Source organism: Paenibacillus glycanilyticus (assembly GCF_023715145.1).
In the GTDB taxonomy this organism is placed as follows: domain Bacteria; phylum Bacillota; class Bacilli; order Paenibacillales; family Paenibacillaceae; genus Pristimantibacillus; species Pristimantibacillus glycanilyticus_A.
Map to the genome: position 1 here is coordinate 57,672 of NZ_JAMBNP010000015.1, position 57,671 is coordinate 115,342.

Below are 57,671 nucleotides of genomic sequence, written 5' to 3' on the forward strand. Positions count from 1 at the left end.
CTGCCGTCGTCCCATTTGAAGACCAACTGGGACGTGCTGACCAGTAAGAGCTTTGATCCGTTAAAAGGGTTCCTGAATTCCTTCATCATCTCCGCAACATCGACGGTCTGCGCGGTATATTTCTCGTCATTAACCGCATACGGGCTTGTCGTGTACAACTGGAAATGGCGCCAGACCTTCTTCACGTTTATCCTGTGCGTCATGATGATTCCGGCGCAGGCCAGCGCCATCGGCTTCTACCAGTTCATGTATCAGCTGCATTGGACGAACAGCTTCCTGCCGCTGATCCTGCCTGCCATTGCAGCCCCGGCGATTGTGTTCTTCATGCGCCAGTATCTGCTGGCAACGCTGTCGCTGGAGATTGTGGAGGCAGCGCGGATTGACGGCTCCGGCGAATTTGCGACCTTCAACAAAATCATTATCCCGATCATGATGCCGGCCGTGGCGACTCAAGCCATCTTCGCCTTTGTGGCAAGCTGGAACAACCTGTTTATGCCGCTGATCCTGCTCACGGACAAATCGAAGTATACGCTGCCGATTATGGTCAGCTTGCTTAAGGGCGATATCTACAAGACGGAGTTTGGCTCGATCTATATGGGCCTAGCCCTGACGGCCTTGCCTTTGTTCGTCATTTACTTCCTGTTATCCCGCTATATTATTGCAGGCGTAGCACTTGGCGGCGTGAAGGAATAGCATTGTTAAGCCGGTTAAATACCTAGCCAAATAACAAGAGCCTGATTAGCGCATCTGCTGATCAGGCTCTTGTTATTTGGCTATCAAGAATTTGGGAAAACAAATATATACCACCTAGACGGCTGCTGATGATAAAATACGTTAATTGAACTTGAATAGAAAGGTGGTTCTAAGCGATGACGCATGAACCGCAATTGCAGACAGACAGCCGCTTGAATCCATATGCTTCCGTTGATCTGCAGCAAAAGCTGTATAAACGGTCGCTCCTGATCGTTGTTCTGTCCCAAATCTTCGGGGGCGCGGGGCTTGCGGCGGGGGTAACCGTCGGGGCGCTTCTTGCGCAGGATATGCTGGGGTCGGAAAGCCTTGCCGGCCTTCCTTCGGCTTTGTTCACCCTTGGTTCAGCTGCAGCCGCCATGCTGGTAGGTCGTATTTCGCAGCAATACGGGCGCAGGCTTGGTCTATCGGCGGGATTTTTTGCGGGGGGAATAGGGGCGCTTGGCGTTATACTGGCTGCCGTAAATAACAGCATATGGCTCTTGTTTATTTCGTTCGTCGTTTATGGAGCGGGAACGGCAACAAACCTGCAGGCCCGATATGCGGGCACGGATTTGGCAAGGCCGGATCAGCGGGCCAAATCGATTAGCATCGCGATGGTCTCAACGACTTTAGGAGCCGTTGCGGGCCCCAATCTGGTGGATGTAACGGGGAATTTTGCCTCTTCCGTTGGGGTGCCCGCCCTGGCAGGGCCGTTTATGCTGGGTGCCGCGGCTTTTATTCTGGCAGGCCTGGTCTTCTTTATTTTCCTGCGTCCCGACCCCTTTATCGTGGCCAAAGCGATTCACAGCGACCAAGCCGCCATGCAGAGCAAGCCCGCGGATGCTGTTAAGAAGGCTCAAAAGGGCAGTAACAAAGGTCTAATCGTTGGAGCGAGCGTTATGATTCTGACTCAGATCGTCATGGTTGCCATTATGACGATGACGCCCATTCATATGAAGCATCATGGGCGTAGCCTTAGCGATGTAGGCTTAGTCATTGGCATTCATATCGGATTCATGTATTTGCCTTCGCTTATTACGGGAATTCTAGCCGATAAAATCGGCCGGACGGCGATATCCATCGCGTCAGGCGTTGTTCTGCTCTCCGCGGGCCTCGTGGCAGCGGCGGCTCCTGCCGATTCGATGCTGGTGCTGATTATTGCCCTGTCGCTGCTTGGACTTGGCTGGAATTTTGGTTTAATTAGCGGCACGGCCATTATTGTAGATTCCGCAGATCCGGTTACCCGCGCCAAGACGCAAGGAACCGTGGATGTGCTGGTTGCCCTATCCGGTGCTTCAGGCGGAGTGCTGTCCGGCATGATCGTGTCCCATTCCAGCTATGCCGCGCTGTCGCTTGCGGGCGGAGCGCTGGCCTTGCTGCTTGTGCCGGTCGTGATCTGGTCCAGAAAAAAATAATAGATCCAATGGGTGACAAAAAGCAGCATTTCCGTTTTGCGGAAATGCTGCTTTTTTGTTGTGTCGGAACGAGAATTAGTGCAAAAGAACTATGTATTAATCATTTTTTAACGAAATTATTACAAAATGTATAATTATCTTTCCCGATTTTTTTCGAAATGCTATTCAACTTATAGTTAAAAAGTACGATACTATATAATAGTCTATGTCGAAATTTGGCAGCATTATGAGTGTTCGAATATTTTTTTCAGAAATTATTCCATTCATTATCCGGAAAAGGGGGTTTATTACGCTTCGATATTTGATATATGCAGCCAAATAGACAATTAAATCATACTAGGAGCGTTTACAGATGTTGTTGATCAGACGGTTGTCCTTTTTCACAAAGATGTTGCTGCTAGCCTTTATTAACATTATTTTGATTGGCACGATTCTAATCTCTTCCAGTTATATGACTCAAAAAACCATCCTGATAGAACAGCTGCGCGGTCAGATCATTGCGATTACGCAGGAGTGGGCAAAAGAAATCGATCCGGCTGTCGTTGCGCAGGCAATAGAGCAAAAGAGCTACCAAGGATCGGCACAGGCGAAGCTGCAGGTGCAATTAGATGAAATTCACAGATATAACCCAAATATCGCTCAAGCGTACCTGTTTGGCACGGAGCTTGAGGATGGGAATAAAACCTCGCTTGTCGCCATGCCTACGAGTCTCGTAGAAGCATTCTCGCCCGAGAACATAAATATCGGCGATATGTACGAGCAGCCGGCGGCGATGGCAAATGCGGTTGCCAAAATGCTGAAGACCGGAAAGCCGACATTTACAAGCTTCTATTCCGACAGCTTTGGCACCTGGACGTCGGTTCTTTATCCGGTTGTTAATGAGCAAGGCGAGACGCTTGCCTTCTTCGCTGCCGACGTGGATGCCAGCGCTGTTCCGGAGGGGCTTCATAAGCTTCTCGTGAACGGCATTACCATTATGGTTATTTTTATGCTGATCATCTTCCTCATCCAATTCTTTGTATCCCGCCGCACGATGAGACCTATTAAGGACCTGGTGCGCGGTATTGAAGTAGTCAGCACCGGCAACCTGAATGTAGAACTGAAGACAGGTCCGGATGACCTTGGAACGGTGAACAAGAAATTCAATCAGATGGTCAGCCAGATTAACGATATGATGCTGCAAGTTCAGCATACCTCGCATGCCGTTACGAACTCCGCCAAGAACCTGCATGAAGTGTCGGAGCTGAACAGCAAGAATACGAACCAGATCACGGCAAGCGTGCAGGAAATCTCGGGGGGCATCGTGGAGCAGAAGCAGGCAACCATGGATACGGCGAGAGCCATGTCCGAGCTTGCCGTCGTTATTCAGACCATCGCGGAAAACTCTTCGAGGGTTGCGCATGAGGCCTACGACATGGAGCAAAAATCCATTGAAGGCAATGCGGCCGTTAAGCAGGTCATGACGCAAATGGAGCAGATTCAGAGCGTTGTGAGCAAATCGACAAGCGCGATTAAACTGCTGGACAGCCGTTCGCAGGAAATCGAGAATATCGTCTCGATCATTATGAACATCTCCGGTCAGACCAACTTGCTGGCATTAAATGCGGCGATCGAAGCTGCGCGGGTAGGCGAGCATGGCAAAGGCTTTGCCGTCGTGGCCGGCGAGGTCAGGAAGCTGGCGGAGCAGTCCGACCAATCCGCTAATCAAATCTCCGAGCTCGTGAAGGAAATTCAGGACGTGATCGGGATTGCTGTGCAGGCACTGGAGCAGGGCACTTACGAGGTTATTGACGGCTTGAAGATTACGAACACAACGGAGCAGCTGTTGAACGAAATTTTGCAGGCTACCCAAAACGTAACGATGCAAATTCAAGAGGTGTCGAGCTCCACGGAGGAGCTGTCGGCAGGTACCGAGGAGCTTACGGCAACGTCCGAAAGCCTGTCGGCGGCGGTAAGCGTTACGGCTGTAAACAGCGCCAAAATATCCGATTCTGTCGAAGAGCAGAAGGAAAGCATGTCCGCAATCGTGGGATCTTCAACGGAGCTTACGGCTCTGTCGGAGAAACTTCAGCAGCTGCTTAACCAATTCCAGGTTAAAGGTTAAGGCCGACACTGTTCAATCCCCGCATCGGACCCGGTGCGGGGGCATTTTACTGCACGGAGGAGTATAGAGATATGACGGAGATTAATCCATACCACAATTTAACGGAAAATTTACCGCTATTTATCCCGCTTGATTCATCACGTCACGGCCGCACGTATTCCTACTTAACAGTAGAAGCAGGCTTGGAGGATCGCTTAAACGCAAAGCTGCAAGCCTTGAACGGCAATGCGGAGGAAATGCTGGCAGCTGCCTATATGGCGCTGCTGTACCGGTTGTCCGGGGAAACCGACATTATGGCGGAGTGGATGACAACGGGCGGAAAGGCCGTACCTCTTCTTCTAAGCTTCGAACAGAAGCAGACCTTCGCGAGTCTGAAAAAAACGATTAGCGAGCAAGCGGCTGCCGGGGCTGTCACGGCGCCGGAGCTTCAGTTCGATACTCGGTTCTCATGCGGTCAGCCGGTTAGCACGGTGCAAGAGCTGCTGAACTGGCAGGTGCTTCATGAGGAGGACCGCTGGATGCTGCGCGTGGACTATGACAGCTCGGTGCTTCATGAAGGCACGATCCGCAGGTATATGTTGTACTATTATGCGCTGCTGGAGACAGCTCTCGCGGATGCGGGCAGCCTGATTGCCTCCGTCGATATTCTGACCGAGGCTGACCGAGCGGTCTATGATCTCATGAACGATACGGCGTTTCCTTACGATACAACCAAGACGATTCATGGCATGTTCGAGCAGGCCGCGGCCGCTTATCCGGATCGGATCGCGCTCTCTTCGGTTCACGGCCGGCTTACGTACCGGGAATTAAACGAGTTAGCCAACAGTACGGCCCGGATGCTGTTAAACCGCGGGCTTCAGAAGGGCGAGTTTGTAACCATCTTTATGGAGCGGAGCCTGGAGCTTATCGTCAGCCTGCTTGGCATCCTCAAGGCGGGCGGCGTGTACGTACCGGTTGATCCCGAGCATCCGGAAGACCGCAACCGCTATATTTTATCGGACACGGCATCCGCCTATATATTGACCAAGACAGCTTATGAAGCGCAGGCAGCTCTGCTGTGCGAAGGAGTGTCTACGGTCAAGGAAATCATCGCGATGGACTCCGGAATGACGGAGGTTTATGAAGGCGTCTGTAATGTCGAGATTGGGATTACTCCCCAGGATCTTGCCTATATCATATATACTTCAGGCTCCACGGGAAGGCCGAAGGGCGCGCTGATCGCACATGAAGGCGTCGTTAACCTGGGCGAGACGGTCCGTACGGATTGCCAGATCGGTCCCGAGGACGTACTCACTCAATTCGCAACGTACAGCTTTGACGCTTCCGTATGGGATACGGTCGGAGCCTTGTTTTACGGTGCGCATTTGTACCTGCTGTCTCCCGATGAACGGGTATCCGTTGAGGAATTCGCAAGCGCCATTGAGAGAACGGGCACGACGATTATTACGATCCTGCCAACGGTATTCTTTAATCAGCTGTCCGCTTATCTCTCGGAAGAGGGCTATCGCAAGCTGTCGGGGGTCAAGCTTATCACGGTAGCGGGCGAAGCGTTATACGGCGAGCAGGTTCGGGCATTCCAGCGCAAATTCCAGGATGCCATCGACATTGTTAATGTCTACGGGCCAACCGAATGCACGGTTTGCACAACAACGTTTACGGTAAAAGGCTTTATCCCGGATGACCTCACGAACGTTCCTATCGGCAAGCCGATTCACAATTACAAGGTTTACATCGTTAACGAGGAGAACCAGCTCTGCCCGGTGAACGTGCATGGCGAGGTGTATATTTCTACGGTAGGTCTCGCGAAGGGGTATTTGAACCAGCCGGAGAAAACGGCCGAAGCCTTTATCGAGAATCCGTTTGGCGAAGGGAAAATCTACAAATCCGGCGATATCGCGAAGCTGCTGCCGGATGGGACGGTCGAATACGTAGGCCGGCGCGACTCTCAAATCAAGATCCGCGGTCACCGCATTGAAATAGGGGAAATCGAAGACAGCTTTGCGAAAATTCCGGACGTGCAAGACGTTGCGGTTATATGCAAGAAGGATACGGACGGTCAAAATATGCTGGTCGGTTATTTCACGACGAAAGACGGGGGACAGCTTCCGTCTGCGGTTATTAAGCGAATGCTGGGGACGAAGCTGCCGTCTTATTTTGTTCCGAAATGGATTGTGCAGCTGAATGTAATCCCCACTTCGCCAACGGGCAAAATCGATCGCAAAGGCCTGCAGCGCTACAATCATATGGAGACGGCAGTTGCCGATGAAGGCTTCGTCATGCCGGCGACGGATATTGAGCGGAATGTCGCGGCAGCTTGGCAGGAGGCGCTTAGGCTGGAGCAAGTCGGGAGGTACGATGATTTCTTCTCGATTGGCGGCGATTCGCTGGCGATTATTCATGTTCTCGTGCTCCTGAAGCCGGAATATCCGGAGCTGAAGATCAATGACTTCTTCCAATGCCGGACGGTGGAGGCTTTATCCGCCAGGATCGAGCAGCTGCAGGCAGAACAGCCTCAGGCGGAGGAGCGCTCCGCGAAGCTATCCGGGCCGGCCGTTCCGCTGAATGAAGAGCCGCCGATCCCGTTGCTCGGAGGGGCGCAGGACGAAAGCCGCGGTAAGCCTAATGCCATCTTTTTGACGGGGGCCACCGGCTATCTAGGCGCATATCTGCTGTATGAGCTGCTTGAACAAAGCGCGGCGACGGTATATTGTCTGGTGCGGCCGGGCATTGACTCCGGATTGGTCCGGATTCAGGCTCATATGGAGTACTTCTTTGGCTCATCGGTTAAGGAGCTTGTCAAGGACCGGGTAATCGCGGTAGAGGGCGACTTGGAGCAAGAGAATTTGGGCATCGTGCCCGAGGTGAGACAGAAGCTTCTGGGGACGCTTGACGCGATTATTCACAGCGCGGCGGACGTCAGGCATTTCGGCGAGGAAGAACAGTTCGCGAAGACGAACATTGCGGGCACGCTTGCTCTTATCGATCTTGCCAAGGCATGCGTGAAGCCAGCCAGGTTCCACCATGTTTCTACGCTGGGCATTCCGGAGGATTTGGCGTTAAGCGGGCAGTGGGAAGAGGTTGTGCGCGAGCAGGCGCTGCGTCCTGACCTCAAGGTGGAGAATCTGTATACGAACAGCAAGATGGAAGCGGAGAAAGCGCTGATGTCCGCGGCAGGCGAAGGGCTGCAAGTCAACATTTACCGGGCAGGCAACTTGTCCAGTCATTCAGGAAGCGGTTTGTTCCAGCGGAATATCGACAGCAACTCATTTTACCGCATGCTGAAGGCGATGCTGCTGCTCGGCAAGGCGCCAAAGGTGCAGTGGGAGGTTGATTTCACTCCCATTGATTACGCGGGCAAAGCAATTGCTTCGCTTGCGCTGCAGCCGGATCGCGCGGGACGCCTGTATCATATTTGCAATCCGCAGACTCTTACTTATGCCAAATGGATTGATCTGATCCGCAGCTATGGCTACCAGGTGGACTTGCTGGAGCCGGAAGCTTATACGGCCTGGCTGTTTGACGCATCGATTCCCAAAAACGCGGAAGGCGTCAAGCTGGCGATCGCCCAGCTAGAAGGGGATGGCGCGAAGGATTCCGGTTACCGTTACGGATGCGAATCCACTTATGCGGCCTTGCAGGCGATTGGCGTAACATGCGCTGCGCCAGACCATCGCTTTATGGGGAATATGATGGATCATGCCGTTAAAATCGGTTACTTCCCGAAAGCGTTGGTGACTGTTTAATCGAAATAGCAGCTCGAAAAATAGAAGGGGCAGTCCCGTCGTTAATTCATGACGACGGGGCTGCCCCTTATTTGTAACGGCTCAGGATGGTTGCCTCCACACCTGAGCTGCTGCTAGGAAAGAGGCGGTTGTTCCGGGAATTACGACAATGTATAGCTTAGCAGTGAACCGTTTGACGCTGGAAGGCGGTTCGCGGTTGAATCATTGGCAATGAATCCGACTCGAATCGTGCTGCCTGCGCTAAGGCCAAGTGAAGACAGCGGAATCGCAAGCTCGATGACGGTATCATTGCGGACGAATTGGGCTGCGCTAATCGTGGAGGCGAGGCTCCAGGTCCAGCCGTTGTTGGTTCCGCTGTAGGCGAACAGGTTTTGATTTTCGAGCATGGTATCTACTCCGCTTGTTGCCCAGTTCGCCGGATTATAGCCGGTGGAGGTGTTATTGTCCGTGTTCAGGTAGAACTGGCTTTTGGCGTTAAGGCCGCTGCCTTGAATAAGCAGATACAGATTGGCGCCGTCGTTCTTCGCCTTCAGAGCGGTAATCGTTCCGCCGGCGCTGCTGTTTAATGCCGATACCGAGCCCCAATCATTTGCGCTGCCGTCGATCGTAATCGTAGTTGAGGCTTGCGGAGTGGCGCTGACGGACGTTGATTTGGCAGATTCGTTGCCGCTCGTATCCACCGCGCTGATCTGGAACGAATAGGAGGTTCCGTTGGTCAGTCCCGTTGCCGTGTAGGACATTCCGGTTATTGGCGTTGCATTTACCTTTGTTGTTCCCCGGTACAGGTTATAGCCCTGAAGGTCGGATTCGGTGTTGGCCGACCAGGACAGGGTAACCTGAGTGCTGCCTGCCGCTGCCGCAAGTCCGGCGGGTACGGCGGGAGCGGTCGTATCCGGGGTAGTTCCGCCTCCTCCTGTTCCGCTGCCCAAGGTATAACTAGGCAATATGCCGCCGCTTCCCGGCAGCCGGTTCACCGTGGAGTCGTTGCTGATATAACCCGCGCGAATGGTGCTGCCGCTCGAAAGGTTAAGGATGGAGAGCGGGATCGACAGCTCAACGACGTTGTTGTTCCGCTGGAATTCGGAGGTGCTCAGCGTACGGACGGATGTCCAGGACCAGCCGGCCGCCGTATTGCGGTAGACGAGATTGTTCTCGATCATGTATTCGGCGCCGCTCTCCGCTCCGGATGCCGTCCAGCCTGCCGCATTATAGCCGGTCAACCGGTTGTTGTCCGTATCGAGGAACAGCTGGCCTTTCACGTTCAGGTTATTGCCTTGGACGAGCAGATAGAGCTGGGTTGTTGTATTCGCTGCCTTTAAGGACTGAACATCGGATGTGCCCGTAGCAAGCGAGTTGATGCCGCTCCAGTCGGAGGCCGATCCGTCGATAGTAATGACCGTTCCGGATGTGCTTGTTGGAGTAACGGATACGGAAGAGCTTAACGGCGACTCCAGACCCGCGCTGTTCACGGCGGAAACTTGGAAGCTGTAAGACGTTCCGTTCGTTAATCCGGTATTGGTGTAAGAAGTGGCGTTAATTAAGGAGCCGTTCACTTTCGCGCCGTTCCTGTAAATGTTATAACCCGACAGATTAGGTCCCGCGTTAGCTGTCCAGCTCAGAACAGCCTGCCCGTTACCGGCCGCGGCCGTTAGTCCGGTTGGAGCAGACGGTGCAGCCGGGGCTGCAGGAGTAACGGATACCGCCGTGCTTAAAGGCGATTGAACGCCGTTTGTATTGACGGCAGCAACCTGGAAGCTGTAGCTGGTGCCGTTCGTCAGTCCCGTTGCCGTATAGGAAGGGCTGGCGACCAGCGAACTGTTAATCTTTGTTCCGCCCCGGTAAACGTTATAGCCCGCGAGATTGGATTCCGAGTTTGGACTCCAGCTCAGAGCGGCCTGCCCGTTGCCCGGCGATGCGGATAGACCTGTCGGAGTGCCGGGTACGGCGGGAGATCCCGGTACGGTGAATTTGACCGATGATCCGCCGAAGTTGGCCGTCCGGAACCACATCCATATTTCTTGGCCGGCCATCGCGCCGCTGAAGAGATAATCCGCGTCAAACATCAGCTCGACCGAATTGCCGGACTGCTTCGCAAGCACCGGCCAGCCGTTGTTGCCGACGGTAGTTGTGGGAAACTTGAACACATCCGCTTGCCCGCTCACGTGGGGAGCGAGATAGACCTTGTTCATGTTCTCGAAATAGATCCGCGAGTCGGGTGTGATTGGCCAAGCTACACCCTGCCAGCCCGCTGTCCCCTTCTTGTCATAATCGAAGTAGAGCATCTCGCCTTGCATATTTAACGCCGATAACGAGTCAATCTTCATCGCGAACTTGTCTCCGGCAAACTTGGCGTATACCTTCGTAATGCCTTTGGCATTGCCGCCGGCCGGGTCGCTGTAGACCGGCGTCTCGTTCGTCCAGTCGTTAAACTGGCCGTCAATGTTGAAGCCGCCGTGCAGATCGGTCGGATGCGTGCCTGCCAGGGAGGAGGAGGGATGGCCGCTCGCATCCAGCCAGTTTCTCGCATCATGGTACATGTTGGCGAAATGGGTGGCGCCGCTGACATCGTAACCCATATAGCCGCTGTTACTGACAATCTCGTTCATCCATTTGTTCGTGCCGGTGGAGGGAATGGTGAAGTCGCAAATGATGATGTTGAAGCCGTCTGGCTGATTCGCCTGGGCGTTCATGTAGTCTTTCCAGAAGCCTCCGAAGTTGTCGCGGCTGCGGTAGGTAGGGGAGGCGGAATTCGTGTTCCAGTTATCCGCGAAAGCCGGGTTCTCGTCATAGAACTTGGAGCCTGACGTGATGTAGGGGTTGAAATACCAGGATTCCGTCAGGAAAATATTAATCGCATGCCGGTAGCGCTCGGCGAATTGGGAGGTTCCTTCATCCGGGTTGAAATACCAGTAGCCCCGGTTAGCGGCTACGATTTTGGTAGGATCCACCGCTTTGACGGCCTCAACCAGCTCGACCATTCCTTTGGCCGTAAAGCCAAAATTGCCGCGTGGTCCCCATGAGGTGGTAGGGCCGGCGCCGCCAATGGGATCCGGCGTATCAACCGTGTCGAGGAATACGCCGTCGTACCCGGCATCATGCTCCAGCTTGTCGGTCATGAAGGTAATGAGCTTTTTCCACGTGGGATCCCCGCCGTTAATATAACCTCCGCCATAAGTTTTGTTCTTGTCCGGGATGCCGTCTCCGGATTTCCAATACCCTCCGTACATATAGCGGGTATCGTTCACCCAGGTCCCTTGCTGATCCAAATACCAGGGCATCAGGCCATTATTTCCCCAGCTGAGCAGATTGCCGGTAGAGGAATAGTCGCTTGCGATGGAGATGCCGTTATAGCTGCTGTAGCCGGAATTATAAGTGCCGTCGGGCGCGGCGCCTCCCTCAACGTTTATGTAAGTGCCCGAGCTGTTGTAGTTCCAAGGGTTGGGGCCATGCAGCGGGCCGCTTGGACCGCTGTAGTCGGCCGGAAGCAGGCCGACGTCCTTGCCGTTCTGAATGGTCATGTCGCCGGTAAAGCCGGTAAATACGCTGGAGGTGGCTAGCTCCCCGACCGACATATAGGCAAGCACGATAACATCGTCGGCGGTGCCGAGGATTCCGTCTGCGCCTCGTTTCACTTCGTTGACTTGATTGGGGGTAAAGGTCTCGAAATAGAATTGATTTTTTGCCACGTTAATGATGCGGATCGTTGGCTCCAGGATAACAAGATCGTACGTCTTCAGGGAGTCAAGCTGAGTCTGGGTGGCGGTGTTGGTGCCGTACCAGATCATTACCCGGCTGTATTGGCTAAGTCCGGGCACTTTGCCGTAGAGCGGATCCTTGCCAATGGCAGCATGGGCCGATGGGGTCAAGCCGGGGGCTTTGAATGTCGGAAACAGCAGAAGCAGAACAAGGGATGCGGTGAGCATTCGGCGAGCCAAACGATAAATGGCTGTAGGCAAAATTGTCACTCCTCTTTTTCTTGAAATAGAAAACCTGCTTCAATACATTTGAAAATTCCGAAAATTCACCCCCTAAATCTATTGAAATATTTGGCGCAAAAATAACGAAAAAACGTAACGAAATCAATAAATTCTCATGCGCCAACGACGCCATTATAATCCAGCAATCGAGCGATTACAATGATTAAATTCCTACGTATTCAGAGGACAAGCTGTCCATAACCGTGATTAACGACTCTAAAGAGAAAGGAGATTAGATATCAACTCCCTAAATTATTTGCGGCAAACCATATAAATATTTTCCTAAAAATGATTGAAATTTGTGTAAATATTTACTAGAATGAGGGGCAACAAGCGCCTTGCGCTGAAAAGATAAGGAGGCATCCAGATCAGGGGACGTGTATAAGGCAGTTCGTCGAAAATCGCTTCAAAGAAACCGAAGGGATGGGGAAACGATGAGCAAGGAATGGACCATGGGCAAGAAAGCGGCGTTGACGGCATTGACTGTCATGATAGGGGCGCTTCCGGCAGCCGGACTGCCGGCCGCGGCGGAAGCGGGAGCCGGCTCCGGAACGGCAACGCTGTACGGCAATTTTGAGGATTGGGATGGAGGATCCGCGGATCAGGCAACGGCCAGTAACCGGATGGAGCTGATCAAGGCGGTTAATCAGGACGGCAAGCTTTATGTCATGGCGAAGGGTCAAGGGATGGACCGGTCCAAGACGCTGTACATAAATGCCGACAATGACTCGGCGACTGGCGCGGCGATTGCGGGATGGAAGGATTCAACCGGTATTGACTACAAGGTTGAGGACCGTAACGTGTACGCCTTCGAGAATGGGGATTGGGTACAGCGGGGACAGGCAGTGCTTGAGGATTCCGAGACCTTGGCGGAATACGAGATTGATCTGAGTTCGCTTTCGGCCGCTGATCCTGCCGGGAAGATCAAGGTTGGCCTCTTCTCGGAAGGAGCGATGCTGCCGGAGCTTGGCGAGCTTATGGTCTCGGTGCAGCCATCCTCCTCCGGCGGCGCGGCGCAGGATGCTCCGCCTCCGCCAGCTGATCTCGCAATCGATGGCAATGGAGCGGAATGGGCGGATGTGCCGGAGCTGCTGCGCAGCAGCGACGGGAAAACGGCCGTGAAGTACGCGGTATCGGCGGATGCTCTTCATATGCTGATCGAGGGACGTATTGATAATGGGGAATTTCCGGATTTGTGGGAGCACTTATTAATCGATGTTGACCGTAAGCCCTCGACCGGCAATGCCATGTGGGCTTGGGCGGGAACGCTGGGCTCGGAATATCTCGTTCAGTCCGGTCTTCTCTATGAGGCAAATGGCAGCGGCGGATGGCAGGAGGCGGCGACCGGATTAAGCTATGCCCGATCGGGAACGGGAGATGCCAAGACGATTGAATGGACGCTGCCGCTTGCGGATCTGCATGCCGGTGACGCGAAGGACGTTCATATGGCTTTTCTAAGCAATAGCTACGCCATGCCGGACCCTGCCGGAGATCCTGCTGAGATCAGCCTTGTTGCGAAGCCGCAGTTATCGGTGGATGGCGATGCGTCGGATTGGGCTGGCATCCAGCCTCTGACAGTGACGGCTGACGGTCTTACAACCGTGAAGACTTCTGTTGCCGGCGGGAAGCTGTACGCCCTCATTGACGGCCGGATTGATAACGCCGAATTCCCTAATCTGTGGGAGCATCTATTCCTTGATATCGACAAAAATCCTTCTACCGGAACCTCCAGCTGGGCCTGGGCAGGCAAGCTCGGAGCCGAGTATCTGGTTCAGACGGCCATTCTGTACGCTTCCAGCGGAAGCGGCGGCTGGGAGCAGACGGATACGGTGTTTCCTTATGTCAGTATGGGGACCGGCGATCATAAAGTGATCGAATGGTCCGTGCCGCTCGGCGAGCTGGGAATTGCGGATGAACAGTCCATTCATGCCGGGTTCCTCAGTAATTCGTACGCCTCGCCTGATGCTAGCGGCGATCCTGCCGTTATTCCGCTCAAGAGCAACGGATCAATGATTACGGTGGACGGCGACGACAGCGACTGGAGCGGGGTGGAGATCGGGGCTTCGGCAAGCGGCGCGCCTTATCGGCTTGATGCTGTTCAGGATGAACGCAAGCTGTACGTCCGCGTGACGGGTGGTAATCTGGATCTCCGCAACGTCTATTACCTGAATACGGACGGCAACGAGAATACCGGGGCTTCGGCAGGCTTATGGACGGAGGAGGGCTTCGATTACAAAATCGACCGCGGCACCTTGTACGAATACCGGCAGCAGGCTTGGGTGGAGAAGGGTACGGTATATCTGGCGGTAACCGGCGACTCGCTTGAAATCAACGTCTACCTGGATCAGCTGGGACTTGATGAACCGGTACCCGTCAAGCTTGGCTTCATCAACCGGGGAATGCTTCAGCTGCCGACTGGCGGCGGTGCTCCGCTGACCGTGGATAACACCGTGCAGACGCATGAGGCAACGGATGTGTTTTATCCGCGCCAAAGCTTTGAGCTGCTGAACAATCCTTATATGGGCTGGGTGGCCTGGGCGAAGGATTCCTCTAAGCCGGACGGTACGGCTTATCCCCAGCAGCACAGCATGGTCTATGCGGGAATCACGTGGCGAGAGCTCGAGCCGGTGAAGGGTCAGTTTGACTGGGAAGGCATCGAGCGGAAATACCAGTTCGCTTATTGGGCTTCGCAGGGCAAACGGATTAATCTGAGGATTGTGCTGGATACGCCTACGGCGGATCCGACGCATAAGGATATTCCGGATTGGCTGTATGACGAGCTGGCGGCGGAAGGGAATGCCGGCACCTGGTACGATACGCAGGAGGTTGGATCCGGCTTCAGTCCAAACTACAATAGCGCGTTGCTGCTCGCCGAACATGAACGGATGATTGCCAAGGTGGCTGAGCGTTATGACAATGACCAGCGGATTGCCTACGTGCAGCTGGGAAGTCTCGGCCACTGGGGCGAATGGCATACTTGGCCAAGCGGCTCCGGGGTGTTTCCGAAGCTGAGTATATCCGATCAATACGTACAGCATTATTTGGACGCGTTCACCCGCAAGCAGATTGGGATGAGAAAGCCGTTCCCGATCGCAAGCGAGCAGCGGGTTGGTCTGTTTAACGATGTGTTTGGCATCAAATCCAGCACGGATGAATGGGTAGGCTGGACGCAGAACGGCTGGTCGGGGATTGGCGAGTTCGTGGACGATCCGGCAGATGCTGCAGCTGCCCAAGCGGCGTCCGTCATGCCGGACTTCTGGAAATATGCATATTCCGGCGGCGAATTTGCCAACGGCAACCCGGAGAGCTGGCTGACCGACGATGCCATCATGGAATCGCTGCGCCAGATGCGGGTCAGCCATACCTCGTGGCTTGGGCCTTCTTCTCCGGCGCGTACGGCTTACGGAACGGCCATACAATCAAACATCGAGACGATGCAGAAAATGATGGGCTACCGCTATGTGGTGGAGGCCGTTAAGCATGCCGGCTCGGCTGCCCGCGGGACATCCTTGTCCCTGGATACGGTGCTGAACAACAAAGGCGTAGCTCCGTTCTATCAGGATTGGAAGCTGGAATACAGTCTTGCTGACGCAAGTGGAACGATTGTGTACAAGCAGCAGCAGGATACCGATCTTCGCACATTACTGCCGGGCAGGCATGTGCTTGATAATCAGCTGGATTTGCCCTCGTCGCTTGCGGCGGGCAGCTACAAATTGCTGATTGCCGTCATCGATCCGGCAACGGAAGCGCCGGGCATGGAGCTGGCGATTGAAGGGAAACGCCCGGATGGAAGGTACGAAGTTGGAAGTCTTACTGTGTCTGGCTCGTCTGGCAGCGCAGGCGGCGGGAATGGTTCGGCGCCGGATAACGGAAGCGTGCAGCGCATTAACGATCCGGTAATTACGAACGGGAAGCTTGCGGTTAATCTGCTTGCGGGAAAGAACAGCATAGAGCTGCCGCTTCGGGCTTCGGCGTTAACGGGCAATCCGCCTATCGTGGTTTCGAGCGGGGACTTGAGCTTCGAAATGCCGGGTGCTCTGCTGGCCAAGGCGAAGGAGCAGGCTGGCGACGGTTCGGCCTGGCTGTCCATTACCCTTGCGGCAGCTGCGGATATAGCCTCTTACGCGGAGAAGGATAAAGCCAAAGCGCAAGGCATCGGGCATGCATTCTCCTTGGGGTTTGCCGTAACAACGGCAGCAGGAGAGAAAACGTTTGATTTCACAACAGAGCCTATTCGGGTATCGGTGAAGGCGGACTCGAAGGCTGTAAAGGCCATTAATCTTTATAGGATCGAAGGCGACCGGCTGAAGGCTGCGGCCGCGGTATGGAAGGACGGCCTGTTAACGGCGCGCATAGCGGGATCGGGAACCTATCAATGGCTGCAATACGAGAAGACATACAGCGATGTTCCGGCTGGTCATTGGGCGGCAGCTGCCATTCAAGCGCTAGCCGCCAAGCAGGTGATGCAAGGCGTGGATGCCGGCAGGTTTGCTCCCGGCCGCTCCGTTACGCGCGCCGAGCTTGCGGCCATGCTGGCGAGAATGCCGGGGCTGGGAACGGACTCGGGGGATGGAGTGGAAATTCCGTTCCGGGATGTTCCGGCGCAGGCATGGTATGCAGAGGAGTTGAAAGAGGTATTGGCAGCAGGACTAATGATTGGATATGGCGATGCGTTTAAGCCAAACGAAGAAATTTCGCGCGAGGAGCTGGCGGTCCTGGTTGTCCGGGCGGCAGCGAAGGCCTCCGGGGGAGCGGTCTCCGGACCGGCTTCGGGCAATTACCGGGATGCGGATCGGATTAGCAGCTGGGCAGCGGATAGTGTGAGTAAGGCGAAGCAGCTTGGTCTAATGATTGGGGACGAAGACGGCTTCTTCCGTCCGCAGGAAGGCGTGTCCCGCGCGGAGGCCGCAGTTCTCACCCTCCGTTTGATGGAAATGCTGTTGAAATAGAGGTTGAACAAGAAGGCTGTCCGGGAAACCGGGCAGTCTTTTTTACTTGATAGGACAATATCGAGCAAAAACTTATCGCATTTTGCCTAAATAGAAATTTATTTGGCGCAAACAATATATAAAAACCTGACTTATTGATGTCATATTGACAATTTTTATGGAGTAAATAGTTAAAACTTTTAGCGAAAAACCCGCATTAAAACTGAAAATAATGATAAAAAAATATTTGGCGCAAATATGTCAGGTATTTTACCCAAAAATTGTTGACTTGTCGTGAAGGCTGCGTTATTATCAGAACATGAAAACGAGTACTCGCCATGAGTTGTAATAATCTGGATCATATTTGGCGCAAAATTATTGATGGAGAGTGTAGACATGGAAAAACTGAGAATGGCATTTATCGGCGTTGGAGATATGGGCTCGCATCATTGCATCGGTTTTGATCTGCTGCCGGATTGCAAGGTGAACTATATTTGCGATATGAGCCAGGCGAATGTGGACCGTACGCTGGCGGAATTGAAGAACAGCAGTCCGGTAATCGTTCAGGACTACAAGGAACTGTTACATAAAGAGGATATCGACGCGGTTGTCATCAGCGTCCCTAACTATTTGCACCGCGAGGTGGCGGTCGCGTTTCTCGAAGCCGGCAAGCATGTCTTTCTGGAAAAGCCCGTTGCGCATACCATTGAGGATTGCAACGCGATCATTGAAGCGGCAGAAGCAAGCGACCGCATCCTGCAGATCGGTCTCGTGTACCGCTACTCCAATGTATACAAGAGAATGGCCGAAGAGCTGGAGCGGGGACGTCTTGGCGATGTCAAGCTGATGTGGTGCAAGGAATTCCGCGATCCGTTCCCGCCGACGGAATGGTTCTACGACAAGAACAAATCGGGCGGCGCGCTGGTCGAGAAGGACTGCCATCACTTTGATATTTTCAACTGGATGATCGGCTCGAAGCCTGTACGGGTGTTTGCAACCGGCGGACAACATGTGATGAAGCAAGGGCAGCCGAATATGATCACCAACTCCTACACTCATTATCCGGCTAAGCCAATTGAAGACGTATCCATTGTGGACCACGCCTTTGTAACGATTGAATACGAGAACGGAAGCAAAGCGAATCTGGGATTGTGCATGTATCTGAAGCCCCGCAATCTGATGGGGGATGGCCTTGAGATCGGATTAATCGGGGAGAACGGCGGCCAGATGGTGGCGAAGAACGATAAGACGATCGATATCGTGGGCGGACAGAACTTCACCCGCGATCATCTCGATATCGATGTGACCTCGGACTCGATTATGGGCGGTCATACCGGCGGACAAACGCAGAGGATTGAATTCGTGAAGAGCGTGAAGGAAGGCAAGCAGCCTTTCGCATCCGCTTTTGTTGGCCGTGATGCGCTGCTGATCGCGCTGGCCGCGGAGAAGTCGATTGTGGAAGAACGCTATGTGTACGTGAATGAATTAATGAAGTAAGGGGGTGCCGCGATGAAAAGCAAGCTGAGAAGATATGACACACTTATTTTCTTCTTATTTATTTCCCCTTGGATAATTGGTTTCTCGCTCTTTTTCCTAGTTCCTTTTGGTACTTCCGTGTTTTACGCGTTTACCGATGCCCGTCTTCCGGGGGCGGCGGAATACAATTTCGTCGGGTTATCCAACTTTGTAGATATGTTCAACAATCCGATTTTCAGCAAAAGCTTAACGAATACGGCCTACTTCGTCATCATTGGCGTTCCGGTCGTAACAGCGGGCATGCTGCTGCTCGCGATGCTTCTCAATATGAACGTCAAAGGCATTGCCATTTACCGGACCTTCTATTATTTGCCGACTCTGGTGCCAATCGTGGCAACGGTCATTATTTGGCGGCTTGTGTTTAACTCCGAGTTTGGCATCCTGAATGCGGGACTGTCCGTGCTGGGAATAGGCAAGATTGATTGGATGGGCAGCGAGGGCTTGGTTAAGCCGGTTATTATCCTGCTGCAGGTATGGATCTCCGGGAGCGGGGTGCTGATCTTCCTGGCCGCTCTCAAGAACGTGCCGAAGCATTTGTATGAAGCGGTGCTTATTGACGGGGCGAACAAGGTTCAGTCGTTCTTCAGAGTAACGCTTCCGATGATTAGTCCTTCCATTCTGTTCGTGGTTATTATCCAGACCATGTACAACTTTCAAATGTTTACGGAGGCGCTGCTGCTGACGAAGGGCGGACCCAACTACGCCGCTTACACTTTTGTTTATAACATCTACAAGTCGGCGTTTACGGATTTGAAATTCAGCATGGCGATGACGCAGTCCATCTTCTTGTTCGCGTTGATCTCGCTCGTCACATTTGTGCTGATGAAGCTGTCGAAACGGTTTGTCTACTATGAAGGCGAGAAATAAAGGGGGGAAACAAGATGACCACGTCTAACAAACGCATTGCGAAGCAAACCGGCAAATACGCGATTCTGACAGCTGCGCTTGTTCTGTTCGCCGGACCGCTCGTCTGGATGCTGTCGACGATGATGAAGACGAAGCAGGAAACGTACAAGGTGCCGCCAAGCATACTGCCGGAATCACTGAACTTCGAGGCTTTTCACAGACTGTTTGATGTACAGCCGCTAATGTGGAGATGGATTCAGAACTCATTTACGATTTCCGCTCTTGTTGTGCTCGGCGCTATATTGTCCAGCTCCATCGTGGCCTATGGCTTCTCGCGTTTTACGACGAAGTACAAGGATCGGCTGTTCCCGATTGTGCTCATGACGCTGATGATTCCGCCGTCCATCCTGATGATTCCGTCCTATGTGCTCTTCACCAAGCTGCATTGGGTGGATACCTGGCTGCCGCTTATCGTTCCGGCGTGGCTCGGCGGCGCGTACTACATTTTCTTGTTCCGGCAATTTTTCATGACGATACCGCAGGAGCTGGATGAAGCAACCTACCTTGATGGGGGGAACCGGTGGACCGTGTTCACCAAGGTTATTATGCCGCTGTCGAAGCCAATTGTCGTGACGACCGTCATTTTTGCCTTCGTGAACTCATGGCTCGATTTTCTCGGACCGTTCCTTTATATCAAGAGCAACAACATGTTTACCCTCAGCGTTGGTCTGCAGCTCTTGATCGGACAGACGAGCCAGGATTTCCCGGCGCTTGCCGCCGGCGCATTCATAAGCATTGTGCCAATCGGGCTGCTGTTCCTGTTCGCGCAACGCTATATTGTTGAGGGGGTGGTGCTCACGGGTTCGAAGGGGTAAGACGGACATCGCGGGCAAGGCATAAGATTATCAATACTGCTGTTTTCAAATTAATCTAAAGGGGAACTGGATATGAAAACGAACAGAAAGTGGTTATTGGGTCTTTTTACGCTGGTATTATCCATGACAATTATCATTTCAGGCTGTGGCAGCAACAACAATAACGGCGGTTCCGGTGAAGCGACAAACGGCGGGCAGAGCAATAACGGCAGTGCCGAGCAGACAGAGAAGCCAGCCGAGCCGGTTACGATTACCTACTCGCAGTGGGGCACGGCGGAAGAGCTGCAGCGTACGCAGGAGCTTCTGAATAAATTCATGGAAGCCTACCCGAACATTACGGTCAAGCTGGAAGGCAAGGACTGGGGCAGCTATTGGGATGGTCTGACGGCTAACGCAGCGGGCGGCACTCTTCCTGACGTGTTCAAGACCAGCTATGCCTTTATCGAGAAATACGGCGAGCTTGGCATCTTCAAGGAGCTTGACGGCCTGCTTGCCGACAAAGGCTTCGAACTGGGCAACATTGACGAAAGCCTGCTTGGTCTACATAAATACGGCGGCAAACAAGTATCTCTGCCAATCGATGCGAACGTCATCGTCTGGTACTACGACAAAGCGATCTTTGCGGATCCGAAGAAGAATCCGAAAGGCGCTCCGGTTCCATCCCTCGAACCAACCTGGGCTGAGGTTCTGGACATTGCAACAAAGCTGACGCTTGACAAGAACGGCAAAAACCCTGGCGAAGCCGGCTTTGACGGCAACAACATTGTGCAATGGGGCATGTCCGTATCGCCGGGCGCTTCGATGGACTGGTTCCTTGAACCGGAGCTTTGGTCCAATGGCGCCAAGCTTGTGAATGATGACGGATCGCTTGCCCTGAATACCCCTGAAGCGCGTGAAGTGCTGGACTTCTTTATCGATGCAACGAAGAAGCAAATCAATACGACGCCTGCACAAATCGAAGGACTTGGCGGCCAGGTGAACCTGGGTATTACAACTGGCAAGGTGGCGATGAACCCGGGCGGCAACTGGAACACGACAAACTTCAAAGAAGCAAACGTGGATTACGGCATTACGTACCTCCCGAAATTCAAAGAAAACAAAACGGTTGTGCAACCGGCGGGCATTGCGATTTCCCACAATACGAAGCATGAAGACGCGGCTTATACGCTGCTCTCGTGGCTGGCAGGCCCAGAGGGTCAAACGGAGCTTGCGAAGCAGGGCTATTCGATCCCGGCGAATAAAGCAGCTTCCGATGCTTATATCGCAACCGCGGGCGAAACAAACAAAATCTTCCTCGACGCGCAGCAGTTCGGCATCATTTCGCCGTTCACAGTGAAGAAAACGGACCTGGTATGGACATACGGCGAGCAATCGCTGAAGAATCCGCTTGCCGGCGACGGTGACGTGGACGCGGCCATTAAAGATCTGGAGTCGAAGCTGAAGTAAAAAGGGTTTAGGAAAGAGCGGGGAAAGAGGCGTTTGGTCGCTTCTTTCCCTTTTTTGCTTAGGCCAAAAAGCCTGAAACGACGGTGTTTCTTGACTATTGATGAATAGGGCTATACAATAGAATTTGCCGCAACTTTTGACTAGTTGCCGCAATTATAGAGAGCATATATTCGATATAGGGATAGAGAGGAACGTATGATGGCCAAGTTAAAGGACATTGCAGAGCAGGTTGGGGTATCCATCTCGACGGTATCGCGGGTCATGAAGAATGATTCTACGCGTTCCGTCAGCGAAGAGACCCGCAAGAAAATTTGGGAAGCTGCGGAGAAGCTTGGCTATAAAGCGAACCGTGTGGAGAAAAAAACCGACAGCAAGCTGATGGTTCATATCGGCTGCGTTGTTGCTATTCCTCAGAACAAATATAATAATCCTTATTTCTCCGTTATTTTGGAGGGCATTGAGAAAGCGTTAACGGAGTCCGGCCTCCGGCTGGAGTTTGTATACAGCATTGAGAACCAGGCAGACATTCAGCAGCTCCAATCGCTCGTGAAGGAGCATCGGATCGACGGCATGATTATCGTCGAGCGGATTGATGCCGATGCCTACCAATGGATCAAGCAGAATGTGAAGGCGGTAATCGGCGTCGATTTGGCGGACAGAAGCATCCCGGTCGTTTGTTACGACCGCGAAGCCGCGGCGAAGGAAGCTGTGCAGCATCTTATCAAGCAAGGCCATAAGCAGATCGGCTATATCGGAGGTCCGGAGCTGAGCGATCCTTTCCGGCAGGAGAAGCGATTCCTTGGTTATCAGAGTGCCATGCATGAAGCCGGTCTTGAGCTGAATGACAACTGGATTATTGACGTGAAATGGGATGTATCCCTCAGCTATGAGCTGACCAAGCAGGCATTTGAGAAAAAAGGCTATTCGCCAACCGCCATATTCGCGGCCAGCGATATGATGGCGATTGCCGCGATGCGTGCCGCCACGGAGCGCGGACTTCGCATTCCGGAGGATATTGCGGTTGTTGGCATTGATAATATTGAAATCTCCGAGTTTACTTCGCCGCCGCTGACGACCATTCATGTCCCGAAGATCGAGATGGGGATGTATGCCGTTAAGCTGCTGCTTGACTATCTGAACCATCAATATTCGCTGCCGGTGCGCATGACGATTCCGTACCGGATGGTCTACCGCCGTTCTTCCGAGTCGCAGCGTCCGGCCATTATCGGCGCGCAATAAGAGGTTGTCCCGAAGTCATTTTAAGTGATGACTCTGGGGCGCCTTTTTTTGATCAACGGATTCATATTGCACCAAATGCAGGATATTTGCCTAGAATGGCGGTTGCTTGAGAGAAATACTGTACGAAATACAGTATTTCTCTCGTAATAAGCGCGGAATCGCCATTTTTGCCGAAGTATTATGCATTTCGTGCAGGATATTGCAGGCTATTAGGCTTAAACGTTCCGTTATGCTGTATTTTGTGCAATGAAGATGGACGGGGGCCAATTCAAAGGTAAACAAAACAAACTTGATAGACTGCAAATAGAGTCTTGTTCACGCCTGAGCCCGGGCTTTGGCGGTGCGGGCGTAATCCGACGGAGGCATGCCGGTCGCTTTCTTGAAATCGCGCGAGAAGTAATGAATGCTGCTGTAGCCGAGCATAGCGGCTATCTCGGTAAAGTTATACTGCTGCTCGCGGATCAGCGTCTTGGCTTCTTCAATCTTCAGCTGCTTGAAATAATCCATCGGCCCAACGCCGGCTTGCGCATGGAAAACCTCCTTCAATCGGCTTTTGCCGAGATGAAGCTCCTGGCAAAGCCGGTCCAGAGTAAGCTGCTCGGCTAAGTGTCCCCGCATGAAGGCAATGATTCTGTCGGCGGTCTGCTGCTCTGCCTTCTCGGTCTGGAAGGAAGCCGGCTTGCGGACGGACTGCAGCTCGGCATCGCCTTGCTGGCGGATGAGCTGAATGAGCAGGGTCTCCAGGTAATTCCGCATTGCCTGCTCGCTGGCGAAGGGGGCGTCTTCCCGGCTGATGAGCTCATGAATATGGGAATCATCGTAAGGCGGCGCGAAGGAATGAAAGCCCTCCTGCAGGAGCAGCGACAGCAGATTGCGTTCTTTGGTGCCCAGCTGCATGACGCGGTTCTCGAATCTCTCCATGCAAGGGGATGCGCACTCGAAGGACAACACGAATAAGTTAGGCGGCTTATGCTGATGGCCAACGTTCACCGTATGGAACTCCCCGGGCTTATGGAAAATGATCATGCCCTGCTCGAGCTGATGCGTCTGCTCGTCGGCCCTGACCTCCACGGATCCCTTGTCCACATACAGCAGCTCCCAGAAGTCATGCTGCTCCCCTTCAAACACATAACCCTTCGCGAATTCAAAATAATGGAATGAAATCAGCTTGCGTACCGCAAGCATTTCCTGAAGCGTATGACGGGCGAATTCCACTGCTGATCTCTCCTTTTTTATCTTCGTTTGCACTTATTATAAATCCTTTTCGCGCTGTGCAAAAGGTCCGGCTGATTTGCTAAAGGCGGGCTGGGGGACGGCCTATATAATTAGCTGTATAAAGAGCAAAGAGGAGGCTGTCCAGCATGAAAAAAGGGATTAATATCTGGTCTTTTCCGTCAGGCATGAGTATAGAGGAAAGCATTGAGCTCGCGAAGGATGCCGGATTTGACGGCATCGAGCTGTCGTTAAACTTGACCGGTCCGTTAAGCGTGGAGAGCACCGCGGAGGAAGTCCGCGCGATCCGCCAGTTTGCGGACAATGCCGGCATCGAGCTGTCTAGCCTTGCCAGCGGTTTATATTGGGATTACCCGCCAACCAGCGAGAACGAGCAGGTGAGCACAAAAGCGTTCGATATCGCGAGAAAGCAGCTTGAGCACGCGGCGGCGTTGGGCGTTGATTCCGTACTGATCGTGCCGGGGGCTGTTGGCGTAGACTTTATTCCAAATGCGCCGGTTGTGCCTTACGACCGTGCATACGACAACGCGCTGGCCTTCTTCACGAAGCTGGCCAAGGAAGCGGAAGCCTTGAAGGTATCCGTAGGCATCGAGAACGTATGGAACAAGTTCCTGCTGTCGCCGCTCGAAATGCGCGGATTCATTGATGCGGTTGGTTCCGATTATGTCGGCTCTTACTTCGATGTGGGCAATGTCGTCTATTCCGGCTACCCTGAGCATTGGATCTCGATCTTAAACAAACGAATCAAGAAGGTGCACTTCAAGGATTACCGCAGACAAGCGGGCGGACTGCACGGCTTTGTGGACCTGCTTGCGGGCGACGTGGATTATCCGGTTGTCATTCAAGCGCTGGAAGCGATCGGCTATAACGATTATGTAACGGCGGAGATGATCCCGCCATACACGCATCATACGAAACAAATCGTGTACAACACATCGGCAGCCATGGATGCCATCTTGGGGAGGACGGAACGCTAATGCTGAGAATCGGACTAATTGGACTTGGTTTTATGGGCAAAACCCATCTGGAAAACTATTTGCGCCTGGAGAGAGAAGGAGCGCCGATCCGCGTCGCGGCGATTTGCGACGTGGACGAAGCGAAGCTGAACGGCGGCGGCAGCGGCGGCAATATCGAGACATCCTCGGATAACGTCATTGATTACGGCCGGTTTAACAAATATACGTCCGTACAGGCGATGCTGGAGAGCGAGCAGCTGGATGCGGTAGATATTACGCTGCCTACCTTCCTGCACCGCGATGTAACGCTTCAATGCTTAAACGGCGGCGTTCATGTGCTCTGCGAAAAGCCGATGGCGATGAACGCGGAAGAATGCGACATTATGATTGAAGCTGCCGAGGCTAACGGCAAGCAGCTGATGATCGGGCAATGCCTGCGCTTCTGGCCGGCATACGTCTACCTGCAGGAGCTGGTCAGCAGCGGCAAATTCGGCAGCGTGACGAACGCTTACTTCTACCGCGGCGGCGGCACTCCTTCGTGGGGACCGTGGGTGCTGGTGAACGAGAAGGGCGGCGGCGCTTTGCTCGACATGCACGTGCATGATACCGACGTTGTGAACTGGCTGTTCGGCAAGCCGGAAGCCGTATCCTGCTATGGCAGAAACGTGATCCCGGGCAGCGGTTACGATATCGTCTCCACCCATTACCGGTATGACGACAACAAAATCGTCTCCGCGCATGTGGATTGGACGCTGAACGGCGATTTTGGCTTCGAAATGGGCTATAAGGTTAACTTTGAGCATGGCAACGTGCAATTCGACGGTGCCGCCGTTAAGGTAAATCCGAATGACGGCGCGGGCTTCACTGCGGAGCTGCCGGAGGATCAAGGCTACTATTATCAATTAAAATACTTCACGGAAGCGCTTGTTCAAGGCTTGCCGCTGGATACGGCCACTCCGGAAAGCACAAAGGGCAGCATCGAGATCGTGACAGCCGAGAGAGAATCGGCGGATCAGCGCGGCGCATGGATTGCCGTCCCGTAAATGAGCAAATATCACGAATTTCCTTATGCCATACATGCGGCAGCCTTCACGGATAAGGAGTGGCGTCAGCTGCAGCCGGCCGAGGTAGGCTATCAGCAATGGCTGCAGGTGGAGCAGCCGCCCGAGACGGAGGTTCGCGGAGCCTACGATGAAGTAGCGCTGCACCTGCAGTTCCGGGTATACGAGGAAGCGCCGATCATGCGGCACAGGCAGCACGGCGATCCGGTCTACCAGGACAGCTGCGTGGAATTTTTCCTCCAGCCGCTTCCGACCCGGGACGAGCGTTACCTCAACTTCGAGCTGAATGCCGCCGGGGTGCTGCTGCTGGAAATCGGCGAACCGGGCCAAAAGCGCAAACGGATTCTTCCGGAAGCCACTAGCCAGTTCGGCATACGCACGGCTCTTGGATTATGGAATCCGGAATGCCGCAGAATGTATTGGGAGCTTAACCTGCGTGTTCCGTTTGCCTTCCTTAAGTACTGGTTCCCGGACTTTAAAGCGGAGCCGGGAACGGTCATGAAGGGCAACTTCTACAAATGCGGCGACCTGACGCCGGCCCCGCATTATTTGAGCTGGTCGCCGGTGCAATCGGATACGCCCAACTTCCACCGCAGCGACAGCTTCGGAACGTTGGTTCTGAAATAAATTAATAGAATGGCCGCTTCCTTTAAGGATGCGGTCCTTCGTGTTTTTAACTATATTAAACTAGCGGAACGGTCGACGATACCGACGGCGCCATGAACCTCCATCCAAGCGCCACCGATATCGTTGAGGTCGAGCAGGTCGTCAATGTTACGGCAAACCAGGCTTATAAATTAACGGGCTCGATGTGGAGCACCGGCGATCCGACCTACGGGTATGTCTACATCTACGACGGCACCCAGGTCCTTGCCCAGGACTTTACGAACGGCACGAAAAGCTTGAATCTCACCTTCACTCCGGCGGGCAATCAGCTGCGAATTGTTCTCCATGCTTACAAGCAGCAGACGGGCGTCGTCCATTTTGACGATCTAAGCTTAAGCGTAAACTGATTTGGTCCCTTAATTATTTAGAACGTTAATCAAATAGAGCTGTCGGCTAATCGCCGGCAGCTTTTCCTTGTTTCAGCAGCACTCCGCAAAGTTATACAAAGTTATGCACAATGTTACACACATATCAACCGAGTAGTTAATGGGATTAGATGTGCTATTCACAGCATTCATCCACATATCCACAGGCCGTATTATCCACACGTGATTAACATTTAAAGCCCTTAATTTATCACTACCGCCTCAAAAAGAAAGCGTGTACAATAAGGGGCATCAGTTGGAGCATCCGTGTTTGGACGATGGGGAGGACCGGAAACGAGGGCCAAAAAGAAGCGCGGAACCTCCTCGACCTCGGGCAGCTATATATCGTCCGATCATGAATTCGATGATTTCCTCCCTAGCCGTTGACCGCAGCGAAATCCAGGGGATTCTGCTCTTCGCATACGATGGGACCCGCATTTGCGGAATGGCCTTTTTCCCTGTTTAAACCAGATGCGTCAGATGAAAATATCCTCGCGGCTGTTTTATATTTTCTAACGTATGGTAAGGTTGGTTATAGGGATATCCATCTTAAGCTGAAGGAGGTTGGAGATGAGGAACAGAGGCATATGGATCGGAGGAATCGCTTGTTTGCTGCTGCTGGCCGGATGCGGGAACAATTCGGCGGATGAGGATTTAAAGCCAACGCCCGTGGTTAGTGATCAAGCTGAATCCATGGTTCCGGCAACCGAAACGCCGGAAGAGCAGCCTGCCGAAACGGATGAGGGAACGGCAGGCGGAGAGATCAAGCTGAACCGTCTGGATAACGTATTTGGGTTCGCGGACGAGGCGGGAGAGCGGCTGATTACCATTCCAATCGACAGCGGAGCCGAACTCGCTAATCCCGAGCAGTTCGACACGGCTATAGGAAATGGCGGGGAGTTGATTGAGATCGAGTATGTCCGCCACCAGGAAGCCAATGATCAGGATACCAATAGACAGACGATCAATAACTTTAATAATATGGCGGGATACCTTTACAAGGTGAAGAACGGGACTCTCCTATCGAATAAGTCCTATCTGTTAGCGAGGAAAGACGTCGTTAGTAAAGGCTTCTTGATTGCTTTAACGAATACGGGGAACGGGGAAGATTTCCGGGCGGATGCCGATACGGTCAAACGCATTGAAGCCTTGAAGAAGCGGAAGGTTGCTTCGAGCAGCATACTGTCCGAATCGGCGCAAGAGAAAATAGCCTTGTTTGTATTCGAGCGCGAGGGGGATGACATGCTGGCAAGCATTGCTTATATGAATGGCGATAAAGTGCTGTTCAAGGATTTTCCCGCAACGTATAACGAGACCGGCACTTGGAGAGTAGACGGCGGAGATGATCCCGGGCTTTTCGAGGTGCTGTTCCTTGCCCATTCGGACGAAGGACTGCTGCTCGGGCTAGCATGGGCTGGTGCCGAAGGGGAGAACCTGTTTGTTTTGCAAGAAGCGGATGGCGCTCTGCAGGATACGAATTTATTAAGCAATAGATATTGGGCTCCTTAACATGCAGAGGGCAGCCGGTCACAGTGACCGGCTGCCCTTGCTTGTATTACCAGCCGAAATCCAGCGTTTGTCCCGTTTCCGTGTAAGTCTTGATGTTGCTGAGCATCATCCACCAGTGTTCTTTCGAGTTAGCAAGGGAGGGATGATTCTCCGTCCATTGATCATTTACGAGCGTCAGCTTGGTACAGGTGCCCACCGTCTCCAAGGTGAAGGTTACCCTTGATTCGAGTTCGGCGTGGTTCGCTCTATAGGAGGGTCCCGGATGCTCCCGATAGCTGAGCACCTTGCCCGGATCCGCCTCTAGAATAGTGCCGTATACATGAACCGTGTTCTCGCCGTCCGCTCCCGGACCGACATATTCGAAGGATGCTCCGGGCTCCAAGGCCGAGTTCAGAACGGTACCGAAAAAGGTACTCCGCGTGCCTTCCGGACTGACGAGCGTCTGCCAGACCTGCTGGGGTGTTGCGTTGATATAGAATACGTAGCTTAGTTCCATCTTTGTTTGTCCTCCTCAGAAACTATTAATCAGTAATACTAGCGTGGTAAACTCATTATAAATGGAGGCTTTTGCTAAGTATTGTAAAAACGCGACAGGAGTGAAAGGATGAGCCATTCAGTAGCGCGGCCCAGCATGGGCGTTCTTGGACTTAACGGATCAGGAGACCCGTTCCGGCTGGAACGTTATCCGGCCTCGGAGGCATTGTCGCCTTTTATCATGCATTACTGGATCGTTGAGTGGAATTTGGATCGGGAAGCCCCCTATTGGCAGCATGTTGTGCCCAATCCGTGTGCCAATCTGGTAGTGGAGCTGGGCAAGACCTTTTTCTATGGACCCGGCAAGGTGAAATTCTCCTATCTGCTTGAGGGAAGCGGGATTGTCTTTGGCGTCAAGTTTCGGCCCGGAGGACTGTTTCCGTTTGTTAACAGGGAGATGTCCGAATTGACCGGAAGACCGCTCGAGGTTGCTGAAGTTCTAGGGATTGAAGGTACGGCTCTCGAGAAGCTTGTCCTTGCCCAGGCAGATGATTCCGGAATGATTCGGACGGTAGAGCAATACTTGGCGGCCAAGCTGCCTCCTTACGATGATCATATCGAGCTGGTGAACCGGATGATTAACTTCATTGCAGGCAATCGGGAAGTTACCAAGGTCGCGAACAGGTGACCAAGGAATTCGATCTGAACATCCGGCGGCTTCAGCGTTTGTTCGCCAAGTATGTGGGCGTTAACCCCAAGTCGGTCATCAGGCTGTACCGGCTGCAGAATGCCGCCGAGGCGATGGATCTTGGACAAGCTCAGGATTTAGCCTGGTTATCCGTTGAGCTGGGGTATCATGATCAGGCGCATTTCAGCAAAGACTTTAAGGCAGTAATAGGAAGGTCGCCGGAGCAGTATTTGTCAGGCGCGTGAAACATTCCAGGTATTGGAGGCGTATAGAGGTTCTAAGCGATATGCAAAGTCAATTTATCGAGGAGTGAACCATTTATGAGCGAAAAGGGTTGTATTAAATGCGGCAGCCAAGCTGCAAGTACGAAGGAAGTAGCCATGACCGGCACAGGTCTCTCCAAAATGTTCGATATTCAGCATAATCAGTTTATCGTTGTCTATTGCGAGGATTGCGGATACTCCGAGTTTTACAATAAGCAATCCTCTGCGGGCTCAAACCTTCTGGATCTATTCTTTGGTTAGACGGAAAATAGGAATGGCAGCAGAAACAGCCGACTGGCATCGGCTGTTTTTTGTTGACCGGGGCATCTTCTCGCGCACATGCTTTTATCGACAATACGAACATGGAGCAGCCTGAACTTCGATGGGTATAGGAAACAATCATAATTATCTATAAAACGAGTAAAATATATTGTAAAACGATAAACATTATGTTACATTCGAATCGACAATAACGAAGTGAGGTGCATGTTTGTGGAACGGGGAACAACACTCTTTTTGAAAGTGACCGTGTTTCTGATGGGGCTTCCGATTCTTGCATTGTGTATATTCGGGTTGCCTGCGATTATGAAGGAAGCTACGGAAGCTTGGCCGGATTATTGGGTATATCCCGTTATTACTGCAATGTATCTGTCCGCGATACCGTTTTACATTGCCTTGTATCAGGCATTTAAGCTGCTTGGCTATATTGACAGGAACCAGGCTTTCTCCGAATTATCCGTGACGGCTCTCAAGAATATCAAGTTCTGCGGGATAGCCATTAGTATTTTGTACGCGGCGGCTGAACCATTCCTTTTTTTCATCGCGGATGTCGACGATGCTCCGGGTCTTATCGTCATCGGATTAGTGGTTATCTTTGCATCCTTGGTGATCGCTGTATTTGCGGCTGTACTTCAGAAGCTCTTGAAAAATGCCATCGATATAAAATCAGAAAATGATTTAACGATCTGAGGTGGAATAACATGGCGATTATTATTAATGTTGACGTGATGCTGGCCAAGAGGAAAATGAGTGTTACCGAGCTTTCGGAGCGGGTGGGAATAACGATGGCGAATCTGTCCATTCTCAAAAATGGAAAAGCAAAAGCAATCCGCTTATCCACGTTAGAAGCGATTTGCAAGGCTTTGGATTGTCAGCCAGGAGATATTCTGGAATATAGAATGGATGAGGGTCGTTCAGAATAGGGAATGCAGGGCAGCCAAGATTGGCTGCTTTTTTGTTTGTCATTAAACGCATAAAAATCTGAACGAGTAAGGAATTTATATGATATTGACGTAACGACTGCGAATGGTCATAATAGGTGTAACATTAAAGTGTGATCACATATCACATAATTGAGGTGAAGGAACGAGTGAGAGAAACCATTGAAGTGTCTACGGTGAATTACGAGGTGTACGACCGTTTGAAGCAGCGTATCACGCTTGGCATCATTCCTCCAGGCAAGAAAATTTCGATCCGCACGTTGGCGGAATCCTTCGGCGTAAGCACGATGCCGGTTCGGGAAGCGCTGCGCAAGCTGCAGGCGGAGGGTTTTGTTACATTCGAACGGCGCAGCGTGACGGTCAACGAGCTCTCCGTGGAAGAAGTCCAGCAAGTGTTCACGATCCGGCTGCGCATGGAGCTGCTTGCCGCGGAGTGGTCGCTTGAGCGCGTGACGCCCGATGATATCGGCGTACTGGAAGATGTGCTAAGCACGATGGCGAATCCGAAGATTGACGTGAAGGAATGGCGGATGCTGAACAAGCTGTTCCACATGCGGTTTTATCAATGCTCGGAATCCACCCATTTGCTGGAGCTGATCAGGAACGTGTGGGACAAGGTCGAACCGTATATGACGATCTATTCGTCCACGGTGGAGGACTTCCAAGAAGCGCAGGTGCAGCACAGCGAGATTTTGGAGCTCATCCAAAAACGCGATTTGCCGAACTTATTGGAGAAAATCTCAGATCACTTGAACTATACCTGCGAGGTTGTCATCAAGGCGCTTGCGAATAAAAAGTAAATTCCGGCTGGGAGGTGGATGGCATGACATAAAGCAGGCTCGTCATTGAAGTGAGAGGCAGCAAAATGGAGTCAATTAAATGGAGGTGTAGAGGAAATGACGCAATCAACGCTTGATCAGGAGCTTTTTGAAAGCGAGTATGAACATTCGGCGGTACCCCAAAACAAACGAAAGTCGCTGTTGTCCGTCACGTCCATCTGGGTTGGGTTCCCGATGATCATTACGGGCGCGGTTACCGGTGCGACGCTCGTCCACGGGTTAGGCTTTGCGCGCGGCATTCTGGCAATGGTGCTCGGCAACGTGCTGCTGTTCGCCTATGTAGGTTTGCTGAGCATGCTGGGGGCAAGGGACGGCAACAACTTTTCGCTGCAAGCCTCGCGAACGTTCGGGCGTAAAGGCTACATAGTCTCATCCGCGCTTCTGTCAACGCTCGTCATCGGATGGTTCGCGGTGCAGACGGGATTAACCGGCGTGAGCATGAGCGGCGCCTTCAACGTCAGTACGGTGCTCATCGTCGTGGTGGCCGGCATTTTCTACGTCGTGCTAACGCTGCTGGGCATTAAGGCGTTATCCATTATCGGCATGATATCGGCACCGCTGTTCCTGATACTGGGAATCTATTCGGTTGCGGAGGCTGTCCAGAACGGGCATGCCGTCGCCAGCTACGCCGGCAGCTCGGATTCGCCGATAGCGTTTTGGGTGGCCGTTACGCTTGTATTCGCTTTGTTTGCCGATTCCGGAACGATGACGGCCGACTTTACCCGATGGGCGAAAAACCGCAAGCATGCGGCTATCGCTACCTTCGCGGCGTTCCCCGTTGCGAACCTGATCGCCATGCTGATTGGCGGGGTTATCGCGGCGGCGACGCTCACCGGGTCGGGCGACGTATTTGGCGTCATCGTCGATAAGGGCGGCGCGCTCACATGGATCGCGGTTATATTCTTGTTCATTAATCTCGGTTCGGTCTGTTCCCACTGCTTGTATAACGGCGCCGTCGGCTGGTCGCATATCACGGGTACCAAGATGCGCACGATGACGATTATCCTCGGCATCATCGGCATTGTAGCGGCCGCGTTTGGCATCTGGAATTATTTCATTAATTGGCTGAATCTCCTTGGCGTCATCGTGCCGCCGATCGGTGCCATTATCCTGATGGATCAGCTGGTTACGCGCAAGACGTCGACTGCCATCGACGCAGACATTCGTTTCCAGCCCTTCCTCGCCTGGGGAATCGGCTCCGCAGCCGCGTTGATCGTCAATTATCAGTTCCCAAGCCTGTCTACCGCAATTACAGGAATACTCGTATCGACCGTTACGTATTGGCTTATTTCCAAAAAATCGTCCGTCGTTACCTCGCAATCCGTTACCGCAAGAAGATAAGAGCGAAAGCGGCACGAGGCGCGTCTGCCAACGCGTTTCCTGCCAAGAAGATTCATTATTGTCATTGTAGCATACGAAAATTGTACTTACATCATAATCGGAGTTGATCATATGAGCGCGTTTACGTTTAAGGAAGCAACGGTAACTTCGTTTCATGAGGCATTACGGAACAAAACCGTTACCGGCTCCCAATTAGCGGAATTTTATTTGGATAGAATTGAAGCGTACAACAATCAAGGACCTCGCATTCAGGCCATCGTCACGGTTAATCCGCGCGCGTTGGAGGAAGCAAGGGAGCTGGACGCATATTTCAATGAGACGGGAGAGCTGAAGGGACCGTTGCACGGCGTGCCCGTGCTGGTAAAGGACCAGGCCGAGACGGCGGGTATCGTGACGACGTTTGGCTCCAAGGCTTTCGAAGCGTATGTGCCGGAACAAGACGCCACGATTATCAAGCAGCTGCGCGAAGCCGGCGCGGTTATTCTGGCGAAGACCAGCATGTGCGATTTCGCGGCAGGCTGGTTCTCCTTCTCCTCGGTGACGGATCACACGAAGAATCCTTACGATCTGGATCGCGAATCGGGCGGTTCGAGCGCGGGCACAAGCGCCGGCATCGCCGCGAATTTCGGGCTGATCGGCGTAGGCGAGGATACGGGCGGCTCGATTCGTCTGCCATCTTCTTTTAATAACTTATTTGGTCTTCGCCCCACGACAGGCTTGATCAGCAGAAACGGGTTTTCCCCGCTTGTCCATTTCCAAGACACGCCGGGCCCCATCACGCGTTCCGTCAATGATGCGGCGAAGTTAATGGATGTTCTGGTTGGCTTCGATAAGAACGACGCGTTTACATCCGCCACGTCTTACACATCGGATGCGGGAAGCTACGAAGCTTCTCTGGAAGGCGCAGCCATGCAGCAATACCGTATCGGCGTGTTGTCGGACGCGTTTGGGCCAGACACCGATCCGGACTGCGCACCGGTGAACGAGCAGGTCAGAGCCGCCGTGGAATGGTTGAAAGCCAGCGGGGTTGAGGTTGTCGAAGGCCTGTCCATTCCGGACATGGCGCAATGGACCGAGGACACGTCACTGTACATTACGCAATCGAAGAATGATATTAACCGCTTCTTGTCCAAGCGTCCCAATGCTCCGGTTAAGAGCTTCAAGGAAATTTATGAGGGGCAGCTGTTCCATCCGATGAATGACCTGTTCCATGATATTAACGGTGGTCCGGAAGTGCCGGAAAGAGATGCATCCTATTACCGCAAACGGGTTCGGCAAGAGGAGTTCCGCCGTACCATCCTCCATCTGATGATGGAGAATGGCGTGGATTTCTTGATTTACCCAACCGTTCGGGTATTGCCGCCAACGCGCGAAGAGCTGTATGCCCAAAAATGGACCTGTCTGACGTTCCCGACGAATACGGTTATTGCATCGCAGTCCGGCTTGCCGTCGATGTCCGTCCCGGCCGGGTTCGCCGCCCATCTCCCCGTAGGCTTCGAATTGGTCGGCAAGCCGTATGCCGAAAGCGATCTTCTTCGCTTCGCTCACGCTTATGAGCAGCAGGCGTCGCCAAGACGAGAGCCGGCGCTGTGAGAAAAGTTGATTTGAACTGCGATATGGGCGAGAGCTTTGGCATCTACCAATACGGGGCTGACCAAGAAATGATGCCGCTGATTACCTCTGCCAACATCGCCTGCGGATTCCATGGCGGGGACGCCAGCGTCATGCGGGAGAGCGTTGCTCTTGCCAAGGCTTACGGCATTCGCGTTGGCGCTCATATCGGATTGCCAGACCGAGGCGGCTTTGGACGAAGATATATGGATATGTCGCCAAATGAGGTCTATGCCATTACGCTCTATCAGCTTGGCGCGCTAGAAGCCTTCCTTCGGGCGGAAGAACGGAAGATGTCGCACGTGAAGCTGCACGGCGCGCTCTACATGATGGCGGCGGAGGATAAGAAGCTATCCGATGCTTTTGCCCAAGCCGTTCATGCCTTTCAGCCCTCGCTTCGCGTCTATACGCTGCCCGATAGCGAAACGGCTGCGAGCGCGTCAAGATTGGGGTTGCCCGTCGTAAACGAATACTTCGCAGACCGTCCTTACCTGTCCGGTAAAGTGAAGATGTTCGGGTGGACGTTAGGGGAGATCGGTTCGCCTGCCGCTATCGCCGCGCGAGTAGAGGCGATGCTAGGAGATCCGGCTTTTGCCGATATTGGCACGGTTTGCGTGCACAGCGATACCGCGGGAGCTCCTGCAATCATGAGCGCAATTCGGGACCGAATGGAGCAGTACGCTTGAACAGTCGCCGCAAGGTTTATCCTTGCGGCGTTTTTTTGTTTTCGCAGATGGAAGAGCTCCTGTAAAATAGTATTAACTCTATTGATATAACGAATAGGAGGAATTAAATTTATGAAGTTTCGTGCTGTAATCCAGCTGAGCAAAAAGACCGCAACGGGTATTGAAGTCCCTGTGGAGGTCATGGAGAGTCTTGGTTCAAGCAAGAAGCCTGCCGTTTGCGTCACGATAGGAGATTATGCATACCGTACAACCGTGGGCTCTATGAGCGGAAAATACATGATACCGGTCAGCGCAGAAGTCAGAGCAGGTGCCGGAGTCGCTGCGGGTGACGAAGTTGATGTGAATGTAGAACTGGATAATGAACCGAGAGAGCTTGCTGTTCCGGAGGATTTCTCCGGCGCGCTGAGTCAGAAGGAAGAGGCGAAGCAATTTTTTGAGGGATTGTCGTACAGCAACAAGCGACGTTTTGTACTCAACATCGAGGATGCTAAGACTGCCGAAACCCGGCAGCGGCGCATCGATAAAGCAATCAGCCTGTTAAGCGAGGGACGAGTTCAATAATTAGCCGAATAAGCTTTAAAAGGTCTTGTTATTAGCGATAATAACAGGGCCTTTAATCTCGTTAAGCGTTAGTTTCAGTTGTTGCTGTGCTATCCGATTCTGTTTGGCTCGTAGGCTTCATTCCTCCGCCGCCATGGCCGCCATCGCCTTTAAACGGGAAATTGCCGTCCACAATGCTTTGGGCCCGAGCTGCAGCATCTTCTTTCTTCGCAGCGGCTTCATCTGCCGTCAGCTTGCCGGCCTTTACCTCTTGATCGATTTGAGCGTTAATGGCGGTCTCAATCGCACTGACTACGGAATCCTCGCTAATCCCTTTCTCTTTTGCAATATCGGCAATCGTTTTGCCGGCCTTCAGCTCTGTTTTCAGTTCATCCTCCGTAATGCTCAGCGCGGTTGCAACGACATCCAGGTTTTGACCAAAGCCGCGTCCTTTGCGTCCTTCACGTCCTTGAGCAAGCTGATCGGAGTTGATCATATTGTCCAGATTAGCCGTAAACCGAGTTTCTTCGTTCGCTTGACGCTCTTCGAATGCAGCCGTCAGCGCTGCTTTCAGATCATCGCTCGATACGCCTTGCTCCGCAGCAATTTCAGCAAGCGTGCTGCCAGCGGCAAGCTTCTCGTTTAGCGCATCACGGTCAAGCTTGAGCAGCGTAAGTACCGAGTCGGAGATGAGGTTTCCGCCAAACCCGCCTCGGCCATGCTTGCCTTCTACCGGTTTAGCTGTATCCGTTTGAACCTGCGCCGTATTTTTAGTAGCGGAAGTTGTATCTGTTGCTGCAAATGCGCTTAGCGGAACCATTACCGCCAGAGTAGCCGTAATACCGATTGTCTTTAAGTATTTGTTCATTTCCATTTCCTCCTTGGGACTTGTAGGTTGTCTTACAGGACCCATTATGGACACGGTACCTTAAACGGAACTGAAATGAACATAAGCTAAGCCTATAAATTTCCTGAATTTTTCCTTAAAAGGATTATTCGAATAAAAGAAGGATATGCGGGGAGCCGCACTGAAGGTGATATGTGCTGATAATTGGTTAATTCATTTTATATCGTTTACTAGGAGAAAAAAGGAGCGGATAATCATGTCCTTGATTCATGACAATGTAATCGTATCGTATGAAGTGGATTTGCAGAACGATCGAATAACCCTGCATACATTAAATGAAGCATCGTTGCAGCAAACGGATATTGTGTATACCGATGTGCTCTGTCATAGTTTCGAGCATCAGATGAAACGGAGTATTATTCTAGCGATTACGGAATATCAGATATCGAATTTCATTGCAGGTAATCTTGGAATGCTACAAAAAGGCAAGGACTACGGCTGGCCCGTTTTCTTTGAGACCATAGATGAGCTTGAGAAGACGTTAGTCGAGGGCAAATACAGATACTTTAATCTATTATCCTCCTATGGCATGAATGGTTGGGTGCTGGCGAGAAACATTGAGATCGTTCCCCGCTAGGGATTCTTCAACACGCTTGTCCATAACTCAGTAAAAATCCTCCTCATGTAGCACAATAAGGAGGATTTTTTATGCGCTGCTTAGAAACAAGCTATAATAAACGAATAATAGAGCTCCGAATTCCGGTATGCATTCTCCTGATATGGACTGGATTTTATGTGAGCGCCATCCTACCATTAGAATGAAAACGCTTACTATCCATTAAGGGGGAGCGATAATGTTCAAGCTGATTATCGTCGATGATAACAAATACGAACGAATGGGTATCAGGCAAGCGGTGGACTGGGCCGTGCTTGGAATCGAAGTCGTCGGTACCTTCGCTAACGGAGCGGATGCGCTCGCGAGCGTCGGCGAGCTTCATCCCGATTTGATCGTGACCGATATCGCCATGCCAATGATGAACGGAATTGTGCTGGCGGAGCGCGTGAGGGAGCAATATCCCGCTATAAAAATCATATTTACGAGTTGCCATAGCGACTTCGAATTCGCTAAATCCGCCGTCAACCTCGGCGTTTACGGTTACGTGCTTAAGCCGATTATTTCCGGAGAGCTGGAGGCCGCGGTGCGGGGCGTGCTGGAGGAGATGACCGAACGGGAGCGGATGGAGAGGGAACGTGCCGGCATGCTGCGTCAGCTCGAAGGCATGCTCCCGCTCGTGCAGGAGCAGTTCTTTAAGGAGCTGCTGCTCGGCAATTTTCGCGACGAAGGAGACATACGCGAACGAATAGACTTCCTTCGCGTATTTGTACCGAACAATTCGAGCTTCGCGGTTCTTGCTCTTGATGTCAGGGAGAAAGAGGAGAAGACGGGCGGAGAATCGTCCCGAAGCATCGTCGACGCCTACTATCAGTCGTATACGATCAAGAAGGCGGTTGTCGCGCTGGAGCAACGCGCGAGTATCGGAACGGCTGCTGAAGGAGCGGGTTCGCCGCCGCGGGAAGCATCCCGTGAACGCCGTGTTTCGGCTTACCCGGTGCAGATGGCGGGTGACTCCTTTTCCGTGCTGCTATTCGGAGAGTCCGATCAATTTCTGGAGACGGCGGTGGACCTGCATATGATGATCGCGGAGCGGTTGAACCGCTCCGTCATCATCGGCATGAGCCAGACTTCGGCCTCTCTTGCCGACATGGCGGAGCTATACCGCCAAGCCCGCCAAGCGGCATTAACGACCTTTTACGAAGGGAGCAGCCCGATTATTGCGTATTCGGAGATCGAAGACCGGGCGGAGCGAAGCCCGTTCGACGCGGTGCCGGGTCTCGAATCGTTGTACGGGGACGTCAAGGCGCTGCTCTCTTACGGCGGGGAAGAAGGTATCGACGAGTTTCTGGACAAATATTTGATCGTTCCCGGAGGAGGAGCACCTAGCGAAAGCTACGTTAAGGTGTTCGTCTTTATGACGCTGAATTTGGCCAGCGTGCAGCTGGAAGAGGCAAACAAATCGTTTCGGATATTGCTTGGCGAGGAGCCGGCGGTCTGGAGCAGGGTTAACGGACTCTCCTCCGTCAAGGAAGCGAGAGGGTGGCTGCGACATATCTTAAGGGAGCTCCGGGAGCAGCTGACGGAGCGCAATCCGACCAAGAATCAGAAGGTCGTCGATCAAATACGCGAAATCATCGGACAACGTTACAGCGAGCCGCTGACGATCGAAGATATTTCCAAATCCGTCTATCTGAGCGGACGGCATGCTAACCATATCTTCAAGAAGGAGACGGGGCAGACGATCTTCGATTATTTGATCGACTACCGGATTGGCGTCGCCAAGGGGCTGTTGAAGGAGCAAGACAGCAAGGTGGCCGTAGTCGCGGAAGAAGTAGGGTATGTTAACACCTCTTATTTTTGCCTGGCCTTCAAAAAAAATGTCGGCATGACCCCGGCGGAATATAAAAATAAGGTCATGCTGCGATAGATCGCCGCATGTACCCTGGGAGGGGCAGGGCAGCATGTTCGGAAAGTGGAAATACCGTCACAAAATCGCTTCCATTATTTTTATCTTCTCGCTCATTCCAATGCTCATTCTAGGTTCCGTGCTGTTTTTCAACGTCTGGAATGATAAAGTTGACGCCATCCTGGAAAAAAATGAAGCCCAGCTCGCCGGAAGCGTGACGGGAGTCGATAATATGCTGACGTCTAACGTCGACAAGCTGCTTTTCATTAACAGCAACTTTTATATTAACAACTATCTCGAAACGAAGACCGATCAAAATCTGGTCGGCATCATATCGTTTAACGATTATTTACAAAGCGTTGCCGGTGCAGTCAAAGCGGATATGTCGAACGACAGCGTCATTATCTATTCGCTCAGCGAGGACACGCTGAATGGCGACTATTTGCGCAGAATCGACTCTCTGGGAAACTTCGAGCCGGATGGAGGAGGCCAGCTCCGGCGGGATATTCTGGCCTCGGATACCGGCAGCATTATTTGGAGATTGGCTACGCTTAAGGGGCAAGGCTCATCGGAGAATCGGACTTTTATCTATCTCTACAAAAAAATGGCTTCTCTTCGCGGGCCGCTCGCCGTAACGGAAATTCGGGTTCCCTTCTCGTCTATCCAGAGATACTTCGATGTCGAGCTGCCGGAAAACTCGTCTATCGGGTTCGATTCCTCCATTGGGGGAGGACGGTTTCCTATTGCAGGTCTCGAAACCGAAGGGGGAGCCATTGACGCCGGTTCATCTCGTCATTACGAAATTCGAAATACGCTCAAGTCGGGGATCGGGGAAATTGTCATGAAGATTCCCAGGTCGCTGGTCATTCGGGAGCTGAAGTCTTATCTGATCGGAGCCGCTGCCATGTTGATCGGAGTCATGGTGATTCTGTTCGTAATGGTAGAGATCGTTTCGTTTTACCTGACCCGAAAGTTAGAGGTATTGTTCCGCCGCATGAATACGACCGTAGAAAATTTACTTCATAACGAGAATTTGCAATTCTCCACCGCCGATGACGAGTTTAGCCGTATGGGCAGCGTTCTCCATGAGCTAATGGTTCGCGTCCGCGATTATTATCAGCGAATCAACGCTTATGAAACGGAGCGCACCGTGCTGGAAACCCAACTTCTGCAAGAGCGCATTAATCCGCATTTCTTGTACAACACGCTCTCCACCATGAGATGGTTGAGCGGGGACGAGCGCATTCGCGGCGTCATCGACTCCATGGTGCGTTATTACCGTATCGCGCTTAATAAGGGCAGCAGCATTATTACTATCGATCAAGAGCTGGAGATGATGAACGAATATTTGAAGCTGCAGAAATTCGCGTATGGCATTGATTTCGAATATACGATTAGAATCCAGGAAGGGCTAGGCAACACGCCCATGCTGAAGCATCTGCTGCAGCCCGTCGTGGAGAATGCCGTATTGCACGGCATTAACGGGAGGGAGACTGGAGGCAGCATCGATATTCGCGTCGAACGAAAGCCTAATCCGGAGTTGTCATCCGACGAGGTATGGATCAGAATTTCAGACAATGGGGACGGCATCGATACGGAGAAGCTCGGCAGCATACTGAGGGGTGAAAGCGACAGCATGTATGGCGGTTACGGCATGATTAATACGAGAAAACGGATCGAGGTCTATTACGGGAAGCCGTATGATATCGATGTCCAGAGCGAGTCCGGTAACGGAACGACGGTGACGCTGCGCATACCGGCATCCGCATAAAAAGCAGGGTGATCGACTATCGACGGAAAGAAGAGGAGACTTTGGCGAAAGCGGAAGTCTCTTTTTGGCGTTTCTTCGGCACTGAAGCAAGCGCACGCTTTCTACTCCGATTCGGATTATGTCCGAATTCAGCTATAGGAGCTCCGTTTATTTACTATAACCACTTTCCGCAATGCACTAGAATGAGAGCAACACCTACGAGGAGAGGAGCTGGAACATGCGCAAAGAGATCATCTTCAATCATTCTGCCAAGCCGCCCCGAAGCAGGTTTATCCGGGCGCTGCGCAAAAACTCGTTCGGATACATGCTCATGCTGCCGTCCATCGTGCTTACCTTCGTGTTCGCTTACGTGCCGATGCCGGGCATTATCGCGGCTTTCAAGGACTACAACATTTTCTTGGGATTATGGAACAGCCCATGGGTCGGGATCGAGCACGTTCGGGAAATCTTCGAGACTCCCATGCTGAGGCAGGCGATCTTTAATACGCTGGAGCTTAGCGTACTGACGATTCTAGTAGGCTTTCCGGCACCAATCATTCTTGCTTTAATGATCAACGAGGTCAAGGACGGCCTGTTCAAACGATCCGTGCAAACGCTCAGCTATCTGCCCCATTTCCTTTCCTGGATCGCCGTAGTTGGTCTTGCCTACTCGTTCCTCGATCTCTATGGTCCTCTTAATGATTTGTTGCTTAAGCTATCAGGCGGAGAAGGCGAGAGAATCATGTTTCTCTCCAAACAAGAGCTGTTCCTTCCTTTTCTGCTTCTGCTAAGCGTCTGGAAGGAGGTTGGCTGGGGAACGGTCGTTTACCTGGCTGCCATCACTTCGATCGATCCAAGCTTGTACGAAGCGGCAAAGATCGACGGAGCCAACCGGTGGAAGCAGCATCTCTACATCACGCTGCCCGGACTTAAGATGACGACCATTCTGCTTCTGATCTTCACTCTCGGCACGTTGTTCAACAGCAACTTCGAGCTTGTCTACGGGATGCAAAACGCATTTATCAGCTATGACGTCATCTCGACAATCGTCTATTCGTCAGGCATTCAGCAGGGCAATTATTCGATGGCGGCAGCGGTAGGTTTCCTGCAAGGACTTGTGGCGCTTCTCTTGACTGTCGGAGCCAACACGATCGCCAAAAAAACGACCGGAATTTCGATCTGGTAAGGAGGATGCCCCATTGAATCATGAATCGCTGTCGTACCGCATCTTCAAAATCGGCAACGCCTCGTTGCTGATCCTGATCGTAGTCGCCATGGTGTTCCCGTATCTTAACGTTCTCGCTTACGCTCTCAACGATCCGACGGATTCTCAATTCGGCGGCCTTACCTTCTATCCGCGGGAGCTGTCGTTTGCCAACTTCGAGATGCTGCTTACGAACTCCGCCATTATCCAGTCGACGCTTATTTCCGTGCTCCGCGTCGTGATCGGCACGGCCTTCGCCCTGCTCGTTCAGTACACCTGCGCGTACGCATTCACTCTGAAAGGGCTGCAGGGTAAGGGAGCCATATTGATTTTCCTGATGATTCCGATGTATTTCGGCGGCGGTCTCATTCCCGTCTATCTGCTTTATTCGAAAATGCATCTGCTCAATAACTTCCTTGTTTATATCCTCCCGGTTTCGTTCAGCTTGTACAACATGGTCATCATCCGTTCGTTTCTGTATACGATCCCCGACAGTCTTGCCGAATCGGCGCGGATTGACGGAGCGAACGAGTTTGTCATTATGCTGCGCATCTACGTGCCGTTATCGATGCCAATCCTTGCGGTTATGGCATTATGGACGGCTGTTTATCACTGGAACGATTGGACGACGACGCTTTATTTCGTCACGGATCAGAAACTGAACACGCTGCAGTATATTCTGATGCAAATCCTGAAGGAAGGCGAGCGGATGGCGAGCATGTTCCAGGAGGCAATTCGGGCAGGCATTGCGTCCGGCACGAATACCCAGACACAGGTGACACCGCAGGCGATTCGGGCTGCCAACATTATATTGACGACCATTCCGATCGTTATCGTATATCCGTTTCTTCAGAAACATTTTGTCAAAGGGATTACGCTTGGAGCAGTTAAGGAATAGGGCGAGAATAACCACGGTATGATGCCGGATTTGGCAGGATAGTAAACAACACCCAATGCACGTCCGGCATGATATAGATGCAAATTCATTCTAGGGGGAGTAAGCATGAAATTAAGGATGCGCAATACGGTTATGCTGACAACGGCCGCAGTCCTGCTGATGTCGCTTACGGCAGGGTGCACGAACGACGGCAATACGCCGACAGAGACGGCAGCTCCAGCCAACGCTTCAAATGGAAACGCTTCCGGGGAAAAAGCCTATTACGACATGTACGATGAGGTAACCGACAGCTCCGAGCTGCCGGATTGGAAGGGCAAACAGCTCAAGCTGAAGATCTGGTATGCGCACGGCACGGGCGACGCTAAACGCCCGGTTCCAACGGAGGATATCGTTAGTCCGGAGATCAAGCGGGTAACGGGCATCGAGATCGACAAGGACGGCTCTTTCGACAACGGCGGGCAGGCAATTGACGTCAAACTCGGCATGATCAACGCGGCGAACGATTGGCCCGATCTCGCGTTTGTCACCGATTCCGGCATGGGCAGCCTTAAGGACATGTTTGCCGCGGGCAAGGCGTATGACCTGACGGAAGCGATCGAGAAGTATGCTCCGAATCTGCAGAAGCGCCTGAGCTTCGAGACGTTCCCTTACGTCAAACGTTTTTCGACCAATAACGATCAGGATGGAAGCATCTATTCGTTCCCGACGCAGATGGGGGACCCTGACCGATCCATGAAAATCATGGATCCGTCGTTTGTCACTCCGAACGCGCTCGAGGGTACGGACCAATTCGTGTGGGTGCGCGATGATCTATTGAAGAAGCTGTACCCTGAGGCCAAGACGCAGGACGAGATTGAATCGTTGTTCGTCGAGAAGGGCGGAAAATTCAGCAGAGAGGATATCTACGACGTTCCTGTCAAAACAACGGAAGATTTCAAAAAGCTTCTATACGATCTCCAAAATTTAATTAAAACCGAGAACATCACGGAGAACGGCAAGCCGGTCGAAGTGAGCTACGCGTTTGGCGGCCAAGACAACTGGGGCACGCTGGCCGTTCTGGCCAACCTGTATGGCCGAATTCCGAAAGGCAGCAACTATTTTACGTACTTTGACAAAGAAACGCAGCAGATCGAATATATGTTCCAGCAGCCGTTCTTCAAAAATATCGTGCATGACTTCAACCAATTCGTGCGCGATAAGGTGATGGACCCGAACTCGCTTGTCGAGAACAACGCGATGCACCTGGAGAAGCTGAATAACGGACAATACGCGGTAGCTTATCTGTACGATATGCCTGACGAGAATGTCATGAAAGCCGCGGGCAAAACGTACAGGTATCGCAAAGTGTTCCTGGATTCACCGGTCAACACGGATAAATTCATCTCGCCGATGGGCGGCGTCAAAAACAATATCGGCGTCGTTATTTTCAAGGACAGCGTGAAGGAAGAGGATCTGCCGCAGGTCGTCCGCTTCCTGGATTACATGGTTTCCGAGGTCGGCGAGAAAATGTACACCTGGGGACCAAAAAGCGCGGGCTTATTCGACGAGGTAGACGGCAAGCGCGTGTTCAAGGACAAGGATCTTGAGGATGCTATGGTTTACAACAAGGACAACGGAAAGTCGCTTCAATACAACCTGGCGAACACAAGATTGGCTTCAACGAACGTGTACGGCAGCGGCTGGCCTTATTATCCGACCTACATGTGGGGCGGTTCCAAAGTATCGCCGTTCTACAGCTACGACCGGGTCATTTCGCCTTCGGAGGCAAGAAACTTCTTCGATCCGGGCAATCTGCCTAACCATTCGTACTCGGATCTTGGCATACCGATCAATAACGACATGCAGATCTGGAATTTCTTCGGCGTCGTGCCGGAAGCCGATCAGTTCTGGAAAGGCCGCGACGCTTTCGAGAAAGCGTTGACCAAGACGCTTGCGGCCCGCGACGATGCGCATTTCGAAGAGCTGTGGAAGCAGTTCAGCGAGATCGCGAAGAAAAACGGAGGCAACGAGGAGCTGCGGAAAAAGATCGACGATTATTTCAAAACGGCGAACAAAGATCAGCTTGAATCGCTGAAATAAAAGTCTGCGGCTATTCAAGCTATCCGGACATCAATCCCCCTGCCTGACAACCTCGCCCCTAGTGGCGAGGTTGTCAGGCAGGGGGTTGCATATACGCGAATTGGAAACCGCTTACAGAACGACAAACCAATCTGTTAGGAGGCTAACTGATGTACGCAACGCTTGGAAGGCAGTATCGCAAAAGCTTGTCCCAAATCCTTGTCCTGGCCATGTTATTCACCTTGATAGCCGCGCTAGATGTCCGGCCGGTTTATGCGGCTAACGCTCCAAAGATTGACCGGTTATCGGATGCGGTGCAGGCTGGCAAAACGTTTACGATCACGGGGTGGGATATGACGGCATCCTCGCAAGACGTCGCGATCAAGCTGGATTCGGCCAATACGTCTCCGGCTGCGCCACCGGCTGACGCCCTGCACCCAACCATTATCCAGAGCGACCGGAAAGGGAATTACGTCACGGTGACAATGCCTGGCGGGGTGGCCGCGGGCGTCTATAACGTATGGGTCAAAAACGCCACGGGCTGGAGCGCTCCGGCTAAGCTCAATGCGGCGCGCGCGCTCTGGATTTCCGAGAAACAAGCCTGGTCCAGCCAAAAAATCACGATCGTCGGCCGGAATTTCGCGGGCTCCGAATTTGGAGCAGGGAACGGAACCGTGGTTCGATTAAAAAACAGCTCAAACGCGGTGAACCAGACCATCACGTCCGGCAATGCGTATATGGCCGAGTTTTCTATCTCGTCTAACACACCGCTGGGCACGTACGACGTCGAGATCTCAAGCGACGGCGGCGTGCACTGGAGCAAGCCGAGCAGCGGGCAGCAGCTGCAGGTCGTCTCCGCGGGAAGCGACCCGCTGGGGCTTGGCGTTGCTTGGGCGGGCAACTTCAACTGGGCGAACCAAGTGAACGCGAGCTCGTACGGCGCAGCTCCTAACAGCGGGGTCGACGAGACTGCCGACATTCAGGCTGCCATCGACGCTGCGGGCACAAATCCGAACGGTGGCGTCGTGTATCTGACAGACGGAACGTACCGGATCACATCCTTGCATCTCTCGCGCAAAGTCGTCCTCCGCGGCCAGAGCCGCTCGGGTACAATATTGCAGTATATAGGGACGGGCGGCGCCACGGCTATCGATAGCAAAACGAACTTCGGTCAGGTCGGCGTAGCCAATCTGACGGTGACCATCGCTCCCGGCCACACGAGCCGTCCGGATATTTTCCTCATACTCGGCTCTCCGTGGGAGGTATTGGACGGAAGCGGCAATCCGACTTATCCGGCAGGCAATGTATTGCAGCGCACGGCCGAGCAGATGTTCCTTAAAGGCGTAAAGATCGATTATGATCTTGGCACGAACGGCGCCCCAGGGCAGCGCGGCTTCCCGATGATGACGCTCGGCAAGGAACGTTTTCTCGTTGCGGACAGCGACTTCCGCGGTTTTGCGGGTTACGCTCATAACTATGTCAACCAATATTCTTCGTTTACGAACTCCTATATGGAATTCAGCTTCGGCGTCTACATTAATACGGCGGAATATTACATCGCGACGGGCAATACCCTCATCGGACATACCGCCGTCAATGCCGAGAAACACGGATTGTCGGTGCGCGCCAACAACTACGTGGCGGACAATACGATCGTCGGCATGCGCTCCGTGGCGAGCGGGCTTGTCGAGGGGCACGATAACGACGGCGAAGCGATCATGTCGGAAGCGCCGGGCGGTTATTTCAACTACGGAACGGTTAGTTCGGCAAGCGGACTTAACGTCACGGTCAGCGCGGATCGCGCGCTGGTCACGCCGACCGTCATGTACAGCTATCCGGCTATCCAGATTATCGACGGAACGGGGCTCGGACAACTGCGCAGAGTAACGGGCATCTCCGGCAATACGATCACGGTTGACAAGGCATGGGACAAAATGCCGGACGGCACGAGCAAATGGACCCTTATCACGCCTAACGAACATACGACTGCCTACAACAATACGATCACCGATAACGACAAGGGCATCTGGTTGTTCGGCAATGCCTATGACAGCGTAGTCGCCAACAATACGTTTCTGGATTCGGAAGGCGTCTTTATCTGGAGCGTGGATGTCAAAAACGCGAACGAATCCAGCCTGTCGCCCAACTACTTCAACCGGGTGACGGGCAATGTCCTGACGGGCGTTTCTCCGCTTAGCAAAAACTCGGGCGTGGGAGTCGCTTCGGAGCGATTCGACAACGGCGGCGGCCATTACTTCGCCGTTCAGGCGTTCGGCAACGAATTCAGGGGCAATGACATATCAGGGACGAACGAAACGCCCGTCGGCAATAGCATAACGGAAGCGCCGTCCTACAATACCGGCATCTATATCTCCACGGCGGATATCGGCTATTACGACGGCAATAACGACGTGAGCGTATCAGGAGACACGACAAATACGATCGTAGAGGACAATACCGTCCGGAATAAGGAGTATGCCGTCACTCTGACCCATAGCAGCTATGGCACGGTGCTTGCAGGAAACAAAACGGCCAATATTACCGGCAGCTTCGTCAGAGATACGGGCTCGCACAATACGCAGAGTGCCAATAACGCGGGAGCGGCAGCCTCTCAGTCTACTGCGGCCGCGCCTACTTTCACCCCGGCGGCGGGATCGTACAGCGCGCCGCAGACCGTGACGATCGCTTCGTCGACGACCGGAGCGACGATCCGCTACACGACGGACGGCAGTACGCCGAATGCGGGCTCGCCGATCTACAGAACGCCGCTTACCGTATCGCCTTCACAGACCGTAAAGGCGATGGCAAGCAAAGCGGGCATGCTGCAGTCAGCGGTATCGACGGCAGCTTACACGAACTCGGGCGGCGGTAACTTGACGCTGCAAGCGGAAAGCTATGCCGATATGAGCGGCATTGTCAATTTCGGCACCACGATAGGCGATCTTCATGACGGAGACTGGATCAAGTTTAGCAACGTGAATCTGGGAAGCGGATTTGCAACGCTGCGGACTCGTTTCACGAACGGCGATGTGAGCGCCAAGACGGCCGAGATCCGGCTGGATAGTCTGACGGGCACGCTCATTGGTTCGATATCGACGCCGCCGACGGGAGGCTGGAGCAATTGGGTGGAGACGACGAGTTCGCTCGCCGGAGCGAGCGGCACGCACGATATTTACATCAAGTTTTCCGGCATGACCGACTTCGACTGGTTCCGCTTCGAGGATAGCGTAAGCGCTCCGACACCCGTAACGATTCAAGCGGAGAGCTACAACAGCAGCAATAGCGTCTCCAATTATGTTACGACGATCGGAGGCTTGAATTCGGGATCCTGGGTAAAGTATAGCGGCGTCAATCTCGGCAGCGGCTTCACGCAGTTGAAATTCAGATTCGCGAACGGCGAATCCACGACCAAGACGGCGACCGTGCACTTGGACAGCTTGAGCGGTACGCAAATTGGAACCATCACGACGCCTGCTACGGGCGGATGGAGCAATTGGACGGAAGGAACGGCTTTGCTCACGCCTGCGAGCGGCATCCACGATATTTATATTTTGTTCTCGGGCGCAACCGACTTTGACTGGTTCCGATTCGAATAAGGGAGAAGAAACGATGACAATGGCACCTATTATGCTGCTGATCGACACTTCGATGGCGGCTCAACCTGACAGCATACGGCATGCCGTTGCCGATATCGCGGGACATGGCTTCGACGCAATAGCGCTTGAATTTCGGAATTGCAGCTACAGCGAATTCGACGAGATCGGTCAGAGAGCCATGCGCACGGCGGAGGAGGAGGCCCGAATGCACGGCCTCGCCTTCGTCCAGATTATACCCTGGCCGGGATTGCGGCTCCTCAAACATCATCCCGAGGCTAGACAGAAATGGATAAGCGAGCATGAAGGCTCCATTAGAAACGGCAAGCTCGAAATCAGGCTTAACGATCTCGAGTCTGCCGGACATACCGATATCCGGCCTGTATACGAAGGGATCGCCAAAGCGTTTCTCGTCAAGCGGGAAGGCGGAATTATTCGGGAGGCAAAAGATATTACCGCGGAATTAAGGGATGTCCGTCTGGTCATTACGAGCCGCTCCGATCTAAGCGGAAGGTATGGGGAGGACGGCGACTTGCTGCTCTATGCGTCCTACTCGACCGATTATCCCGATTTTGCGAGTGCTGCCATGGCCGAGTCCATAGACGAAACGCTTGCTTGTTACCTTGGAATGAAGCTTGACGGCTTCGCCATCGACGAATTCGGAGCCGGCAGCAAGAAGGAAGACGTCTATTTAGGCGGAGCCGCTTTTTTGGAAGCTTTTCGCCATCGATACGGCTATGAATTTCTCGACCGGATTTATCTGATGCGGCACAAGTCGGCGGACGATCGCTTGGGCAAGCTTCGTTTCGACTATTACAATTTGACGATGGAGCTGACGTACCGGATCCAGAAAGAGCTGAAGGAGCGGTACGAAAAGCAGCATGGAAAGGCTTCCTTTATGGGTTTTCACAGCACGTGGTGGGGAGAAGGCAATTCCGGCGATCTGTGGGCGGGCAATATCGACTATTTTAAGCTGACGGATAACCTAAGCGGAGGTTTTGTCGATGCGCAATACGACGCGGAGCGGACGATGCTCTCCATGACGATGCTTGCGGAGTCGCTTGCGAAATACTCGGACAGCGGGTTGGCGTACAACATGTGCTGGGACCGGGAGCCAACCTCCGGAAAAATGACGTATTACCATCGTTTGCTTGCCGCCCGCAACGTACGCTGGGTCGCTCATGCCTACGGACATTCCGGACCGTTCGGACCCGGCTATCCTCATCACCCGACGTGGGCGATAACTAGCCGCTGCGTTGCGATGCAGAAGGCGATGCAGCGATTTGTCGGCAAAGCGGTCAGCCGTCCTCGAGTCGCTTTGATGTATGCATGGGAATCGGTCGCCTATCGCAACGATTCGTTTATGCATTATCACCGCCTAAGCCTGAAGGCGCTGCTGCATAAGCTGATGCTGCGTCACGTGGAGGTTGATGTCGTGCCTGCCTATGAAGAGCAGCTCTCACGCTACGACGCGTTGATTGTGCTTTGGCCGGCGATGCTGCCGGAGGCTGCATGGGAGCGAATTCGGCGATATGGCGAGTTGACCGGGAAACGTTTGATTGTTATCGGGCCGCCTGCGGTTTGCACGACGGAAGGCAGGAATATTGCAGCTGAATTCGAGGAACTTACCGGAACAGCGGTTCATGAGGGCGACCGAGGGGAAATTGACTATTCGGGCGAATACGAATACGTGGCTTGGGATCTATGGTTTACGAGGGACCGGATCCCGATGAAATGTTTTCCGTTCTCCGTTGCAAACGGAGCAGGAGATACCAGGGTGACGATCAGGCATGACGATCTGGCCATCGCGGCGCGAAGAGCCAATGTTGACTATTATTCGTTCGAGCTGCCGCTTACGCCATACTTCGAGTCTCTATTGCATGATCTTGAAGAATACAAGGAGCTGCATTTGCCTCCGGGTGTTCTTGCCAAAACCTCTTACGATGATGACGGGACCGTATTGACGTTACTTCCGCGTCTGGGCGGGGAGTTAAATGTGTCGTTCCATTACGCCGGCATCGCGTTTGATATTCATGGCGGAGGTCTAATCGGCCTTAAAATCGCCAACGGACGTCTGACGGCAGCTATCGGAGAAGAAGGGTCGGAGCTGTACGCAAACGGCGAGCGGGCAGACGATTCGTTGTTTGAAAAGATTGCTAGGCTTGTACCATAGAATTAGCAGCCGGGAATATCGTGAACGCTATATTATATCCATTCAAAAAAGGCAACCGCTCAAGCGGTTGCCTTTTCCCATACCCTTATAAAGCTTCAGTCTTATGCTGCCCCGGCAGCGGCTTTATCTGGCAAAGCCGCTCCGTGAAGGCGGAGCCCCAAATAGCGACGCCAATAAGCGTTAACGTTGCGATAATAGTTAAGAAGAGCGGTGAAATGACACTGTAGAGCAGAAGCGAAGCCACAAGCACGATAACCCCGACGGTATAAGGAGCGGAGATCACGCCTGCTACAATTCGCGTAAACAGCATGTTTCCAAGCAGATAGAGCGCCGGCCCCGCGATGATAACGAGAGCGGTCTTCAGCTCCGTGTGACCGGTTGGATGCGCAAGCACCAGTTCATCTGCTACGGCGGACAAGATAATGCCTGCAACGAGGAGAAGATGCGTATAGGTGTAAGCGGAGCGGGCAACACGGCCCGGATCGTCGGAATGCGCGATGAAGTGATGGCCTGTTTTGGCTGTCATGTTGAAATAAATCCACCACATGGCGACGGAGCTTATGAATGCAATAACAAATGAGCTTAAGGTAAGGAGATCCCATTCTAATTCGGCGAAGGTCGCCCCCGTGACCAGAATGGATTCGCCAAGCGCAATAATAATGAACAATCCGCAGCGCTCCGCCATATGCGAGCCTTCCACATCCCATACGGTAGTTGGCGTTTTGCCAAGTCTAGGCACCCAGAAGCCAAGCGATGGGGAGAGGTACTCGATAAACAGCGCGATAGCCCATAGGGCAAGCCGATTCTCTTCATGCGCAATTCCCCCGGCAATCCAGAAGATGCCGGAAAATGCCAGCCAACTCATGATGCGGATGAAGTTAATGCGGAGCTCGGTGGAACCTTTTTGCAGAACCCAGACGGTATAAGCGGTTCTTCCCACCTGGAACAAGGTGTAGGCACAAGCGAAATAAATGCCCGTTTTCTCAAAGGCTTCCGTTAAGGAGCTCGACATGATTAGTCCGACCAGCATAAGTCCAATAAGCATAAACCGGACGCGCGTCGTTTCCGGATTCAGCCAGTTCATCACCCAAGCGGTAAAGATCCAGACCCACCAGATTGCCATGGTCAGGATGCCGAGGTGAATGGCGCCTTCCAAAGTGAAATTTTTCAGAAAGGAATGGGATAACTGGGTGACCGCAAAGACAAAGATTAAGTCAAAAAACAATTCGATAAAGGACACTTTACCGGAATCGCTGCTGCCCCTGCTGCGGAACAGCATGGCGTCTGTTGCTATTCTCTTCATTCGTTCTCTCCTTCGTCCAATGGGCTCCATAGTTTTCGTCGATTGTATCATGTAAGGATGATTGAAGTAATCCCCTTAAGGGAATATTTCCTATGGTGCTGCTTTTTCGATTGTGGTCATTTCATTCGGGAGCGGAAACACAAGCGCAAGATTCAGGAGGGAATGCAAGTGATATCGAAAGAGTTGTATAAGACAAGTGTTAAGGCAGTTGGAGGCCGTGACGGCAAGCTCGAATCGGACGATGGCCTGCTGTCCATCAACGTTCTGCATCCGAAGGAGCTTGGGGGCCCGGGAGGGGCAACCAATCCGGAGCAGCTGTTTGGCGGCGGGTATGCCGCATGCTTCGAAAGCGCGCTCAATCTGGTATGCAGGCAAAGACAAATCAAGCCGGACAGCACGTCGGTGACGGCGCGAGTGACTCTTGGCAAAGATGCGGAGGACAATTTCGAGCTGGCCGTTATACTCGACATTACCTTGGCTGGCGTGGAAAGAAGCCAGGCGGAGGACATTGCGAAAGCGGCGCATAATGTGTGTCCGTATTCCAGAGCGACCCGCGGCAATATCGACGTCCAATTAAACGTGGTTTAGCTTTAACCCTGCTAGATTAAGCCCATCTGATCATTTGATCGGGTGGGCTTTTCCATGTCATCGCTATATTCTGGCTTTTGGGATTTTTACTTAAGCTGACTGCATGGTATGATTTTTGTGCCAGTACGAAAAAAGCGAGTTAGAGGGGGATGAGCCGGAGGCGGCTTTGTCTCCATTCCGTCAGATGGCGATGCTCTCACGCATTCATGAGCTGGTATAGCAGAACTCCCAATTTATTATTTCGACGCATTCACCAATTATTATGGCGTACCCGCAATCCACGATTTATAACTTGACACCAGTCGGGTTCGAGTCTAAGCAATTGGAAGAGACGGATCATTACATCATCATGAAGCAGTTTCTGAATAATACCGAGCAGATGATTAAACATCTGATGGACTAGAAGCTTTCGCCGAGTGGCGAAGGCGTTTAGTTATCTATTTAATCATTTTTCTGATCTGAACTAACTCATTAATATAAAAATCAATCTGCTGCTGCACAGATTCGGTTTGTCTCAGCTGATCAACCTCGGATCGTGATTCGGAGAAGGTCTCCTCTTCCAATGCCCGAAGGGCTATGCCTGCAGCGATGGCAGCAATGCCGTCACCTAACGTAGCGATAATCGCGCCAATATATCCAAGACGGGCGACGATGAGGTCAATGGAATCATTATTGTTTTGATTCTTGCTGTCGTTGCTGCCATTTTTATTGTGACTCATGAATCACGTTCACCTCGCAAAGCTTCTTCTGTTCCCTAGATAACAGCCTATGCAGAAGCGGTTGGCAGGGTATGGGCGCGATTGCCGCACATGGGGCAGAAGCGGTTGGAACCGCAAAAAAAAAGCGGTAGACCAGACTTGATGATCAAGTCCCGGTCTACCGCTTTTTATTGGTTCCGTTACAGCTTATTTCGCTGCGTTCAGCGCTTCTTCGAGGCGATCCCATGTTTCGGTGATGCCTTGCAGCATGCCCATGTCCATAACGGTCTTGAGCGCGTCGCCCGAAGCATAGACAGCGCGGTTAACAAGCTTCGTAGTGCCGTCGCCCAGATCAACGAATTCCAAGACGATGTCCGTTGCGGGCAGCTCGGTATTGATAGTGCCTTCCGCATCGGAGAAGTAATCGGTATAGCTGAAGCTGTTTGGCTCGTCAATTTCCTTATAGACGCCTTTGCCCCATGATTCCATGCCGTAAAATTCCCCTTGGCTCTCATCCATGCATTTCATGCAATAATGCCATACGCCGCCAGGACGGAAATCGATCTTGCAAACGGGCACTTCCCAGCCTCTAGGTCCCCACCAGTTCTTCAGATGCTCGGGCTCCTTGAACATCTTGAACACCAGCTCGCGCGGCGCGGCGAATACGCGCTCCAGCACCAATACATTCTCGTTTTCCACTCTTGAAACCATTGCGTTTGTCATTTGAAATCCTCCTCGTTATTTGGTTTGGGATGTTGGTATTGTTCGCTCTTTTGCAGCTCCTGCAGATACTTCTCCAGGTTGTCGTACCGTTCTTCCATAATGCGGCGGAAGGAGTTAACCCATGAATCCAGCAAGTGGAAGGGCTCGGGCCGGAGCTTGTAGTATCTTCGATTGGCATCAGCTTTCACTTCCACGATTCCGCTATCACTAAGCACCTTCAGATGCTTGGAAGCTTGGGGCTGTCTAATCCCCAGCCGGTCGGCGATTTCTCCTACTGTCAGGGGACCGTCGCGCAGCAGCTCAACGATGTTCATCCGATTGGGCTCAGACAATGCGCTCAGCGTCGTCATATCCAAGCCCGGATTATGTCCTGACATGCCGTTCACCTCTTTATGTGATAGTATCTCTTGTTGTTGATTTAAATATACACCACAGGGAATATTCCTGTAAAGGAATATTTAAAATATTTTTCGTTTACTTCATCCTTACCCGGTATAGCAGGGAATTTAACGGTGGCCATAGAGTAAAGCAGCCGATTACCGCGAATCAGCCGCTTTTTGTGCTACCAAACTCTTGATTTGGCCGTATGAGGGTATAATAAGAACAAAGGGAAGAGGGAGAAGCGTATTGGAATGAAAACAAACCGGAAGCAGAACACGTTGTTGCTGCGCGCCTTTGTCATCACGATTGTTATCCTGTTCGTATTTGGCTGGATCGCGCAGCTGGTCAGCCAGCGGCGGATTGCAGCATTTGACGATGCCATTATAGATGTGATTCGCAGCAATCATTCGAATGCATGGACGGCGTGGATGAAGGGCTTTACCGAGCTTGGATCGGAATTTCTAGTCATTCTGATTATCGTTGGTTTTGCAGTGGTGCTTGCGTTGATCGGCTATCGGAGAGAGCTTATCTTCTATCTCGGCGTTATCGGATGCTCGGCGCTGCTGAATCTGCTGCTGAAGACGGTCTTTCAACGGGCAAGACCGGATATTAACCGGATTGTGGAGGCATCGGGATTCAGCTTCCCAAGCGGACATTCAATGTCGGCCTTTACGCTTTACGGGATTACGATCTACTTTCTATGGAAGCACTTGAAGTACAGATGGATGCGAACGGTGGTTATTCTGATGGGCACCGCGTTAATCCTGATGATTGGCATCAGCAGAATCTATCTTGGGGTCCATTATCCAAGCGATGTAATCGGCGGGTATTTGGTAAGCGCGGCTTGGCTGATGATGAGTATCGGGTTATACGAACGTTTCCTGGAGAAACGATGGATTTCCCGGAAATTCCGGCTTCAGGGGGAGAGTAATGAAGGACCGTCCCATACCTAGGATGGTCCTTTTTCATGCGTTGCCGATCATCTTTTCCTCCACATAAGCGGCTTCATAAGATGCAGGAGAGGAGCTGCGAGCTTGCGGCGCGTTTTTTTGAAATCGCCGTCATGCTTTACATACAGTCCCAAACGGATCGCCCGTTCGATTTCGGCTTGACGCATTTTGTACAGTTGATCGAAGGTATGGTAGTCATTGTAATCGTAAGACATGATGAACATCCCCTTTATTTGAGGTCCAAGTACCTCTTCTTGTTTTCATTATGCAGGTGAAAGAATGAGGTAAAAAGTGTAGAATATGTGCAATAGATTTCCCCTTTTAGCGAGGTGAGAAGATTGGTGGCATTGGAGAGGTATTTGACTTTGTACAATCGTTTTGCGGGCGAGCTTGGGGCGGGCGCTACGGCAGAGGCATCCCTGGAGCAGGTGGCGGAGGCGTTATTTTGCACGGAACGCAATGCCAAGCTTGTGCTTCGAAAGCTGACGGAAGAGGGCTTGATTGACTGGAGGGCGGGGCGGGGCAGAGGCAACCGCTCGCATATTACCTTCCGGGAAGACCGGGAGAAGCTGCTGCTTGATTTGTCTCGGCAGTATGCGGAGGACGGGGAGTACAATAAGGCATTTCATCTTCTGCAAACTTTTGGGGACGGAACGGCGGCGAACGAGAAATTTATGGACTGGATGAGCGGCAGCTTTGGCTTCCGCAAGCAGCCGGGCAAAGAAGCCGACGTGCTTCGCCTTCCGATATTCAAGACGGTTATGACGCTGGACCCGGCGGATTTCGTGTATTCGTTATGCTCGCATATGATTCAGCAGATATTCGACCGGCTAGTGCTGCTGGAGCAGTCGACCGGACAGATCAAGGCCGGGATCGCCCATTATTGGGAGCATAATGAAGATGCCACCGTATGGACCTTCCATCTGCGGAAAGGCATTCTGTTCCATGGCGGACAGGAGCTGACTGCGGGGGATGTGGTCTTTACGGCGGAACGGCTGAGAAACGGCGGCAAGCGCAACAGCTGGATCATGCGTTCCTTGCGGACGGTCGAAGCCGTATCGGAGCGAATTGTGAGATTTCATTTGGTCAGGCCGAACTGGCTGTTTCTGAAATACGCTTCCTCTAACGTTATGGCGATTCTGCCTGCCGGGTTGATGGGGCAGAGCGAAGAGCAGTTCTGGAAGAAGCCGTCCGGTACCGGACCTTTCCAGGTTGAAGAGTGGAAGGACGGGAAGCTGCTGCTTGGGGCGAACCCTCATTACTACCAGTCCCGGGCGCATCTGGACCAGGTTGAGATCGTCCACGTACCGCAGGCGGAAGCGGTAAGAGCGGGAATGATCAACTGGCAGCAGCTGATCTGCGATCCAACGCTGAGAGACGTAACGGCAGAGAACGGCTGGATTCAGATCGAATCCAAAAGCTTATGTACCAGCCTGCTCAGCTGGAATATGCAAAGAGTTGGACCGCAGCATTCGGACGAATTCCGCCGTATCACGAACCGGCTGATTGACCGGAGCGCCATGATCCGGGAATTATCCGGGTACAGGGATTTCCCGGCGAAAGGATTTTTCCCCGAGCTTATGGCTGTCGATGATCCGGCTGAGGACTGCCTGGAACCGGAGGAGGCTCGCAGGCTGCTGCTGGAAGCGGGGTATGACGGAGCTCCGCTGTTCCTGTGCGCGCATCCGGG

General features: G+C 52.6%; 45 protein-coding genes and 1 pseudogene (2 of these 46 cut by a window edge). 37 read left to right on the forward strand and 9 right to left on the reverse strand.

What is annotated here, in order from left to right:
- From M3194_RS27675 to M3194_RS27690, 4 genes are all read left to right on the forward strand, one after another.
- On the forward strand, positions 1 to 693 hold the 3' portion of the coding sequence (locus tag M3194_RS27675) for a carbohydrate ABC transporter permease (RefSeq protein WP_251657354.1). 162 nt of this gene lie to the left of the window's left edge; the window shows 693 of its 855 coding nt (coding positions 163-855); its start codon lies beyond the left edge, outside the window; the stop codon is at positions 691 to 693.
- Between the two features lie 176 nt (positions 694 to 869).
- Positions 870 to 2,147 (forward strand): MFS transporter, encoded by a 1,278-nt coding sequence (locus M3194_RS27680; RefSeq protein ID WP_251657355.1) that lies wholly within the window; start codon positions 870 to 872, stop codon positions 2,145 to 2,147.
- A 352-nt stretch (positions 2,148 to 2,499) separates the two neighbouring features.
- On the forward strand, positions 2,500 to 4,251 hold the full coding sequence (locus M3194_RS27685; protein ID WP_251657356.1) for a methyl-accepting chemotaxis protein: 1,752 nt from the start codon (positions 2,500 to 2,502) through the stop codon (positions 4,249 to 4,251).
- 71 nt (positions 4,252 to 4,322) lie between these two features.
- Positions 4,323 to 7,994: a non-ribosomal peptide synthetase family protein gene (locus tag M3194_RS27690; RefSeq protein ID WP_251657357.1), complete on the forward strand. Its 3,672-nt coding sequence runs from the start codon at positions 4,323 to 4,325 to the stop codon at positions 7,992 to 7,994.
- A 140-nt stretch (positions 7,995 to 8,134) separates the two neighbouring features.
- On the opposite strand, the gene M3194_RS27695 is transcribed toward M3194_RS27690, so the two are convergent.
- Entirely contained in the window at positions 8,135 to 11,950 is a 3,816-nt protein-coding gene (locus M3194_RS27695) for a fibronectin type III domain-containing protein (RefSeq protein ID WP_251657358.1), read from the reverse strand.
- Positions 11,951 to 12,405: 455 nt separating this feature from the next.
- Between M3194_RS27695 and M3194_RS27700 the strand changes: the two genes are divergently transcribed.
- From M3194_RS27700 to M3194_RS27725, 6 genes are all read left to right on the forward strand, one after another.
- Positions 12,406 to 16,920, forward strand: a complete 4,515-nt coding sequence (locus tag M3194_RS27700; protein WP_251657359.1) for an S-layer homology domain-containing protein — start codon at positions 12,406 to 12,408, stop codon at positions 16,918 to 16,920.
- Positions 16,921 to 17,295: 375 nt separating this feature from the next.
- Positions 17,296 to 18,396, forward strand: coding sequence for a Gfo/Idh/MocA family protein (locus M3194_RS27705; protein ID WP_251657360.1), 1,101 nt, complete (start codon positions 17,296 to 17,298; stop codon positions 18,394 to 18,396).
- A 12-nt stretch (positions 18,397 to 18,408) separates the two neighbouring features.
- Positions 18,409 to 19,302 carry a carbohydrate ABC transporter permease gene (locus M3194_RS27710; protein WP_251657361.1) on the forward strand — a complete coding sequence of 298 codons (894 nt, stop codon included), beginning with the start codon at positions 18,409 to 18,411 and terminating at the stop codon, positions 19,300 to 19,302.
- A 14-nt stretch (positions 19,303 to 19,316) separates the two neighbouring features.
- Positions 19,317 to 20,156 carry a carbohydrate ABC transporter permease gene (locus M3194_RS27715; RefSeq protein WP_251657362.1) on the forward strand — a complete coding sequence of 280 codons (840 nt, stop codon included), beginning with the start codon at positions 19,317 to 19,319 and terminating at the stop codon, positions 20,154 to 20,156.
- A 72-nt stretch (positions 20,157 to 20,228) separates the two neighbouring features.
- Positions 20,229 to 21,602 (forward strand): ABC transporter substrate-binding protein, encoded by a 1,374-nt coding sequence (locus M3194_RS27720; protein WP_251657363.1) that lies wholly within the window; start codon positions 20,229 to 20,231, stop codon positions 21,600 to 21,602.
- 195 nt (positions 21,603 to 21,797) lie between these two features.
- On the forward strand, positions 21,798 to 22,841 hold the full coding sequence (locus tag M3194_RS27725) for a LacI family DNA-binding transcriptional regulator (protein WP_251657364.1): 1,044 nt from the start codon (positions 21,798 to 21,800) through the stop codon (positions 22,839 to 22,841).
- Positions 22,842 to 23,156: 315 nt separating this feature from the next.
- Here the strand turns inward: M3194_RS27725 and M3194_RS27730 are convergent, their stop codons facing one another.
- On the reverse strand, positions 23,157 to 24,056 hold the full coding sequence (locus tag M3194_RS27730) for a helix-turn-helix domain-containing protein (RefSeq protein ID WP_251657365.1): 900 nt from the start codon (positions 24,054 to 24,056) through the stop codon (positions 23,157 to 23,159).
- Positions 24,057 to 24,202: 146 nt separating this feature from the next.
- Here M3194_RS27730 and M3194_RS27735 point away from each other — a divergent pair, with 146 nt between their 5' ends.
- The 5 genes from M3194_RS27735 (at position 24,203) to M3194_RS27755 (ending at position 28,631) form a co-directional block, all read left to right on the forward strand.
- Positions 24,203 to 25,051, forward strand: a complete 849-nt coding sequence (locus tag M3194_RS27735; protein WP_251657366.1) for a sugar phosphate isomerase/epimerase family protein — start codon at positions 24,203 to 24,205, stop codon at positions 25,049 to 25,051.
- Positions 25,051 to 26,073: a Gfo/Idh/MocA family protein gene (locus M3194_RS27740; protein WP_251657367.1), complete on the forward strand. Its 1,023-nt coding sequence runs from the start codon at positions 25,051 to 25,053 to the stop codon at positions 26,071 to 26,073. The genes M3194_RS27735 and M3194_RS27740 overlap by 1 nt, the downstream gene beginning before the upstream one ends.
- Positions 26,074 to 26,718 carry a carbohydrate-binding family 9-like protein gene (locus M3194_RS27745; RefSeq protein WP_251657368.1) on the forward strand — a complete coding sequence of 215 codons (645 nt, stop codon included), beginning with the start codon at positions 26,074 to 26,076 and terminating at the stop codon, positions 26,716 to 26,718.
- A gap of 92 nt (positions 26,719 to 26,810) precedes the next feature.
- Positions 26,811 to 27,104, forward strand: a complete 294-nt coding sequence (locus M3194_RS27750) for a hypothetical protein (RefSeq protein WP_251657369.1) — start codon at positions 26,811 to 26,813, stop codon at positions 27,102 to 27,104.
- Positions 27,105 to 27,692: 588 nt separating this feature from the next.
- The gene (locus tag M3194_RS27755; protein WP_251657370.1) at positions 27,693 to 28,631 is read left to right on the forward strand and encodes a hypothetical protein; all 939 of its coding nucleotides are present in this window, start codon (positions 27,693 to 27,695) and stop codon (positions 28,629 to 28,631) included.
- A 46-nt stretch (positions 28,632 to 28,677) separates the two neighbouring features.
- Here M3194_RS27755 and M3194_RS27760 read toward each other — a convergent pair whose 3' ends face one another.
- Positions 28,678 to 29,127, reverse strand: a complete 450-nt coding sequence (locus M3194_RS27760; RefSeq protein ID WP_251657371.1) for an SRPBCC family protein — start codon at positions 29,125 to 29,127, stop codon at positions 28,678 to 28,680.
- 108 nt (positions 29,128 to 29,235) lie between these two features.
- On the opposite strand from M3194_RS27760, the gene M3194_RS27765 reads away from it, so the two are divergent.
- From M3194_RS27765 to M3194_RS27810, 10 genes are all read left to right on the forward strand, one after another.
- A complete protein-coding gene (locus tag M3194_RS27765; protein WP_251657372.1) occupies positions 29,236 to 29,793 on the forward strand; it encodes a DUF6597 domain-containing transcriptional factor in 558 nt (185 codons plus the stop codon).
- Positions 29,790 to 30,038, forward strand: a complete 249-nt coding sequence (locus M3194_RS27770; RefSeq protein WP_251657373.1) for a helix-turn-helix domain-containing protein — start codon at positions 29,790 to 29,792, stop codon at positions 30,036 to 30,038. Before M3194_RS27765 ends, M3194_RS27770 begins: the two co-directional genes overlap by 4 nt.
- Before the next feature lie 75 nt (positions 30,039 to 30,113).
- The gene (locus M3194_RS27775; RefSeq protein WP_251657374.1) at positions 30,114 to 30,317 is read left to right on the forward strand and encodes a zinc ribbon domain-containing protein; all 204 of its coding nucleotides are present in this window, start codon (positions 30,114 to 30,116) and stop codon (positions 30,315 to 30,317) included.
- A 231-nt stretch (positions 30,318 to 30,548) separates the two neighbouring features.
- Entirely contained in the window at positions 30,549 to 31,025 is a 477-nt protein-coding gene (locus tag M3194_RS27780; protein ID WP_251657375.1) for a DUF2975 domain-containing protein, read from the forward strand.
- 11 nt (positions 31,026 to 31,036) lie between these two features.
- On the forward strand, positions 31,037 to 31,258 hold the full coding sequence (locus tag M3194_RS27785) for a helix-turn-helix domain-containing protein (protein ID WP_251657376.1): 222 nt from the start codon (positions 31,037 to 31,039) through the stop codon (positions 31,256 to 31,258).
- Positions 31,259 to 31,425: 167 nt separating this feature from the next.
- Positions 31,426 to 32,076, forward strand: coding sequence for a GntR family transcriptional regulator (locus M3194_RS27790; protein ID WP_251657377.1), 651 nt, complete (start codon positions 31,426 to 31,428; stop codon positions 32,074 to 32,076).
- A gap of 96 nt (positions 32,077 to 32,172) precedes the next feature.
- Entirely contained in the window at positions 32,173 to 33,456 is a 1,284-nt protein-coding gene (locus tag M3194_RS27795; protein ID WP_251657378.1) for a cytosine permease, read from the forward strand.
- A gap of 111 nt (positions 33,457 to 33,567) precedes the next feature.
- The gene (locus M3194_RS27800; protein WP_251657379.1) at positions 33,568 to 35,049 is read left to right on the forward strand and encodes an amidase; all 1,482 of its coding nucleotides are present in this window, start codon (positions 33,568 to 33,570) and stop codon (positions 35,047 to 35,049) included.
- Positions 35,046 to 35,753: a 5-oxoprolinase subunit PxpA gene (locus M3194_RS27805; RefSeq protein ID WP_251657380.1), complete on the forward strand. Its 708-nt coding sequence runs from the start codon at positions 35,046 to 35,048 to the stop codon at positions 35,751 to 35,753. The genes M3194_RS27800 and M3194_RS27805 overlap by 4 nt, the downstream gene beginning before the upstream one ends.
- A gap of 111 nt (positions 35,754 to 35,864) precedes the next feature.
- Positions 35,865 to 36,314, forward strand: a complete 450-nt coding sequence (locus M3194_RS27810) for a YdeI/OmpD-associated family protein (protein ID WP_251657381.1) — start codon at positions 35,865 to 35,867, stop codon at positions 36,312 to 36,314.
- Positions 36,315 to 36,375: 61 nt separating this feature from the next.
- On the opposite strand, the gene M3194_RS27815 is transcribed toward M3194_RS27810, so the two are convergent.
- Positions 36,376 to 37,161, reverse strand: coding sequence for a hypothetical protein (locus M3194_RS27815; protein WP_251657382.1), 786 nt, complete (start codon positions 37,159 to 37,161; stop codon positions 36,376 to 36,378).
- A 235-nt stretch (positions 37,162 to 37,396) separates the two neighbouring features.
- Between M3194_RS27815 and M3194_RS27820 the strand changes: the two genes are divergently transcribed.
- From M3194_RS27820 to M3194_RS27855, 8 genes are all read left to right on the forward strand, one after another.
- Positions 37,397 to 37,777 (forward strand): hypothetical protein, encoded by a 381-nt coding sequence (locus M3194_RS27820; RefSeq protein ID WP_251657383.1) that lies wholly within the window; start codon positions 37,397 to 37,399, stop codon positions 37,775 to 37,777.
- 217 nt (positions 37,778 to 37,994) lie between these two features.
- On the forward strand, positions 37,995 to 39,683 hold the full coding sequence (locus M3194_RS27825) for a response regulator (RefSeq protein ID WP_251657384.1): 1,689 nt from the start codon (positions 37,995 to 37,997) through the stop codon (positions 39,681 to 39,683).
- A 34-nt stretch (positions 39,684 to 39,717) separates the two neighbouring features.
- Positions 39,718 to 41,433 carry a sensor histidine kinase gene (locus tag M3194_RS27830; RefSeq protein WP_251657385.1) on the forward strand — a complete coding sequence of 572 codons (1,716 nt, stop codon included), beginning with the start codon at positions 39,718 to 39,720 and terminating at the stop codon, positions 41,431 to 41,433.
- A 217-nt stretch (positions 41,434 to 41,650) separates the two neighbouring features.
- Entirely contained in the window at positions 41,651 to 42,598 is a 948-nt protein-coding gene (locus tag M3194_RS27835) for an ABC transporter permease (protein ID WP_251657386.1), read from the forward strand.
- A 13-nt stretch (positions 42,599 to 42,611) separates the two neighbouring features.
- The gene (locus tag M3194_RS27840; protein WP_251657387.1) at positions 42,612 to 43,514 is read left to right on the forward strand and encodes a carbohydrate ABC transporter permease; all 903 of its coding nucleotides are present in this window, start codon (positions 42,612 to 42,614) and stop codon (positions 43,512 to 43,514) included.
- Between the two features lie 105 nt (positions 43,515 to 43,619).
- Positions 43,620 to 45,593, forward strand: coding sequence for a type 2 periplasmic-binding domain-containing protein (locus tag M3194_RS27845; RefSeq protein WP_251657388.1), 1,974 nt, complete (start codon positions 43,620 to 43,622; stop codon positions 45,591 to 45,593).
- A 149-nt stretch (positions 45,594 to 45,742) separates the two neighbouring features.
- Positions 45,743 to 49,168: a carbohydrate-binding protein gene (locus tag M3194_RS27850; RefSeq protein ID WP_251657389.1), complete on the forward strand. Its 3,426-nt coding sequence runs from the start codon at positions 45,743 to 45,745 to the stop codon at positions 49,166 to 49,168.
- Between the two features lie 13 nt (positions 49,169 to 49,181).
- Positions 49,182 to 51,338: a hypothetical protein gene (locus tag M3194_RS27855; RefSeq protein WP_251657390.1), complete on the forward strand. Its 2,157-nt coding sequence runs from the start codon at positions 49,182 to 49,184 to the stop codon at positions 51,336 to 51,338.
- An 85-nt stretch (positions 51,339 to 51,423) separates the two neighbouring features.
- Here the strand turns inward: M3194_RS27855 and M3194_RS27860 are convergent, their stop codons facing one another.
- Positions 51,424 to 52,641, reverse strand: coding sequence for a low temperature requirement protein A (locus M3194_RS27860; RefSeq protein ID WP_251657391.1), 1,218 nt, complete (start codon positions 52,639 to 52,641; stop codon positions 51,424 to 51,426).
- A 162-nt stretch (positions 52,642 to 52,803) separates the two neighbouring features.
- Here M3194_RS27860 and M3194_RS27865 point away from each other — a divergent pair, with 162 nt between their 5' ends.
- Positions 52,804 to 53,229, forward strand: coding sequence for an organic hydroperoxide resistance protein (locus M3194_RS27865; protein WP_251657392.1), 426 nt, complete (start codon positions 52,804 to 52,806; stop codon positions 53,227 to 53,229).
- Positions 53,230 to 53,377: 148 nt separating this feature from the next.
- Positions 53,378 to 53,632, forward strand: a pseudogene (locus M3194_RS27870) (AAA family ATPase); the annotation flags it as partial.
- A gap of 34 nt (positions 53,633 to 53,666) precedes the next feature.
- Here the strand turns inward: M3194_RS27870 and M3194_RS27875 are convergent.
- The 3 genes from M3194_RS27875 to M3194_RS27885 all read right to left on the reverse strand — a co-directional run bounded on the left by M3194_RS27875 (position 53,667) and on the right by M3194_RS27885 (position 55,027).
- Positions 53,667 to 53,948 carry a translation initiation factor 2 gene (locus M3194_RS27875; RefSeq protein ID WP_251657393.1) on the reverse strand — a complete coding sequence of 94 codons (282 nt, stop codon included), beginning with the start codon at positions 53,946 to 53,948 and terminating at the stop codon, positions 53,667 to 53,669.
- Between the two features lie 186 nt (positions 53,949 to 54,134).
- Positions 54,135 to 54,650, reverse strand: a complete 516-nt coding sequence (locus tag M3194_RS27880; protein WP_251657394.1) for an SRPBCC family protein — start codon at positions 54,648 to 54,650, stop codon at positions 54,135 to 54,137.
- A complete protein-coding gene (locus M3194_RS27885) occupies positions 54,647 to 55,027 on the reverse strand; it encodes an ArsR/SmtB family transcription factor (RefSeq protein ID WP_251657395.1) in 381 nt (126 codons plus the stop codon). Before M3194_RS27885 ends, M3194_RS27880 begins: the two co-directional genes overlap by 4 nt.
- Before the next feature lie 255 nt (positions 55,028 to 55,282).
- Between M3194_RS27885 and M3194_RS27890 the strand changes: the two genes are divergently transcribed.
- A complete protein-coding gene (locus tag M3194_RS27890; protein ID WP_251657396.1) occupies positions 55,283 to 55,984 on the forward strand; it encodes a phosphatase PAP2 family protein in 702 nt (233 codons plus the stop codon).
- Positions 55,985 to 56,010: 26 nt separating this feature from the next.
- Here M3194_RS27890 and M3194_RS27895 read toward each other — a convergent pair whose 3' ends face one another.
- Positions 56,011 to 56,196: a hypothetical protein gene (locus M3194_RS27895; RefSeq protein WP_251657397.1), complete on the reverse strand. Its 186-nt coding sequence runs from the start codon at positions 56,194 to 56,196 to the stop codon at positions 56,011 to 56,013.
- A gap of 126 nt (positions 56,197 to 56,322) precedes the next feature.
- Here M3194_RS27895 and M3194_RS27900 point away from each other — a divergent pair, with 126 nt between their 5' ends.
- Positions 56,323 to 57,671, forward strand: the 5' portion of a protein-coding gene (locus tag M3194_RS27900) for an SgrR family transcriptional regulator (protein WP_251657398.1). The gene runs 436 nt beyond the window's last position; only the first 1,349 of its 1,785 coding nucleotides appear in the window; the start codon lies at positions 56,323 to 56,325; the stop codon falls past the right edge of the window.

Coding starts and splice junctions, on each gene's coding strand:
- M3194_RS27680 (WP_251657355.1), top strand. CDS start 870: ATGACGCATGAACCGCAATTGCAGACAGACAGCCGCTTGAATCCATAT.
- M3194_RS27685 (WP_251657356.1), top strand. CDS start 2,500: ATGTTGTTGATCAGACGGTTGTCCTTTTTCACAAAGATGTTGCTGCTA.
- M3194_RS27690 (WP_251657357.1), top strand. CDS start 4,323: ATGACGGAGATTAATCCATACCACAATTTAACGGAAAATTTACCGCTA.
- M3194_RS27700 (WP_251657359.1), top strand. CDS start 12,406: ATGAGCAAGGAATGGACCATGGGCAAGAAAGCGGCGTTGACGGCATTG.
- M3194_RS27705 (WP_251657360.1), top strand. CDS start 17,296: ATGGAAAAACTGAGAATGGCATTTATCGGCGTTGGAGATATGGGCTCG.
- M3194_RS27710 (WP_251657361.1), top strand. CDS start 18,409: ATGAAAAGCAAGCTGAGAAGATATGACACACTTATTTTCTTCTTATTT.
- M3194_RS27715 (WP_251657362.1), top strand. CDS start 19,317: ATGACCACGTCTAACAAACGCATTGCGAAGCAAACCGGCAAATACGCG.
- M3194_RS27720 (WP_251657363.1), top strand. CDS start 20,229: ATGAAAACGAACAGAAAGTGGTTATTGGGTCTTTTTACGCTGGTATTA.
- M3194_RS27725 (WP_251657364.1), top strand. CDS start 21,798: ATGATGGCCAAGTTAAAGGACATTGCAGAGCAGGTTGGGGTATCCATC.
- M3194_RS27735 (WP_251657366.1), top strand. CDS start 24,203: ATGAAAAAAGGGATTAATATCTGGTCTTTTCCGTCAGGCATGAGTATA.
- M3194_RS27740 (WP_251657367.1), top strand. CDS start 25,051: ATGCTGAGAATCGGACTAATTGGACTTGGTTTTATGGGCAAAACCCAT.
- M3194_RS27745 (WP_251657368.1), top strand. CDS start 26,074: ATGAGCAAATATCACGAATTTCCTTATGCCATACATGCGGCAGCCTTC.
- M3194_RS27750 (WP_251657369.1), top strand. CDS start 26,811: ATGAACCTCCATCCAAGCGCCACCGATATCGTTGAGGTCGAGCAGGTC.
- M3194_RS27755 (WP_251657370.1), top strand. CDS start 27,693: ATGAGGAACAGAGGCATATGGATCGGAGGAATCGCTTGTTTGCTGCTG.
- M3194_RS27760 (WP_251657371.1), bottom strand. CDS start 29,127: ATGGAACTAAGCTACGTATTCTATATCAACGCAACACCCCAGCAGGTC.
- M3194_RS27765 (WP_251657372.1), top strand. CDS start 29,236: ATGAGCCATTCAGTAGCGCGGCCCAGCATGGGCGTTCTTGGACTTAAC.
- M3194_RS27775 (WP_251657374.1), top strand. CDS start 30,114: ATGAGCGAAAAGGGTTGTATTAAATGCGGCAGCCAAGCTGCAAGTACG.
- M3194_RS27785 (WP_251657376.1), top strand. CDS start 31,037: ATGGCGATTATTATTAATGTTGACGTGATGCTGGCCAAGAGGAAAATG.
- M3194_RS27795 (WP_251657378.1), top strand. CDS start 32,173: ATGACGCAATCAACGCTTGATCAGGAGCTTTTTGAAAGCGAGTATGAA.
- M3194_RS27800 (WP_251657379.1), top strand. CDS start 33,568: ATGAGCGCGTTTACGTTTAAGGAAGCAACGGTAACTTCGTTTCATGAG.
- M3194_RS27810 (WP_251657381.1), top strand. CDS start 35,865: ATGAAGTTTCGTGCTGTAATCCAGCTGAGCAAAAAGACCGCAACGGGT.
- M3194_RS27815 (WP_251657382.1), bottom strand. CDS start 37,161: ATGAACAAATACTTAAAGACAATCGGTATTACGGCTACTCTGGCGGTA.
- M3194_RS27820 (WP_251657383.1), top strand. CDS start 37,397: ATGTCCTTGATTCATGACAATGTAATCGTATCGTATGAAGTGGATTTG.
- M3194_RS27825 (WP_251657384.1), top strand. CDS start 37,995: ATGTTCAAGCTGATTATCGTCGATGATAACAAATACGAACGAATGGGT.
- M3194_RS27830 (WP_251657385.1), top strand. CDS start 39,718: ATGTTCGGAAAGTGGAAATACCGTCACAAAATCGCTTCCATTATTTTT.
- M3194_RS27835 (WP_251657386.1), top strand. CDS start 41,651: ATGCGCAAAGAGATCATCTTCAATCATTCTGCCAAGCCGCCCCGAAGC.
- M3194_RS27845 (WP_251657388.1), top strand. CDS start 43,620: ATGAAATTAAGGATGCGCAATACGGTTATGCTGACAACGGCCGCAGTC.
- M3194_RS27850 (WP_251657389.1), top strand. CDS start 45,743: ATGTACGCAACGCTTGGAAGGCAGTATCGCAAAAGCTTGTCCCAAATC.
- M3194_RS27855 (WP_251657390.1), top strand. CDS start 49,182: ATGACAATGGCACCTATTATGCTGCTGATCGACACTTCGATGGCGGCT.
- M3194_RS27860 (WP_251657391.1), bottom strand. CDS start 52,641: ATGAAGAGAATAGCAACAGACGCCATGCTGTTCCGCAGCAGGGGCAGC.
- M3194_RS27865 (WP_251657392.1), top strand. CDS start 52,804: ATGCAAGTGATATCGAAAGAGTTGTATAAGACAAGTGTTAAGGCAGTT.
- M3194_RS27875 (WP_251657393.1), bottom strand. CDS start 53,948: ATGAGTCACAATAAAAATGGCAGCAACGACAGCAAGAATCAAAACAAT.
- M3194_RS27880 (WP_251657394.1), bottom strand. CDS start 54,650: ATGACAAACGCAATGGTTTCAAGAGTGGAAAACGAGAATGTATTGGTG.
- M3194_RS27885 (WP_251657395.1), bottom strand. CDS start 55,027: ATGTCAGGACATAATCCGGGCTTGGATATGACGACGCTGAGCGCATTG.
- M3194_RS27890 (WP_251657396.1), top strand. CDS start 55,283: ATGAAAACAAACCGGAAGCAGAACACGTTGTTGCTGCGCGCCTTTGTC.
- M3194_RS27895 (WP_251657397.1), bottom strand. CDS start 56,196: ATGTCTTACGATTACAATGACTACCATACCTTCGATCAACTGTACAAA.